Raw genomic sequence first — 50,697 nt, forward strand, 5'->3', positions numbered from 1 at the left:
CGGGGTCGATGGAACGGCGGACGAAGACCCTCGCTCTCCCACGGGCTTCAAGGCCCAAAGATGCTCCGGTCTCTCGTCCGCCACCGCACCTGCTGCAATAGCAGAGTCGGCAAGGGACAAGTTACAAAGGTGCCGGCAGGCGGATGAGGGGCAGCGCTTACGCTGAAGGGCTAGCTCCAATGCTCCTCGTAAGGCGGCCACTTGCCGCGCATGCCGGCTTCTTGTTCTGATGACCCAATGAAAATCGCCACCTTCAACATCAACAACATCAACAGACGGCTGGAAAACCTGCTGGCCTGGCTCGCCGAAGCAAAGCCCGATGTGGTCTGCCTGCAGGAACTCAAGGCGCGCGACATGCAGTTTCCGCAGACCAGGCTCGCCAAGGCCGGCTACGGCGCGGTGTGGAAGGGCGAGCCGACCTGGAACGGAGTCGCCATTCTGGCAAAGGGCGCAGAACCCGTGCTGACGCGCGACGCGCTGCCCGGCGACGAGGCCGATCGCCAGGCGCGCTACATCGAGGCGGCGGTCGACGGCGTCGTTGTTGGCTGCCTCTACGCGCCGAACGGCAACCCGCAACCGGGGCCGAAATTCGACTACAAGCTCGCCTGGCACGAGCGTTTCGCCGCGCATGCCGGTCAGTTGCTCGATACCGGCCTGCCGGTCGCGCTCGCCGGCGACTACAACATCGTGCCAGAGCCGCGCGACATCTACCCGACCCGCTCCTATGACGACAACGCGCTGGTGCAGCCTCAAAGCCGCGCCGCTTTCGCCGCGCTGATCGAGCAGGGCTGGACCGACGCGCTGCGCAAGGCCTTCCCGAAGCAGACGCTCTACACATTCTGGGATTACCGCCGCAACCGCTGGCCCCGCGACGCCGGCTTGCGGCTCGACCACATCCTGTTGTCGAAGAAGCTCGCCCGCAACCTGAAGGCGGCCGGCATAGACCGGGATGTGCGCGGGCAGGACGACGCCAGCGATCATGCGCCGGTGTGGGTGGAGGTGGAGAACTGACCTCGCGGCGGCCGCGATCCTTCGCGCCCCCCTGTGCAGCCACCACATCGCAAGCTAGGGTGCCGCAATCATCCCCGCCGAGGCTTCTACTTGCCCAGCCTGACCGTCGTCATCTCCTGTATCCTTCTCGCTGCCGCAGCGTTGCTTGCCTTTCTCGTCTGGCAGGCGCGCGAGCGCCGGCGGATGCGGCGCCGGGCCGATCCCAGTCGTGACTACGCGGTGCGCTCGACCTGGCAAGCCACCGGCGGCAAGCTCAACTTCTCCTCTTATGTCTACATGGATGTCGATGGCGACGGGGTCTATGGCCTCGCCGACCGGCCGATGGCCGGCATCATGGTGCGGCTTTACGACGAGCGCGGCGGCTTCATCGCCGCGGCGCGAACAAACCCCGCCGGCTTCGCCAATTTCCCGATGTCGTCCAGGCGCCGCAGGGCCAGGATCCGCGCGGCCGGCACCTACCGCTTCTCGGTCTCGGTGCCGCCCGGCTGGCGCGCCAGCAGCGCCAACGAGAACCAGTCGATACGCCTGCGGGAGGTGCCCGGCTCCGTGGCTGGCCTCGTCGGAGAGGACTTGCCGAAACCGGTCGGCCTTGCGCCCGGGCGGTTCCTGAACGGCAGGGTCCCGGCCGCCATAGAGGCGACGCTATCGGTGATGGCCAAAGGCCAGGTCCTTGAAAGCCGAACGCTTGTTCCCGGCGCAGGCTTCCGCTTCGCGCTTGCCGGCGAGGCTGATGCGATTGTGGTGACCGGCGGCGGTCTCGACCGGCAGCTAGCGCTGTCAGCCTATCCGACCGATCTTGGCCTGCTCACGCCCACCGCCCTCGCGCCTGGTGCGGCACTCAGCACCATCGGCTTCGACGACATCACCACGCGCGGCCTGCGCAAGGTTCCCACGGGCCATGCCGGGCTCTCCTGGCGCAATATCAACGCCATGGCGAGCGACAACACCAAGAACAGCGAGGGCTACGTCAACGGCAATGTCTCGGGCGATTACATCGCCTATACGAGCAGCGGCCATCAGGCGGAATTCGGCCGGCAACAGCCCTTCGGCCTGCATTCGATGATGCTGACCGCAGCTTGGCTGGCGTCGGAGGGGGAGACGGCGCTGGTCGAAAGCTGGCTGGGCGACGCGTTGATCGCGAGTGACGAGATCACGCTGTCGGCGCTGACGCCGTGTCACTACGCGCCGATGCTGAAGGCCGTGACCCGTGTTCGTCTGTCGACGAAACACCATTGGCAGCTTGTGGTGGATGACCTGGTGCTGGTCCTCTAGGGAGCAATTCCAGGAAAAATGCGTAGCGGTTTTCCGTCCGGAATTGCGTCAAAACAATATTTAGAGGCCGGCGAGGGATCAGATCAGGTTGTTCGAACCCGCGCCATTGGCGGTGATCGCCGAAAGCCTGTCCTTCTTGACGAGCACGGGCTTCACATAGGTTTTCTTCATGGTCTAGTCCTCGAAATGTGCCCGGATGGATAGTGTCGGCGTTTGCTTTGGCGCACTCGCGCCGGATCAGCCTGCCGGCCCTATCGGGCCGGAGCCGCCATTGCCCGCCGTCACCGCCGACAGCCTGTCTTTCTTGACCAGCATCGGCTTCTCATAAATCTTCTTCATGCCCACACTCTCCAATATCCGGAGCCACCTCTCGAAAGGCCGACAGTGCTCGCTTACCGACGAACACTGTCACTAGCCAGCGCTCTTGCTGGGTGGATCAGCCTGGGATCGGCGTGGAACCGCCGTTGCCCGCCGTCACTGCCGAAAGCCGGTCCTTCTTGACCAGCATCGGCTTCTCATAGGTCTTCTTCATTTCATGGCCTCCGACATTCCAACTGCATAATGTCAAATTGGGCCACGCCACGATGCTCGAGGCGCTAGCCGGCTGAAATCATTGGGGGATGGGGGTGGAACCGCCGTTGCCCGCCGTCACCGCCGAAAGCCTGTCCTTCTTGAGCAGGACCGGCTTTTCATAGGTCTTCTTCATATCCAACTCTCCATTAATCGCGGTCGGATGATGTCAGACTCTCGTCCCCTGTCAACCTGAAGGCCCGATGTTGCCGTCTATTCTTGGGGAATCCGGCGTTTCTTCTGTCGTTATCCCAGTTGCGTTGCATCAAAGACACTCCGTGAACCCGGATAGTCACGTCGGCTGGCGCGAAGGTCTGCCGGCTGGGGCACTGTTCTGCCGAGCGGATGCACGGATCACAATTTTAATCCTGCACGTGTGATTTCCGACACTTAGCCTGCGCGGAAAGCTGGGCTAGGATGTCGAGATGGTCTTCTCCATGCGCGGAGAGGGTGGCCGGGGGGCATCATATGAACAGATCGACGGACAGGTTGCTCTCGCTTCCCTTGCTGGCGGCGGCCATCGCCTGCGTCATGCATGCCTGGCCGTTTCTGGCCACCGGAGCCGGGAGCCTCGCGCATCCGCTGGCCGATTCCGCCTCGATGCGGCTGACCGGCTTCCTGGTGGCGGCGCTCGCTCTGGTGGTCGGCGCGTTGCTGTTCCTCGCCGGCCTTCTGCCGGGACGGCCGGCGCATCAGGCCGGAGCGCCACTGTTCGGCCGTGCGGCGGAGGTGCAGGAGCTCGGCCGGCCGCATCTCAGGCGCTTCTTCCAGGTCCTGCCGGCGGTCACTGTGCTGGCGCTGCTCGCCGACCAGCCTTGGCGGGGCGGCGAGGCGGCGAACGAACCGAAGGTCGGACAGGATGTCGTCAGCGCGCCGCCGGCCCTCGCAACGCCGCCGGCGGAGCTGGCTCTAGCGCCCGCGCCACCGGAGCAGGCGGTAAAGACGCCGCCTGCGGCTGAGCCAGCGCCGGCAAGTCCGGCCGTGCCGGCTTCGCCGCCTGCCGCGCCTGCCGAGCCGCCGAAGACCGTGCTGGCGCCTCCCGCCGCGCCACCCGAGGCTCCTTCGCCACCGCAACTGGCACCGCCACCCGCGACGGCCTCACCGCCCGAGACCGTCGCTCCGCTGCCGCCCGCGCCGCCGCCGCTGCCGACCCAGGCTGAGGGCCACCGCGACGCCGTCGTCTGGCTGGCGGTCTCGCAAGACGGGCGCGAGGTGATGAGCGCCAGCACCGACCGCATGATCAAGCTCTGGGACATCGACGGCAAGCGGCTGATCCGCAATCTGGGTGAGCACAAGGACATGGCGCGCACGGCGCTGTTCATGCCCGACGGCAAGACGGCGCTGACCGCTGGCGACGACGGCGAGATCGTGCTGCGCCAGCTTGCCGACGGCGCCGTGCTGCACGTCTTTTCCGCCGGCCAGAACGGCGGCGTCAGGAACATGGCGATCAGCCCCGACGGCAAGCTGGCCGTCAGCGGCCACGACACTGGCGCCGTCATCGTCTGGGATCTCGAGAAGGGCGACGTGCTGCACGTGCTGCCCGGCCATGACTGGTCGGTGAGCTCGGTCGCCGTCTCGCCCGACGGCACGAAAGCCCTGTCGGGCAGCATCGATGGCGAGCTGAAACTCTGGGACATCGTTGCGGGCAAGCAGCTGCGCAGCTGGCACGGGCACGAACAGGGCGCCTATGGCGCCCTCTTCACCGCCGACGGGCACCATGCGATCACTGGCAGCGGCGACTATACGATCAAGCTCTGGGACCTCGACAGCTTCAGGGAAGTGCGCCGCTTCGAAGGCCATTCCGGCACCGTCTATGAGATCGCGCTGTCCGCCGACGGCAAGCGGCTGGCATCGGTCTCGCTCGACGGCACGGCGCGGATCTGGGACATGGACACCGGCAATCAGATCGCCGAGTTCGACCCCGGCACCGGCCCGATCTATGCGGTCGCCTTCGCCGCCGACGGCACACTGCTGACCGGCGGCTACGACCGCACCATCCGCGACTGGCCGGCAGCCGGCGGGGAGGGGGTGGTGCTGTTTGCGGGGGCGCCGCAGGAGTGAGGCTTTGCTGCTCGGCGCCTAGGCACCCCCCTCTGGCCTGCCGGCCATCTCCCCCGCAAGGGGGGAGATCGGCAGTGCTGGCGGCGGCGCCTTTCTTGCACCGTAGGTGATTGGCGAAAGCATAGCGACATCCGATCTCCCCCCTTGCGGGGGAGATGCCCGGCAGGGCAGAGGGGGGTGTGACGGAACGCGACCTGCAAATGTATGCCTGCTATGCAGCAATGAACATGACGAGCCGCAATTCACCCATGACCGACTTCCACCTCGTCGAAGCCTCGATCGCCGACCTGCGCCGCGCGCTGGAGGAAGGGACCGTCACCAGTGTCGAACTGGTCGGCGCCCACTTGCGGCGCATCGCGCATTACGATCGCCATGGCATCGCGCTCAACGCCGTGCCGGTGCTCAATCCCGACATGTTCGCGGAGGCGGAGGCTTCCGACCGGCGGCGGCGTGAGGGCAAGGCACTCGGGCCGCTCGACGGCATCCCCTACACCGCCAAGGACAGCTACAAGGTGAGGGGCCTGACGGTCGCCGCCGGCTCGCCGGCCTTCGAGCATCTCGTCGCCAATGAGGACGCCTTCACCATAGCGCGCCTGCGCGCCGGCGGCGCCGTGCTGGTCGGACTCACCAACATGCCGCCGATGGCCAATGGCGGCATGCAGCGCGGGGTCTATGGCCGCGCTGAAAGCCCCTACAACAAGGACTATCTCACCGCCGCTTTCGGCTCAGGCTCCTCTAACGGCTCCGGCACCGCCACGGCTGCCAGCTTCGCCGCCTTCGGGCTCGGCGAGGAAACCTGGTCGTCCGGCCGCGCGCCGGCCTCCAACAACGCGCTGGTCGCCTACACGCCGTCGCGCGGCGTCATCTCCGTCAGGGGCAACTGGCCGCTGGTGCCGACCATGGACGTGGTGGTGCCGCACACACGCTCCGTCGCCGACATGCTGGAACTGCTCGACGTGATCGTCGCCGACGATGCCGAGGCGAGGGGAGATTTCTGGCGGGTGCAGCCCTGGGTGCCGATTCCGAAAGCCTCGGCGCTGAGGCCGGCGAGCTACGCCGGGCTTCCCCTGGCGGGAGCGCTCAAGGGCAAGCGGCTCGGCGTGCCCAAAATGTACATCGGGCGCGACGCGCAAGCGGCGAAGCCGATCGAGACGCGCGCCTCGGTGCTCGACCTCTGGCGGCAGGCGGCGGCGGATCTTGAGGCGCTCGGCGCCGAGGTGGTCGAGGTCGACTTCCCTGTCGTCTCCAACTATGAGCGCGACCGCCCCGGCGCGAAGACCATGGTCGAGCGCGGGCTGGTCCCGCAGGATTTCGCCGAGCGCGAGATCTGGGATCTTTGCATCTGGTCCTGGGACGATTTCCTGCGCGCCAACGCCGATCCGGCGATTCCCGATCTCGCTTCGGTCGACGGCGCAAAAATCTTCCCGCAGCCGCCGGGCGCGCTGCCCGACCGCTACGGCGATGACGGCTTCGACCTCGCCGACTATGTCGAGCGGGCGAAGCAGGGCGTGACGCCGTTCGAGCGCATCCCGACAATGCAAGCCGGCCTCGAGGGGCTGGAGGCGACGAGGCGCGTCGATTTCGAGGACTGGCTGGGCGCCAACAGCTTCGACGCCGTGGTGCTGCCCGCCGCCGCCGATGTCGGCCCGGCCGATGCCGACGTCAACGAAGCCTCCGCGCTGCTGGCCTGGCGCAACGGCACCTGGGTCGCCAACGGCAATCTGGTGTGGCGGCATCTCGGCATCCCGACGGTCACCGTGCCGATGGGCACCATGGCCGACATCGGCATGCCGGTCGGGCTGACCTTCGCCGGCAAGGCCTATGAGGATGTGGCGCTGCTCTCGATGGCCGGCGACTACGAGCGCGCCACGAGGCGCCGCACCACCGCGCCACGTACGCCGGCGTTGGCGGACGATGTGTTTGCGGGTGGCGGCGTCATTCCAGCACGGTCCGGCGACACGCCACTCGCCATCACGCTCACCGCCGAGACCATTCCTGCCGGCGACACCGCCGAGATCGTCGTCACGCTGGATGCCGGCGCTGCCGATGGGGCAAACGTCAAGGTTCACGTCAACGGCGAGCCGATGGCGATGCGGCGGGACGGCAACCGCTACACCGGCCGCGTCTCCGTGCCCGCCGCCACGCATCAGGGCTTCCACAGCGTCTGGCGCGGCGCTTATGGGTCGATCGTCACGGTCGTGGTGCGGCTGCCGGATGGGCGCAGCGCTGGCTCCTATGCTGTGGCGGGCGGGATCGGGTGAGGGGTTGAAGCTGCCAATCTCCCCCCTTGTGGGGGAGATGGCCGGCAGGCCAGAGGGGGGCGCTGCCCCGCCGACTTCTCAGCTAATCTTACGGCGCACGATTTAGGGTTCTGAGGAACAAGTGATCGAAGGCCGCGATCTTTCGCGCCCCCCTCTGCCCTGCCGGGCATCTCCCCCACAAGGGGGGAGATCATTTGTCATCGCCGCTTTCGCCAATCTCCGCCTTCGGGTGAAGCATCCATCCTTGACCCACCCTCCACCCACGCTATCTTCCCGCCCATGCCAGAATCCAGCCTTGCTCCGCTCATTGTCATCGATCTCCAGACCGGCATGTTCGACGGCCGCTTCGAGCCGCCGATCCATGACGCGGAGGGTATTGTCGCCCGTGCCCGCGCGGTGATCGACTGGGCGCGAGAATCCGGCCGCAAGGTCGCTTTCATCCGCCATGACGGCCCGCAAGGCGATCCGCTGGCGCCGGGCGCGAGCGGCTGGCCGGTATGGCCGGGGCTCGGCCAGGCCGATGACGAGCCGACCTTCGGCAAGCGTGTCGGCGATGCCTTCTCCAATGCCGCACTTGGCGAGTGGGTGGCCGGCCAGGGCGCCGGCGCTGTCATCCTGCTCGGCGCCCAGAGCGACTTCTGCGTCGCGGCGACCCTGAAGGGCGCGATGGCGCGAGGTCTCGGCGTCACCGTGGTGTCCGACGCGCACTCGACGCTGGATACGCCTGCCGAGAGCGCCGCAGCGATCATCGCCCGCCACAACGCGGCTTTCGAAGAGGCCGGCGCGAAGCTGGCGACGGCGGCGACGCTGAGCGGACGCTGAACCCTCTCCCGGAAGGGAGAAGGCAGGCGCCCTTCAACCAACCCGGGGAGGCCCCACCATGCCAAGCCTCAACCTGCCCGCCGAAGGCGGATGCCGCTGCGGCCGCGTTCGGCTGCGGGTCACCGCCCCGCCGCTGTTGACCATGGCCTGCCATTGCACCGGCTGCCAGCGCATGGCGGCCAGCGCCTATTCGCTGAGTGCGGCGATCCCGAGCGAGGCCTTCGTGGTCACCGAAGGCGAGCCGGTCATTGGCGGACTGCACGGCGCATCGCACCACTATTTCTGCCCGCATTGCATGAGTTGGATGTTCACCCGGCCGGAGGGGCTCGACTGGTTCGTCAACCTGCGCCCGACCATGCTCGACGATCCAGGCTGGTTCACGCCCTTTGTCGAGACCTGGACCAGCGAGAGACTGCCCTTTGCGGCGACGCCCGCCGTGCACAGCTACGCGGCGTTGCCGGCGATGGAGGAATACGGCGCGCTGATGGCTGAGTTTGCCCAGGCTCTCGCGAAGGAGGCTTTTGCAGCTGGTGGCTCCGCCGGCTGAGCGCATTGTTGGCGCCTTAACCGGCGGAGCGGGGGGCTGCCACCACTCAATCTCGTCGATGCTGCCCTTGGCATTTTTCGAACAGCAGCATTTTCGAATTGGATAATATTGCGGAACGTCCAGCGGACATTCCGTGAACCAATCGAAACCAAAACCCTCTACGACCGCGCCATGCCAATGGCGCGGGCCGTTTTGAAGAGAGCCGGCCGTGGTCGACGGGGCCGCGGGGGCGCATGTTGGGGTGCTTTCGGGCCCGCGTCGACCAGGGCGGCTCGTACCGCCGCGAAAACACCATCGCATATCGGCAACGAAGCGGAACTTCCGCGATAGCGGAATATGCCGGCGGGATTGTGCGGATTCGGGCCTGGAAGTTGCCACCCTGGCGCGAAAATGGCGATCGCCGGTTGCGTCATCGGCAAGAAACAGTTTCTCGGCCGGCTCGCATTGACCTTGGCCGGCCGAGCGGCGACGACTGGCGCAGCAACCAGACCGGACGGCGCCCTTGACCGAACAGACGATTTTCCGCAAAGCCAGGCTGGCCGATGGCTCGCTGGTCGACCTCCATGTTATGGACGGGCGCTTCAACGCCATCACGCCCGCCTCAGCGGCCGGCCTGTCGGCGGGCACGGATCTCGGCGGCCAGCTCGTGCTGCCGGGCTTCGTCGAGGGGCATATCCATCTCGACACCTCCTTCTACGGCGATGCCTGGCGACCGCACATTCCCTGCACCAACGGCTTCGACGTGCGCGAGCGCGTTGCCTTCCAGGCGCGCAACCTCAGCGCGGCCGCACCGATGGCAGAGCGCGCGAAAAACCAGCTCGAGCTGTGCATCGGCCACGGCAGCCTCGCCATGCGCAGTCACGTCATGGTCGACGGTTCGGTCGGCTTGAAGCATCTCGAAGTGATCCTCGCCATATGCGAGAAATATCGCGAGCTGATCGACATCCAGCTCGTCGCCTTCCCGCAGAGCGGCATTCTGTCGTCGCCCGGCACGCCGGAGTTCTTGGACGAAGCTCTAAGGCTCGGCTGCGACCTCGTCGGCGGGCTCGACCCGGCGAGCTTCGACCGCGATGTGAAGGCCCATCTCGACGTGGTGTTCGGCCTCGCCGGAAAGCATGGCGTCGGCGTCGACATCCATCTGCACGATGGCGGCACGCTCGGCCTGTTCCAGATCGAGGAGATCGCGGCGCGGACCACGGCATTGGGCATGGGCGGCAACGTCGCCGTCAGCCACGCCTACGCGCTGGGCGACATCCCGGCCGACGCGCTGGCCAGGGCCGGCGACATGCTCGCCGCCTCAGGCGTCGCCATCATGACCGACGCGCCCGGCAACCACGCCTTCCCGCCGGTGGCGGCACTGCGCAAGGCCGGTGTCACCGTCTTCAGCGGCTCCGACAACATCCGCGATTCCTGGTGGCCCTATGGCGATGGCGACATGCTGAACCGCGCCAGCATGATCGGCTACCGCTCCGGCTTCTACGAGGATTGGGAGCTGGAAGCCGCCTATGACGTGGTGAGTTATGCCGGCGCGAAGGCGCTTGGGCTCGAAGGCTACGGCATCGAAGTCGGCGCCAGAGCAGATTTCGTGGTGCTCAAAGCCGAACATGTGCCGGAGGCGGTGGTGGCGGTGCCAGGGGAGCGTACGGTGTACCGGGCGGGCAGGGTGGTGGCGAAAGATGGGGCGGTGTTGTAGGCCGCGCGTACTCCAAATCAATTTGTATGCAAATGTTTCGCGCTGGCCTGTTTTGTGAAGTCTTTCACCGTTCTCGTGCAATCGATCGGATACACACGCGGCGCAAAACCGGTGCGGCGTGAGAGGGCAGCATCGCTCTTTGCGCCGCAGCGATACGGAGGATATCGATGTTCAAAACCCTTCGCAGGCTTGGAGCTGCTCTCAAGCGAGCCTCCAGGCACAAAGAAACAATGCGTGAATTGAACGAATTGCCGCCTGAGACCCAGAAGGATATCGGCTGGACGGAATCGGTTCAGCCCCACGAAATACGGCTGCCGTTCTAGGAGGCCGGCGCGCGGCGATCGACATGCCGCCGCGCGTCCAGCCGAACGGCGACGGCCGAGCGCCCGGCGGCCCGGCCATCGCAGATTGGCGACGCGCCCTAGTTTATTTCCGCGACGACCGTCCCCGACACCGGGTCGGTCACGCCGAGATCGCCGCCGAGGTCTTCAAGCATATCGCGAAACGTGTCGAGGACGCCGATCATCGACGGGCGCGCCGCCGCGAGGCTGTCCATGTCGTCCCATTCGCCGACCATGCAGAACGTGCGCTCGCCGGTCTTGATCAGGGCGCCCTTGCGAAAACCCTTGGCCGTCAGTGAGATCTTCTCATGCGCATCGACGAAGGCCTTCTCTTTGCCTGGCTTGGTGCGAAAGCGGACGACGTTGTAGGCGGTCATGGCTTGCTCCGATCGGTTGCGGTCAGCCGGCTGGCTTGTAGGCGCCGGCAGCCTTGTTGGCGGCCGCGAGCACGGCCTTCATGTCGAGTTCTTCGAGGATGACAAAGTCGCTCAACGAGCCGCTTGCCCGCACGGCAAGGGCGATGCCCATCCCGGCAGCCTGGTCCGGCACCTCACCATTGACGACGACGTCATAGGCGCCGCGCGTGAACATCAAGCCGGTCATCTTGCCGCCGACGCTTTCAAAAAGCGCCTTGACTGCAGCTTGCCGGTCCGAGCCCTGCATCAGTCCTTTGGCGGCGTGGGATGCATAATTTGCCAACACGGTGACCTTCATGGGTATCTCCTCCAAATATCATTGTCCCGGGCTGCCGGATTGTTTGAGCAGCACCCGAGTTGCTTGTCCTTTCACTGACATTTGACGTGGCCTCGACCGCCCGGCAGCCATGCCGACAGCGCCTTGCAACCGGAGCGACGCTTCGGCCTTCAGCAATATGCGCCTATTCTAATATGACGACAATCCCGCCCAAGGCGCGGTTGCATCGACGGTCATGAAGCGCAACAACTTTCCATGCATCGTCGCTGATATGCTTTTTTCTCCCTGGGCCACGCGGAACGCCCTTCTGCCTATTCCAACCGGCGATGGAGCCTGATAATAGGTCAGCTACATTGACCTAAATGCGCATGATCGCGGAAACCGGGAACCCGGATTTGCACAAGATCATGCCCGAGCAAGAATGACCATCCACTGGGAGGTGGGCCTTGACCCTGATGAACCTGTTGGCGTCGCGCGCTTCGCGCATGAAGGCGTCAGAAATCCGCGAGCTGCTGAAACTGCTCGACCAGCCAGACATCATCTCCTTTGCCGGCGGCATTCCGGATCCGGCGCTGTTTCCGGCCGACGCCATCAGCGATGCCTATGCCTCGGTGCTCGGCGGCCCGGAGGCGGGCGCGGCGCTGCAGTACCAGGTGAGCGAGGGCTACCTGCCGCTCAGGAAATGGCTGGCGGGCCAGATGGGCAAGCTCGGCGTCGCCTGCGATGAGCACAACATCTTCATCACCTCCGGCTCGCAGCAGGCGCTGGATTATCTCGGCAAGCTGTTTCTTTCGCCGGGCGACACCGCGCTCGTCACCTGGCCGACCTATCTCGGCGCGCTGCAGGCCTTCAACGCCTATGAGCCGCGCTACGACCGGTTGACCCCAGATGGCGGCAACATGACGCCCGCTGCCTACCACGCAGCGGCAGCCGCCGCCGGCGGCAAAGTGAAGTTTGCCTATCTGGTGCCGGACTTCGCCAACCCGACCGGCGAGACGCTCAGCCTGAAACAGCGCGAAGCGGTGCTCGACCTCGCCGGCGAACTCGACATCGCCGTCATCGAGGACGCCGCCTACCGCGCGCTGCGCTATGACGGCGAAGGCGTGCCGCCGATACTGGCGCTTGACTGCCAGCGCTCGGGCGGCATCGACAATGCCCGCACGCTCTATTGCGGTTCGTTCTCGAAGATCCTCTCGCCGGGCATGCGCGTCGGCTGGGTCTGCGCGCCGCGCCGCGTGGTGGAGCGCCTGGTGCTGATGAAGCAGGCCTCCGACCTCCACAGCCCCTCGATCAACCAGGTGGCCATGCATCGCGCCGCCGAGGCGATCTTCGACCAGCAGGTCGACAAGCTGATCGGCGCCTATCGCGCCCGCCGCGACGGCCTGCTCGGCGCGCTGGAGGCCCATATGCCCGAGGGCGTGACGTGGAGCCGGCCGGATGGCGGCATGTTCGTCTGGGTCACCTTGCCCGAGGGCAGCGACGCCACGGCGCTGCTTGCCCGCGCCGTCAAGGAAGCGCGCGTCGCCTTCGTGCCGGGCAATGCGTTCCATGCCGACGGCACCGGCCGCAACACGCTCAGGCTGAGCTTCACGCTCGCCGACAGCCGCGCCGTGGGCGAGGGCATTCCGCGGCTGGCGAAGCTGCTGGGGTAGCGGGGCAGCGACACCGGAACCTGCAGGGGCGTCCTGGCGTTTCATTCGCACCGGGCTCTGAACCCAAGGAGAGCAGGGATGACGATGATCCTCATCGGTGCGCTGCTGGTCGTTGCCGGCGTCGTCTATATGGCCGGCGCGGCGCTCGGGCGCGGGCGGCTCAGCGAGCCGACACCGCTCGGCACAGCCACCGACCGGACGGCGTCAAGATTGGCCGCGCCGACACTCGAGCCGCGGCGGCGCGGACTCGGTTTCCTCGGTCTGTCGCGGAACTGGCCGGGCCTGCTGATGGCGGGCGTCGGCGCCATGCTGCTGCTGTCGGCGATGCTTTGAGGCGTCTCAGCGTTTCAGGGAAACGCTGAGACTGAACACACTTCCTGGAATTGCTGGGCCAAACTCCAATCCCGGAGATTGGCTCCTCATCCCTCAGCTTGCCTTGGCCAGAAGCTTGTCCTGCGTCTTCGTCTCGAAGTCGCTGGCGTCGTGGCGCTCGTGCAACTGGAAGGCCGGGTCGCCGGAGAGGCGGTTGACCATGCGGCCGCGCTTCACCGCCGGCCTCGCGTCGATGGCGTCGGCCCAGCGCTGCACATGTTCATACTCATGCACCGACAGGAACTGGTGGGCATCGTTGTAGCTGCGGCCCTTGGCCAGGCCGCCATACCACGGCCACACCGCCATGTCGGCGATCGTATAGTCCGGCCCGGCGAGGTATTCGCTCTCTGCCAGCCTGCGGTCGAGCACGTCCATCTGCCTCTTGGTCTCCATGGCGAAGCGGTCGATCGCATATTCGATCTTCTCGGGCGCATAGGCGTAGAAATGGCCGAAGCCGCCGCCGAGATAGGGGGCAGACCCCATCTGCCAGAACAGCCAGGAGAAGGTTTCGGCCCGCGCCGCCGGATCCTTCGGCAGGAATTCGCCGAACTTTTCCGCCAGATAGGTCAGGATCGCGCCGGATTCGAAGACGCGGATCGGCTTCTCGCCGCTACGGTCCATCAGCGCCGGGATCTTGGAATTGGGATTGACCTCGACGAAGCCTGAGCCGAACTGGTCGCCTTCGTTGATGCGGATCAGCCAGGCATCGTATTCGGCACCCTTGTGGCCGCGCGCCAGAAGCTCCTCAAGCATGATCGTCACCTTCTGGCCGTTGGGCGTGGCCAGCGAATAGAGCTGCAGCGGATGCTTGCCGACAGGCAGTTCCTTCTCATGCGTCGGGCCGGCGATCGGCCGGTTGATGCTGGCGAAGGTGCCGCCATTGGGCTTGCTCCAGGTCCAGACTTTCGGCGGTGTGTATTGGTTCATCGGGAGGCCTTATGGGGTTTGGCGGGGTGCGGGTTGATCGGTCGGTTCGAGCTAAACTTAGGTGCGACCGAGCGCGCGTCAAATAGGGAAGTCCAAAATTTGTTGAACTATTGTCGAGGCGCAGCCATTTCCGTTCTCACCCGCAAGGGGAAGGGGAGAGCAACCCTTGCGCCTCCCCCCATCCGCCATACCTATAGAGGAAACGATCTTGCCAGGATGAACCGATGACCATCGACCAGATTTCACGCTCCGTCGTGGCCGTCCGCGCCACGGTTCCCGACGATGCCTTCACCGCCAACACGCTAGGCACGCGCCGCGAGGGCAGTGGCGTCGTCATCCGCGACGACGGGCTGGTGCTGACCATCGGCTATCTCATCACCGAAGCCGAGGAGGTCTGGCTGACCGACCAGGACGGCCGCGTCGTGCCCGCGCATGCGCTGGCCTACGACCAGGAATCGGGTTTCGGCCTGGTCCAGGCGCTGTCGCCGCTCGGCCTGCCGGCGGTGGCGTTGGGCGACGCCCACAAGGCCAAGGTCGGCGACGCCGTGACGCTCGTCGACGGCATCGGCCAGAGCGTGCGCTCTCATATCGTCACCAAGCAGGAATTCGCCGGCTACTGGGAGTATCTGCTCGACGAGGCGATCTTCATCGCGCCCGCCCATCCCTCATGGGGCGGCGCGGCGCTGTTCGGCAAGGACGGCAACCTGCTGGGGGTCGGCTCGCTGCGCCTGCAGATGAGCCGCGCCGGCGAAGTCGCCGACATCAACATGATTGTGCCGATCAACCTTCTGCCGCCGATCCTCGACGACCTGCTAACGCGCGGCCAGGTGGTCAAGCCGCCGCGCCCGTGGCTCGGCGCCTTCTCGGCCGAGTCGAACGGCGTGGTGGTGGTGATGAGCGTCACCGAAGGCGGCCCCGCCGCCAAGGCCGGCCTGCGCCAGGGCGACATCATCTCCGACGTCAGGGACGGGGAGGTCGACGGCCTTGCCGATTTCTACCGCAAGCTCTGGCAAAACCCGGCCGGCTCCGAAATCCCGCTGCGCGTGGTGCGCGACGGTCGCGAGACCTGGCTCCGCGTGAAATCCGCCGACCGCAACAGCTTTCTCAGGAAGCCGCATCTGCAGTGAGGTTGAAGCTGCCGATCTCCCCCCTTGTGGGGGAGATGCCCGGCAGGGCAGAGGGGGCGCGAAGGATCGCATCCTTTGATCTATTCTCTACAGAGAATCATGAACGAAGCCGAGATGTAACTCGCTGATAGGCTGGCGGGACAGCGCCCCCCTCTGGCCTGCCGGCCATCTCCCCACAAGGGGGGAGATCGGCGGTTTCGGCGCTGCGCAACGAGGACCCGTCTGATGCCGCCCGTAAAAGTCGATCCCGGCAAGGTGCATGAATTCGCCGATGCCGAGCGCTTCCGTGCCTGGCTCGCCCGTCACCACGCCAGCGAGACCGAGGTCTGGATCAATATCCACAAGGTCGGTTCCGGCCTGCCCTCGATCACGCCGAAAGAGGCCATCGACGTCGCGCTGTGCTTCGGCTGGATCGACGCGGTGCGCAAGAGCCTGGACGACAAGAGCTACCTGCAGCGCTACACGCCGCGCGGCAACAAGAGCACCTGGAGCAGGATCAACGTCGACAATGTCGCCCGCCTGGTCGAGGCGGGTCGCATGACCGAAGATGGGCTGCGGCAAGTCGAGGCGGCCAAGGCCGACGGCCGCTGGGCGCGCGCCTATTCGGCCAAGGAAATGACCATCCCGCCCGACCTGCAGGCCGCCATCGACGCCGAGCCGAAGGCGAAGGCGATGCTGGCCGGGCTCAACGCCCAGAACCGCTTCGCGCTCACCTTCCGCACCCACAACATGAAGACCGAGGCCGGCCGCAGGAAGAAAATCGCCGACCTCGTCGAGATGCTGAAGCGCGGCGAGACGATCCATCCGCAGGGCAAGAAATAGCTCGGCCGGCGCAGCCCGGCATCAACGGAAAACGCCGCCTCGGGTCGGAGGCGGCGTTTCCGGGGTGGGATGGTCCAGGGGGGTCGGGACCATCCGGCCATGAAAAAGCAATCCCGGTGGGAGGAGATCGGGACTTAGGCCGCCTTCTTGGCGACGTGCTTCTTCACATGGTGCTTCTTCACGTGATGCTTCTTGGCGTGATGCTTGCGGTGCTTCTTCAGGTGATGCTTGCGGGCGTGATGCTTGTGATGCTTCTTGTGATGGGTGGCCTTGGCGGCGGGCTTCGCCGTCTCGGTGGTCGCGGCCGGAGCAGCAGTGGTCGTGGTGGTGGTCGTCGTCGCGGCAGGGGTGGTGGTGCCCGCGTTGGCGGCGCTGGTGCCGAGCGCCGGCACCGCGAAAGCGAGCGCGACGGCCAGGCCGAGAACGGAGAGAAGGGTCTTTTTCATAATCGGCATTTCCTTTTCGAAGATCGATATGTCGCTGGCCGCACCCGGCTGCTCCGGGAATGGTTATGCCACCCGGTTTTTTCGCGAGTTTTTCCCAACTGTTGAATCTTGTTTCTGGATTGTTTCCGCCGGGCGGGGCCACCGCTGGCGCCAGATGTTCGCGGCAGTCCAGCCGGAACTGGCGCAACGAACGAAATCTTTTCTCTAATCAACTGGGCGCGGCAGTTGGAATGTCGCATTCTGGTTGTGAGGACGTTGAGGGAACAACATGACCGGCACGACAGCACACTCCGGCAAGGTCGCCCTCGTCACCGGCGGCAATCGCCATATCGCGTTGGAAACCGGCCGCCGGCTCGCGGCGCTCGGCTTCACTGTGCTCGTCGGCGTGCGCGACCTCGCCAAGAGCGGGGCGGTGGCGAAGAAGCTCGCGGGCAATGTCGAGGCGATCGCGCTGGACCTTGCCGCGCTTGATGGACCGGCCCTTGCCGCGGCCGAAGTGGAGCGCCGTTTCGGTCGGCTCGACGTGCTCGTCAACAACGGCGCCATCCGCTACGACCTGTCCGCTCGGGCCTTGCTGCCCCACCGGACGTTGGGCCGCAAGGCCTTCGAGACCTATGTCGTCGGCGCCTGGCGGGTGGCGTTCGCATTCGGGCCGCTGCTCGGCGCCTCCGGTCATGGCCGGCTGGTCATCGTCTCTCCCGAGGCCGGTTCCTCGGCCTCGACGGACGTCGGCGCGCCGGCCTATTCGACCGGCAGGGCGACGCTCAATGCGCTCACCCGGATCCTGGCGGACGAATTGCGCGGCGCCGGCGTCCTGGTTAACGCGATCAGCTCTGACTGGGTGGCCGACAAGGGCAAGCCCGACGGCCGTCCGGTCGCGCCAGGGGCGGCCGGCATCGTCTGGGCCGCGACATTGCCGGACGATGGCCCGACCGGCGGCCTGTTCCGCGACGGCAAAAGGCTGCCGTGGTGAGCGGATATGCTCAGCCCACCGGCACCTCGAGCCCGACCTTCACCCGGTCCATCGCCACAAACGTGCGAAACCGCTTGACGTTGTTGTTTGCGAAGAACAGCCGCCTGGTCAGCGTCTCGTAGTCGGCCATGGTCGCCACGGTGACGACGAGGATGAAGTCGGCCTCGCCGGTCACGTAATAGCACTGCTGCACCTCAGGCACTTCGGCGAAGCCGCGCTTGGCCGCGTCGATCAGTTCGGCGCGCTCGCTCTCCACCTCGACCTCGACGAAGATCGTGATCGGATGGCCGACCTTGGCCGGATCGACCAGCGCGACATTGGCGCGGATGACGCCGGTTTCTTGCAGGCGCTTTATGCGCCGCTGCACCGCCGGCGCCGACAGGTTGACGGCCTCGCCGATCACCCGCTGCGGCGTCGTGTTGTTCTTCTGCAGGATGGCGAGGATCGCGCGGTCGAAAGCGTCGAGATCGGGTGAGGCGGACATGGCGAGGGTTCCAAACGAAACAAACTTGCATTTCAGGCAGCAAAACAGAGCGCCTTTCTCGCCCTCCTTGCAATAAATTTCAGCCATCAAGACGGAGGAAACCGCCCCATGTTCCTGCTCAACCGCCACCCGGATCATCGCCAGCCGCTGACCGAGGAAGACGCCGCGACGCTCGGCACGGCCGGGGCCGTCGAAGCGGAACGCTTCCTCGCCGCGCGTGACAACCATGCCGAGACGCCGCTGCACGCCCTGCCGGCGCTCGCCGGCGAACTGGGCATCGGCGCCCTGCACGTGAAGGACGAGGGGCAACGCCTCGGCCTCGGCAGTTTCAAGGCGCTGGGCGGCGCCTATGCCGTGATGCAGCTGGTGCTGGAGGAGGCGGGCAGGCGGCTTGGCCGCACCGTCGATGTCGCGGACCTGCAGAGGCCGGACGTGAGAGCGATTGCCGCCGGCATGACTTTCGCCTGCGCGACCGACGGCAATCATGGACGCTCGGTCGCGCAGGGCGCCGGCCTGGTCGGCGCGCGTTCGGTCATCTTCGTCCATTCGGGAGTCAGCAACGAACGCGTGGCGGCCATTGCCCGCTTCGGCGCCGAGATCGTGCGCATCGCCGGTGACTACGACCAGTCGGTCAAGGAAGCCGCCCGCGTCGCCGCCGAGCGCGATTGGACGGTCGTCTCCGACACATCCTGGCCGGGCTACGAGCGCATACCGGGACTGGTGATGCAGGGCTATACCGTGATCGTGCGCGAGGCGCTGAAGCGCTTGGCCCAGCCGCCCACACATATCTTTCTGCAGGCCGGCGTCGGCGGCTTCGCCGCGGCGGTGGCCGGCCATTTCGCCATCGTGCTTGGCGAGGATCGCCCGCGGGCAATCGTGGTCGAGCCCGCGCGGGCGGCCTGCCTCTATGAAACCGCAAAGGCAGGACATCCCATCGCGATAGCGCACAGCAAGCCCACTGTAATGGCGATGCTCGAATGCTATGAGCCGTCGCTCGTCGCCTGGCGGGTGCTGTCGCGGATCGGCGATGCTTTCATGACCGTGGACGAGGACGAGGCGGTTTCGGTGATGAGCCGCCTGGCGCGGCCTTCAGGCGATGATCCGGCGATCGTCTCCGGCGAGAGCGGCGGGGCAGGGCTCGCCGGGCTGATCCGCGCTGCCGGCGATAAGAAGCTGCGGGCCGCCCTCGGGCTCGATGCCGGTTCGCGCGTGCTCATCGTCAATTCCGAAGGCGCGACCGATCCCGGCCGCTATGCCGACCTGGTCGGGATGGCGCCGGAGGAGGTTGGCAGGGCGAGGCAGCCGGCATGAGCAATCTGACGATAAACGCCGACCGTCTTCTGCGCCGTATCGATGAGCTCGGCAGCATCGGCCGCGATGCGCAGGGCCGGCTCGTCCGCGTCGCCGCTTCCGATATGGACAGGCTCGGCCGCGACCGCCTCGTCGGCTGGCTGCATGAGGCAGGGCTCGAAGTCGCCGTCGACCGCATCGGCAACATTTTCGGCATCTGGCAGGGCGATGCCAATGCCGGCCAGCTGCCGGTCATGCTCGGCTCGCACATCGACACCGTGATCGACGCCGGCATCTATGACGGCTGCTATGGCGTGCTCTCGGCGCTCGAGGCGATCGAGAGCCTGAAGGAGGCAGGTTTCGCGCCGGCGCGCCCGCTCGCCGTCGCCGCCTTCACCAACGAGGAGGGCGTGCGCTATTCGCCTGACATGATGGGTTCGCTGGTGTTTGCCGGCGGCATCGGGGTGGACGAAGCGCTCGCGGCAGTCGGCACCGACGGCTCGGTGCTGGGCAAGGAGCTGGAGCGCATCGGCTATGCCGGCCGGCATCAGCCGGGATTCCTCAAGCCGCAGTCCTATGTCGAGCTGCATGTCGAGCAGGGGCCGGTGTTGGAGCGCGAAGGCATCGCCATCGGCGCGGTCGAGAACCTGCAGGGCATTTCCTGGCAGCGCATCACGATCGAAGGCCAGGCCAACCACGCCGGCACCACGCCGATGTCGATGCGCCGCGATGCCGGCGTCGCCGCCGCGCGGGTGATCGGCTTCCTGGCGGACCGCGCCGGCGCCTCGCCGACGCCGACGGTCGCCACTGTCGGCACCATCGCCTTCGAGCCCAACGCCATCAACGTCATTCCGTCGCGGGCGACCTTCACCGTCGATCTCCGCGATCCCGACGAAACGCACCTTCGCGAGGAAGAGGCGGCGCTCGCCGCCCTTCTCGACGACCTTGCAGCAGGCGCCGGCGTCACCGTCCAGGCCGAAAGCCTGGCGCGTTTCGAGCCGGTGACCTTCGATGCCGGCATCGTCTCGCTGATCGAGGAGATTGCCGGAGCCGCCGGCCTTTCCTGCCGGCGCATCACCTCGGGCGCCGGCCACGACGCACAGATGATTGCGCGCATCGCGCCGTCCGCGATGATCTTCGTGCCGAGCCGCGGCGGCATCAGCCACAACCCGGCAGAGTTCACCGCCGCCGGCGAACTGGTTGCCGGCGCCAACATTCTGCTCGGCGTCGCCGCGCGATTGGCGGCCGATTGAGCAGCAGAAAACGCGGATCGCCGGCTTCGGCGGCACAGTGTTGCCAAGCCATGACACCACCAAAAATAGTCAGGCCGAAGGCGTCGAGTCTCGCAGGGGTTCGCATCCGGCGACATCGGGCCGAAACAAACTTCAATCATTCAGCGAGTTTAGACGGCGAATTTTCGCGCGCGCCAATAAGTTCAGTGCCTCGAAGAAAGAATGCCATGCTGCTGCTCAACCAACGACCCGAACACAACCAGCCGTTGGTTGCGGCCGATGCCGAGTCCCTCGGCGTGGCGGGAAGCGAGCGGGCCGAGCACTATCTCAAGGCGCGGCACAACCATGCCGAAACCCCGCTGCACGCCTTGCCGGCACTGGCTGATGAGCTCGGCATCGCGGCACTGCACGTCAAGGACGAGGGCCAGCGTCTCGGCCTCGGCTCCTTCAAGGCGCTGGGTGGCGCCTATGCCGTCATCCGGCTGGTGCTGGAGGAGGCAGGCAAATGGCTCGGTCGCACCGTCGATATCGGCGAGATCAACGACGCCAAGGTGCGGGAGATCGCGTCCAGCATGATCTTTGTCTGCGCCACCGACGGCAATCATGGCCGCTCGGTCGCGCAGGGCGCCGGCCTGGTCGGCGCGCGCTCTGTGATCTTCGTCCATGCTGGCGTAAGCCGTGAGCGTGTCGCTGCCATCGCCCGCTTCGGCGCCGAGATCGTCCAGGTCGAGGGCGGCTACGATCATGCGGTGCGCGAAGTCGCCCGCGTCGGCGCCGAGCGCGGCTGGAAGATCGTCTCCAACACGTCCTGGCCGGGCTATGAACGGGTCCCCGGCCTGGTCATGCAGGGCTATACGGTGATCGTGCGCGAGACGCTGCGGCACATGGCCGAGCCGCCCACGCATGTCTTTCTGCAAGCCGGTGTCGGCGGCTTCGCCGCGGCGATCGCCGGCCATATGGCGATCATGCTTGGCGGGCGGCGGCCGAAGGCCGTGGTGGTCGAGCCGGTGCGCTCGGCTTGCGTCTACGCCTCGGCCGAAGCCGGACGTCCGGCAACGATCGCGCATCAGCAGTCGACGGTGATGGCGATGCTCGAATGCGCTGAGCCGTCCCTGGTCGCCTGGCGCGTGCTGGCGCGCGTCGGCGATGCCTTCATGACGGTGGAGGAAGAGGATGCGGTCGCCGTGATGAGGCGGCTGGCGCGACCTTTGGGCAACGATCCGGCAATCATCTCCGGCGAGAGCGGCGGTGCGGGGCTCGCCGGACTGATCCGCGCGGCAGGGGACAGGCGTATGCGGGCGGCGCTCGGCCTCGACAGCCATTCGCGCGTGCTCGTCGTCAACTCGGAAGGAGCGACCGACGCCGGCCGCTATGCCGAACTGGTCGGCGTGAGGCCGGACGACGTGCTGATGCAGCTTGCCTGAAGCTTCGCCTAGCAGGCTTGGCGACTCGCCGTAGCAGGCTCGGCGACTTCGCGGTAGCAGGCTTGGCGACTTGGCAGTAGCTTTCCGTCCGGATGCGTAGAGAACAGACTTAGGACGAAGATGGCCAAGCTCGACGAACAGGCACTGCACCGCGAGATGACGGCGTGGCGGCATGATCTCCACACCCATCCCGAGTTCGGTTTCGAGGAGAAGCGCACCGCCGCTTTCGTCGCCGAAAAACTGCGCGAATTCGGGCTGGAGGTCGCCGAGGGTATTGGCGGCACCGGCGTCGTCGGCACGCTGACCAGGGGCAGCGGCAACCGCGCGATCGCGCTGCGCGCCGACATGGACGCGCTTCGCATCGCCGAGCAGGGCACGATGGACTACCGCTCGCAGACGCCCGGCACCATGCATGCCTGCGGCCATGACGGCCACACCTCGATGCTGCTCGGCGCGGCCAAGCTGCTCGCCAATGAAGGCGGCTTCGACGGCACGGTGCGCTTCATCTTCCAGCCGGCCGAGGAGTGGGGCAGAGGTGCGCTCGCCATGCTGGACGACGGGCTCCTCGAGCGCTTCCCCTTCGAGGAGATCTTCGGCCTGCACAACATGCCTGGCCTGCCCATTGGCCATTTCGAGACCCGCGTCGGGCCGATCATGTCGGCCGAGGACAATTTCGAGATCGTGCTGAAGGGTGTCGGCGGCCATGCCGCGCGTCCGCATGCCGGCCAGGAGACGCTGGTCGCCGCCTGCGCGCTGGTCGTCAATCTGCAGACCATCGTCTCGCGCCGCTTGAGCCCTGCCGACATCGGCGTCGTCTCGGTCACCGAGCTGATCACCGACGGCACCCGCAACGCGCTGCCCGGCCTTGCCCGCATCCTCGGCGACGCCAGGAGCTTTCGCCCCGAGGTGAGCGCGGCGATCGAAAGCGAGATGCGCTGCATCGCCGAGGGCACGGCGCAGGCCTATAACGTTGCCGCCGACGTCACTTACACGCGCGAGTTCGTGCCGCTGGTTAACGACGCCGGCCTGGTCGACGAGGCTTTTGTCGCGGCCCGAAGCGTGCTGGCCCACGACGCCGTCGGCGTCGCGGCGGAGCCGATGACCGGCTCGGAGGATTTCGCCCGCTTCCTCGCCCACGTGCCCGGCTGCTTCGTCTTCCTCGGCAATGGCGCCAGCGCGCCGCTGCACAATCCGTCCTACGACTTCAACGACGAAGGCCTGCTGCACGGCGCGCGGTTCCATGCGGCAGTGGCGCGGCGGCGGCTGGCGGCGGGGTAATAGGGGCTCCTACGCCCCATCCGCCTTCTCGATCTCCTCGAGATAAAACATCTTGCTCGGCTGCAGATGGTCGACGCAGAGCTGCGCCAGCACCCAATTGTCCCGGCGCTTCATCGCCTCGATCATGAACCAGTGGTGCTGGCGCGAGACTTCGAGCTTGTCCGGGTCGGCGAGCGAGTTCGCCCGCACCGGCAGGCTGAGCCGCATGTAATGGTCGATCGACGACACCAGATAGTCGTTGCCGCAGGCCGAGAACATGGTGAGGTGGAAACGGTCGTTGGCCTCGTGGATGCCGCGCAAATAGTGGGCGTCGACATGGGCGCTGTAGATCCGGTGGATCTCCATCAGCTCGTCGATCAGCGCATCGCTTGCCGGCAGCGGGATCATCAGCGCCGCCTGCCGCTGCAAGAGCTCTCGCACTTCGTAGATCTGGCGCACCTCTTCCTGTGATAGCCGCCTCACCATCGCGCCCTTGTTGCGCTCGCGGGTGACGACGCCGAGCTTCTCCAGCTGATAGAGCGCCTGGCGGATGGTGTGGCGCGACACCGGGAAGCGGCCAAGCAGCACGTCCTCGACCAAACGCGTGCCGGGCGCCAGGCGGCCGAAGATGATGTCCTCCTCCAGCGCCCGCACGACGTCGGCTTCCTTGCCGCCATAGTCTGCCACGTGGAGCATTTCCTTGTCCTTGCCGCGTCCTCTGCGGTCACTCTAGCCGCAGACAGAGCCTTTCCGCAACTGGAGCGAATGGTCACGATAATTGATAATACTACACGCATTGTAAGTCGAAATCGCCGAATCTTGGGTATTGTCGCCGGAATATAGATCGTGATTATTGACAATATGAGCGGTTCGCCTATGGTTCCGGTCAGCGGCGACCCACCCGGGCGTCCGCAGTCAGCGTGAGATTCAGCCCAAAGGTGCCGATTGCCGTATCGCGGCCTCAGGAAGAGAGTGACCAGCTACGGCGACGCGGCCTTCTCGCTGTTCCTGCGCAAGGCCTTCATCAAGGCGGCCGGCTATTCGGACGATGCGCTGGAGCGGCCGATCGTCGGCATCGTCGACACCGCCAGCGACTACAATCCCTGCCACGGCAACGCGCCGCAGCTGATCGAGGCGGTCAAGCGCGGCGTCATGCTTTCGGGCGCGCTGCCGATGGTGTTCCCGACCATCTCCATCCACGAATCCTTCGCCCATCCGACCTCCATGGTGTTGCGCAACCTGATGGCGATGGACACCGAGGAGATGATCCGAGCGCAGCCGATGGACGCGGTTGTCGTCATCGGCGGCTGCGACAAGACATTGCCGGCGCAGATCATGGGCGCCATCAGCGCCGACCTGCCGGCGGTCGTGGTGCCGGTCGGCTCGATGGTCGCCGGCCACCACAAGGGCGAGACGCTGGGCGCCTGCACCGACTGCCGGCGCCTGTGGTCGAGCCACCGCGCCGGCGATATCGACGCCGCCGAGATCGACCTCGTCAATGGCAGGCTGGCGCCCTCGGTCGGCACCTGCATGGTCATGGGCACCGCCAGCACCATGGCGATCGTCGCCGAGGTGATGGGCTTCTCGCTGTCTTTCGCCGCCTCCATTCCGGCGCCCCATGCCGAGCGCGTCCGCTCGGCGGAAGCGAGCGGACGCGCCGCCGCCACGCTTGCCGTCGCCGGCGCACCGCTGCCCGGCGCCATCGTCACGCCGGCATCGATACGCAACGCCATGGTCGTCACGCAGGCGATCGGCGGCTCGACCAACGGCATCATCCATCTCGCCGCGATCGCCGGCCGGGCCGGGCATCCGGTCGATCTCGCCGAGTTCGACCGGATCGGCCGCGAGGTGCCGGTGCTGGTCGACCTGAAGCCGTCTGGCGAACACTACATGGAACATTTCCACCAGGCCGGCGGCGTGCCCAGGCTGTTGGCCGAGCTCGTCGACGTCCTCGACCTGACGACGCCCATGGTCGAGGGCGGCACGCTTGGCGACCGCGTCATGAAGCCCGAGGACATGCATGCGCAGGACGTCATCCGGCCGCTCGGCCGGCCGGTGACCGGGCAGGGCGCCATGGCCGTGCTGTCGGGAAATCTCTGTCCGCGCGGCGCGGTCATCAAGCATTCCGCCGCCTCGCCGGCGCTGATGCAGCACAGCGGGCGCGCCGTCGTCTTCGAATCCGTCGCCGACCTTGCCGAGCGCATCGACGATCCGGCGCTCGACGTCACCGCGGACGACGTGCTTGTGCTGCGCAATGCCGGACCGCGCGGCGCGCCCGGCATGCCCGAGGCCGGCTACATCCCGATCCCGAAGAAGCTGGCCGCGCTCGGGGTGAAGGACATGGTGCGCCTCTCGGATGCCAGGATGAGCGGCACCGCCTTCGGCACGGTGGTGCTGCATGTCTCGCCGGAGGCGGCCGCCGGCGGTCCGCTCGCTTTGCTGCAGAATGGCGACATGATCCGCCTTGACGTGCCGGCGCGGCGCATCGACATGCTGGTCGACGACGCCGAACTGGCGCGCCGGGCGGCGATTGCCCGCCCGGCGGTGGAGCGGCCGGCGCGAGGCTATGCCCGGCTCTACCACGACCACGTGCTGCAGGCCGACCAGGGCTGCGACTTCGATTTCCTGACCGCGTCCGGCGCCGCCGGGGAGGGGCCCGAATGAGCGCCGCGCATCTCCCGGCGGGGACGGAGCCCCGGCAGTGCCTGCCGCCGCTTGCGCCGGCGCGGCGTACCGCCCTGCGCCTGCCGGAAGGCAGTTGCGACGCCCATGCCCATGTCTTCGCCTCGGCCTGTCCGCTCGACCCGGCGCGCGGCTACACGCCGGCGATGGTCACGGTCGCCGACTACCGCCGGGTCATGGAGGCCTATGGCATCGATCGCGCCGTGCTGCAGCCAAGCGTCTACGGTTTTGACAACAGCGCGCTGCTGTCGGCGCTCGCGGACAACCTCGGCACGCTGCGCGTCGTCGATGAGGCCTATCGCTGGCGGCGCCCGGCCTGATCCAGGCGGTAACGGTTTCTTCTCTGGTTTTGTGCACACTGCCCTCCAACAGGGCGGATAAAAACCGGGCATGGCGGACGACAAGACACGCAAGGGGGAGTTCTGGGCGCTGGCGCTGGAACGTGCTCATCTCGGCGTCTGGGACTGGAACGTCGCCAGCGGCGATTGCTACTACTCGCCGACCTGGTTGAAGATGCTCGGCTACGCCGAGGGCGAGCTTGCCGCCACGGCGGATCTCTGGCTGACGCTCACCCATCCCGACGACCGCGAGCGGGCACTGGCCAGCGGCGAGCGCCACATCGCCGGCCTGACGGAGTCCATCGAGACGGAGCTGCGCCTCAGGCACAAGGATGGCCACTGGGTCTGGGTGCTCGACCGCGGCGGCATCGTCGAGCGCGACGCCGAGGGCCGGGCGCTGCGGCTGATGGGCGTGCAGACCGATATCACCCGGCGAAAACAGGCCGAGGCGGCACTCGATGAGGTCAATGTGCGCTTCCGCCTGGCGCTCGCCGCCAGCGGCACCGGCATCTGGCACTATGACATCGCCACCAACAAGAGCTTCTGGGATGCCCGCAGCCGGGAGATCTTCGGCCTGGTCAGCGATACCGACGAGGTCTCGGCCGGCCTCTGGCACACCTATCTGCATCCCGATGACAAGGAGGCCACCGAGCGGGCGCACCTGCCGCCGCCCGGATCGGAAGCGGTAACCGCCTCGCAATACCGCATCATCAGGCGCGACGGCGAGATCCGCCACCTTGAATCGCTGGTCCGCTTCATCGCCTGCGCCGGCGGCGCCGGCCAGATCCTCGGCACCGTGCGCGACATCACCGAGGACAAGAAGCGCTCGCAGGAACTCACCTACGCCGCCAACCACGACGCCCTGACCGGCCTGCTCAACCGCGCCGCCTTCGACCGGCTGCTGGCTGACCACATCGCCACGCAGCGCCGGCTGCCGCTCGCCGTCTTCTATGTCGACCTCGACTACTTCAAGGCGCTGAACGACTTCGCCGGCCATGCCGCCGGCGACCTCGCGCTGAAGAGCATCGCCGCCGGCATCCTCGCCAGCCTGCCGTCATCGGCGCACGCTGCACGCCTTGGCGGCGACGAGTTCGCGCTGCTGGTGCCGAACTGCGGCCAGGCCGAGGCCGAGCGGCTGGCCGGCGCGGTGCTTGCCGCCGTGCGCGACGCCGAGCTCGGCGCCACGACGCGAAGGCTCGCGGCCAGCATCGGCATCGCCTTCGTCGCCCATCGCGACACCACGGTAGCCGATGCACTGGCCTGCGCCGACGACGCCTGCTACGCGGCCAAGGCCGCCGGCCGCAACCGCTTCGCGGTGTTCTCGGCCGAGACGGCTTCCGGCTCCGGCGGCCTCAACGCGGCGCGGCTTGCCGCCGACCTCGTCGATGCCATGGAGGACGGCAGGCTGAAACTGTTCGGCCAGCAGATCCATCGGCTCGGCCAGCCCTGGCGCTACAGCCGCCAGGTCGAGGTGCTGGCCAGGCTTTCCGCCCGCAACGGCAAGATGATCCCGCCCGGCGAGTTCATTTCGGTGGCGGAGCGCTTCGGCATCGCTTCCAGGCTCGACCGCTGGATCGTCAGGGCGGCGCTGGAAATGCACGGTCCGGCGATGCGCTCGGGCGCCATTTCGCTCGGCTTCAACCTTTCGGCGCAGACGCTGAGCGACCCGCAGCTCTGGGAGTTCGTCGATGCCGTCATCGCCGAGACCGGCGCGCCGCCGGCCGGCATCGGCTTCGAGATCACCGAGACCGCCGCCGTCACCAATTTCGACGCCGCCGAGGCCTTCGTGCGCAAGGCGCGCGAGCGGCATTGCCGGGTCAGCCTCGACGATTTCGGCGCCGGCATGAGCTCGTTCGAATATCTCAGGCGCTTTCCGATCGACGCCATCAAGATCGACGGCTCCTTCGTCGAGCACATCGCCGAGAGCCGCTTCGACCGCGAGATCGTCTCGGCGATTTCCGGCATCGCCAGGAGCCTCGGCTGCAGCGTCGTGGCCGAGAAGGTCGAACAGCGGGTGGCGATGGACATCCTTCGCGACATGGGCGTCGCCTACGGCCAGGGCTTTCTGCTGCACCGGCCGGAGGCGCTGGAGGCGATCGTCGCTAGGGCGGTTGGCGAGGCGGCCCTTCCGGCTCGGTTGACCCGGTCGGCCTAAGAAATTCTTAATCGGGGTCAGGCTAATGCTCTGCCGGACCGATTGTTCCGCTCAAGGCATGATGTCTTGGCTCGATGTGCGGTGCCCCGTTGCATGACGAACGGGCGTGCCCGAGAGACCGGCAATGTCCTCACTGTCCGCGCTGAACAACGCCGCCCTGCTGGTCCTGCAGCAGCAACGCCCGCAATCGGCGGTGGCTGAAGACAGTCTCGTCGCCGGCATCAATGGCGTTTCCAGTCCCGACGGTTCCGGCTCGGGCTCGCCTCTGATGCAGGCGCAGGCCAGGATCTCCGGATCCATGTTCAGCGTGAACAGCCTCAACATCACGGCAATGAAGGTCCGGCTGATGGAGCGCGTCGGCAAGGAATTCGGCATCGACCAGGGCGACTACCAGTCCCTGTTTTCCTACGGCACGGCCGTCAAGAACGCGGTCGAGGCGTTGAAACAGAAATCCGCTGCCGAGATTATCGCGATCGAAAAGAAGCTGGGGTTGGACCAGCTCGGCGTTTCGCTCGACACGCTCGTCAATGCGATCATCGATCCGCAAGGCAGCGATGGCGACAGGCTGGACGCGGCGCTGAGCAAGCAGGCGGGCGATCACGCCAAGGGCGAGGGGAAAGCCGCCGGCCCGATCCAGCCGGACGAGATCGGTCTCTACGGCCGCTGAACGGTTGCGCGTAAGGACGGCAGGCCTGGTGCCGGCTTCCTCATCGGGTCACGAAAATAAGCGACTGCTAAAATTGAAGCTACGCATTTAAGGGCGCCGTAATCCGGCCGAATAAATGATCCGCCATCGACAATGGCGGCCGCGTGCCGGGTGGGAGACGATGATGAAGCCTTTTCCTTTGCTGCTGGCCGCCTCGGTCGGCCTGTTCGGCATTCTCGCGGCGCAGCAATCCCTCGCGGGCGAGTTCTCGGACCATGGCGGCCCGGCGACGGCGACGCTGCCCGACGAAGTCGACGAAGGCACCACCGCCAGCCATGAAGGCGACAAGGGCGATCACAAAGGCGATCATAAGGGCGAGGGCGCCGGCGCCGGCTCGCATGAGGGCGACCAGGGCGACGGCGACCACGATGGTGATCACGAGAGCGGCGATCATGAAGGCGATGGCCATGATGGTGGCGGTGACGGCGGCAGCGGCGGTGACGGCGGTGACGGTGGCGGCGGCGACGGCGGCGGCGATGGCGGCAGCCATGAAGGCGGCGGCGACGCCTGAGTCACGGCGCTGAAACTGCCAATCTCCCCCTCGTGGGGAGATGCCCGGCAGGGCAGAGGGTGCTGTCCCGCCAGCCTAGGTGACTACCCCATCAACCACCGCAACACCCCGGACGACGCCACGCCGATCACCACGGTCGGCAGCATCGACAGCCGGGTCGCCGCGAGCAGCGTGATGGCGAGCGCTGCCAGGTCGGCGGGGTTCTTCGAGACGAAATCCGGCGCAATGACCGAGATCAGCACGCAGCCGGGCGCGGCTTCCATCACCGCCGTGGCGCGGCGGCCGAGCGTGCGGTTGCGCAGCACGACATAGCCGCCGATCCTGGTCAGATAGGTGACGCTGGCCATCAGCACGATGGCGATGAGGTTGGCCGGATCGATCATGCCTGGTCTCCCGAAAACATATAGGCCGCGACCAGGCCGGAAAGCGCGCCGGCCGCCACATACCAGGCGCCGGGAACGATGAGATAGGTGAGCGCCGCCACCACCAGGCTGACCAGCCACGGCCGCGCTGCGGCAAAGCCCTTCCACATGCCGCGCATCAGCACCAGGAACACCGCCGGGAAGGCCATGGCGAAACCGTAATCCTCGACATTGCCGAGCACCGGGCCGAGTGCTGCGCCGGCGGTGGTGAAGGCCACCCAGGCGAGGTAGAAGGGCAGGGCGGTGCCGGCATAGTAGGGCAGGCTGAAGGCCGGGTTCAGGCCCGCGGCCGCCCGCTGCCTTGCATCCGCCAGGCCCAGCGCCCAGCTCTCGTCGCACATCAGGAACAGCGCCGGAAACACCTTGCGCAGGGGCAGCTCGCGCAGGAACGGCGCGAGTGCCGCCCCCATCAGGAAATGGCGGCTGTTGACCAGCAAGGTGATGGCAGCGATCAGAAGGATATGCGGCGGCGAGGTCCAGAGCTGGATCGCCGCGAACTCAGAGCCGCCGGCGAAGTTCATGCCGGTCATCAGCGGAACCTCGGCGACGCTCAGGCCCTTCTGCGCGGCCTGCGCGCCGAGCACCAGCGCATAGGGAACGATGCCGAGCAGCACCGGCGTCGAGGCGGCCACGCCGCGCCGGAATTCGGACCGCTGGCGGTAAGGCGCCTCGTCCAGGGTCAGGCTTGCTTGCGAGATGCTCATGGGACTCCTTGCGCGAACGAAGCCGGGCGCGCCTCGCGTCCGCCTGCGTCCGAACCATCCGATGTCGATGACTATATGCCGGTAAGCATAGGCCAAACGTCGAGCAATTTGGTTGCGAAGATTCGCCTTTTCTGCCAGGAATTGGCATTGGATATCGCAATCAGGCAGAAAGATGGAATTCTGAGCCATGAAGCTGGATGAGATCGACAAACGCATCCTGCGCGCCCTGCAGCGCGACGGGCGCATGGCCAACAACGATCTGGCGCGGGAAGTCGGCCTGTCGCCCTCGCCGTGCCTGAGACGGGTCAAGCTGCTGGAGGAGGCCGGCGTCATCGACCGCTATGTCGCCGTGCTCAATCCGGCCAAGGTCGGCCGCGGCCACACCTTCTTCACCCGCATCTGGCTGAAGCAGCAGGACGAGGACACGATCGAGCATTTCGCCGCCGAAGCCGCCAAGCTGCCCGAGGTGATGGAGTGCTACCTGATGCTCGGCGACTGCGACGCCATGGTGCGTGTTGTGGCCGCCGGCATCGACGAATACCGCCGCTTCCAGTCGGAGCATCTCAGCCGCATCAAGGGCGTGCAGAACGTCAAGACCGAGGTGCCCAGCCAGACGATCAAGCAGACCTCCGAGATGCCGCTTTAGGGCGATCTCCGCCCTTGTGGGGGAGATGCCCGGCAGGGCAGAGGGGGGCGCTGTCCCGCCGGCCTTAGCTTCGGCGTCGGCCCCTAATGATGCGTGTGGCTGTCGTTGCGCTTGCGGGTCGCCGCCGCCTTCTTGGCCGAGGCCGACCGGCTGGCCGCCGGCCTCTCGCCGGAGGCCTTGCCGCCCATCCTGCCGCCCTTGTGCGCGGCCGGGTTGCCGGTGTGCTTGCCGCGTCCCGAGCCGCCTTCCTTCTTGCCGCCGCCATCGTCCTTGTTGACGGTCGCCCAGGCGCGCCGCTCGGCCTCCTTCTCGGACACGCCGCGGTGCTCGTACCCCTCGGCGATATGGTCGGCCTTGCGTTCCTGCTTGTCGGTGTATTTCGATTTGTCTCCGCGTGGCATTTTTCTGCTCCATTAGATGCCGATCAAGGGGAACGGCCGGCGTCGAGCCTCGTTCCGATTCTGCTCGTCCCGGCACGTCTCTTTGGTGGAATGGTCTTGGCGCCGCGAAGCCGGTTGAGGACGCGCAGGCCGGTTTCGTATTTCGCGGTCGAAACACCGGCCTGGCGCGCCTGCCAGAGATTGTCGTTCAGGTCGGCCCGCTTGACCGGCAGCGCAAGCCGGTTCGACGCGGCCCTGCACAGGAACCCTTGCTCGGTCTCGTCCAGCCTTCTCGTCAGCGCATCGACGGCGGCGACGACGGGCGAGCCGAAGCCGGCCGTCCTTAACCGGCCGAGGGTCCAGCCTTCGCCTTTCTCGACGACGTCATGCAGATAAGCGACGATCTTCTGGTCGAGCGTCTCGACCTGTTCGGCGACGCGCCGGCTGTGCTCGATATAGGGTTCGCCGGTCTTGTCGGTCTGCGACCGATGCGCCTCCTCCGCGATCCTGGCCGCGCGGTACAGCATGCTCATTCTCTTGTTTCCTTGCCTGGTCCTCGGTCAGCCCTCAGCCTTCATCGTGCGCGCTATCTCCAGCAGCCGCTGCCGGTCGTGGCCGTGCTCGCGGATGAGTTCCCGGGCCTGTTTCGGCGAAAGGTCGGTGTTCTCCGCCAGGAACCGCACCAGCGGATCGTCGCCGCCCTTGGTGGGCAGCCCCGTCGACTCGGGAGCATGGCCCGCACCCGGCCGCCGCGGAACGGCGCCGGTGGCGCCAATATTGTCGCGAGCATCCTTGTCGTCCTTGTTCATCGCGTGCTCCTTCCTGTTGGGAGGAGAACCCTTCGCGAAGCATCAGGTTCCCCCGCAGGAACTTTGCCCGCGCCGTCGCATTGCAACGAAGCCCGGCAGGTCGCACGAGCCGGACTGCGGCACCCGTCGAAAGCCGCGCAGGTCGCGGGAGAGGCGATGCAAGAGAATACGAAGAACGAGATCCTCCGTCCGATCCCGGCAAATGCGATCCACATCTGCGTGGATATGCAGCAAATGTTCATGCCGCCGGGCCCGTGGGCGGTCGACTGGCTCCCCGAAACATTGCCGAAGGTGATCCAGCTTGTGGAAAGGCAGCCTGCGAGAACGGTCTTCACGCGGTTCATTCCGGCCCGCAGGCCGGGCGACGGCACCGGCCAGTGGCGCGACTACTATTTGCGCTGGGCCGATATGACGCTCGAACGCGCAGGCGCCGACATCATCGAACTTGCACCGGAGCTGCGGCGGTTCGTTCCGCCCGCGCGCCAGTTCGACAAATTCGTCTATTCTCCCTGGTTTGGCGGCCGGCTGCAGCGGGCGCTGGCGCAGGACGCCGTCGACACGGTGATCGTGAGTGGCGGCGAGGCCGACATGTGCGTGCTGGCAACGCTGCTAGGCGCGATCGACTTCGGCTACAGGACGGTCCTGGCTCAGGATGCGATCTGCAGCACCTCGAACGAGGCCTACGACGCCATCGTCAGCCTTTTCAGCAAGAGATATTCACATCATGTCGAGGTCGCTCCGGTCGAGGTCATCCTGGAGCTTTGGCGCTAGGCTGAACCGCCATATCGCTTCGCCTTGACCCACTTGCGGAACGGCTATTCGTTCTTCTGCGCCTCCCGGGCGGCAGCCTCCTTCTTCTGCCGCAGCACCTCATCGGTGCCGACAATCTCCTTGGCCCCGCCGGAAATGGCAGTGGAGACCACGGCCGGCGGATCGCTGGCCGGAAAACTGTCCTCCAGGCCCGCCTCCAACTGCTCCTCGAGCGTGTCCGGACTTTCCGAACGGCCCTGGGTGCGGCGGCCGGCGATCTCCTCGAGATCGCTCTTGGAGTCTGGGTGGTCGCGGACGTTCTTCATCGTCGACACCACCAGTTCGATCGCGAACTCCTTCATCGCCTCGACCTGCGGTGCGGCGACGTCGGAGTCTTCGACAAGGCGGATGAGCGACTTCTCCACCTCCGCCAGTTCCTTCGTTCCCTGGCAGCGGGCCAGCCGCAGCGCCAGCGAATTGAGAAGGGCAGGCGCGAAGGTCGAATAGGCATTCATGCGGGTTTCATCGACATGTTCGGGATGAAGGGTGTGCAGCGACATCGGTTCCTCCGGCAAAAAACTGTCCTCGGGCCTTGTGCAGCCGAGCCATTTTTGGCCGGCAACCCGCGAGAGACGTCCTAATGGAACTGAGGGAGGCGGAACTGGTTCCATTGAGGCATTGCGCTCGGCCATCGCGGCTGCCCAGACCCGGCCGCCGGAAGAGAAGTTGGACTGAAGTCCGATCGAACTGCGCAGAGGGCCGGTGTCCGGTCCGCTCCATCATTTGTTATAGTGCCGTGGCCCCCAACCGGCCTATCCTCCACCATCGGCGGTAATTGACACGGGCATCGCCGACAGCAAGCGAACAGAGCGCTTCCGCCCAGCACGAGGCAGGAAGCCATGTTCGATCCCACCAAAACCAGCGGCGTGGCTTACCCGGAGGATATGGCCCTCCTGCAGAGGGTCTATGATCGCATCTGCCAGGAACTCGGTATTCTGCCCGGCACCCGCGAAGCGAATACCCTTGCCGCGCAGATAATGGACATTTTCACCAGCGGCGTATCGGACGAGGAGTCCCTTCTCCAACTTCTCAAGCGCGAATTCTGACTATCGTTCGTGTTCCCTGAAATCCCCGGGCGAGGCTGCGACCGACCTGCGTGACCGGAGGTTGCGCATCCCCTGCGTAACCGTTCCGTTGTGTCCGCCCTCTTTACAGTTTGGAACTCATATAGGATTATTATCCTATATGAGGCGATGCTCGGGGGATCGCAATGGTCAGGCGCAACAAGCCCAGGCAGCTATCCGGTCCGGATTTGGAGCGGTTCCTACAGGCAGCGGAGGCGCTGCATAAGAGCATCGTCGGTCCGCTGATATCGCCGCAATGCGATCACTACCGCTCGCTCCAGCTTCTGCATGAGGCGCTGTTGAAGACGGTGCGGGAGGTCACCGGCAAGGAGGTGGCGTTCATCCGGTGGAACGGCACAGGACCAGCCCGGCGCCTTTAGCGACAACTAACGTAGCTAGGAACGCCTGCCGGACGTTCCGTGAACGAAGGGCTGTCAGTCTAGCTCCAATGGGCTATGTTCGCGGCATGAGCATCAAGGACGACATCGCCAGGGTCGAGCAGCACATCCGCGAGATTGAACAGCGGTTGGAGCATCAGCTCGAGGTCATCGCCCAGGCCGAGCAGAGCGGCTTGCCGACAGAGAGGGCGCGCGCCTTCCTGGTGGTTCTGAAGCAAACGCTGGGCTTGAGCCGTGACCATCTGGCCAGGCTTCTGTCGGATGAGATGGAAGAGGGCAACTCCGGAACGGGAGGCGTCCGGTGAAGTCGCCTCAGAGAGCTCTCACTCGGCCATGGCCGCGCGGCGTTTTAAAAACAGCCGGCGCAACGCGACTTCGTCGCAGATGCCGTTCTCGAACGCCTGGATGACTTCGTAGGCAAGCTGCTCCCGCTGCTCCTGGTCTTTAAGGGCCAGACGGCGCTCCGCGCATAATTGGTCAAAAACCCTCTGGAGAATCTCCAGATCGACGGGCGTGAATATGCTGCTGTATTTTTTGAAAGCCATGACGCTTTCTCCCTCACCCGGGCGAAGGCGTGATCTGCTCTTTCAAGCATCCGCTCGCCTCGGTTGGGTGCGGACGACGAGGTCATTATATTCCTGCAAAGTGACGTTAGCGAGGGGATTCGGCGCGAAACCGAATAGCCCGGCTTTGCTCCTCCACGGAGTGACAGGAGTTAGGGAAACCGGGCTATCCAGCAACCCCGCTGCCATCTGAAGGATGGGTGGCGACGGGATTTTTGGGACGTGACTAAACGCATGCCCCGCCGCACGGTTCCCCGACATTGGGTCTGTCAACATTGCGCTGGAAAATGGATCGATTCATGGGCCGTTTACACCAGCAGGAAGCCGGCAATGAGCACTGTGAGAACCAGTGAAGCGGGCACGGCGAGCAGCCATCGGGCCTCAAGAACGCTGTTATCTCTGTCGTCCATCGTTCCTCTCCCAAATAGACATCCCTCCGTTGCGCAACGGTGCCTGCCTGCATTCGTTCCCGGGCTCGGGCCACGGTCTATGGCTTGGTCCGACTGAGGTCTCAGCTCCGGCGGCAAAGGGCCCAGGCGCGGCAACCAACATCCCGGCAACACATTGGTAGGCACCGTCGACAGCTAGCCCCTAATCGGCGGTCATTACGGGTGCCCGCCATGTTTCCCTTTCAGCATGGTGGGCGCTTGCGGCAGCAGCCCGAAGCAAACCCTGCATCCGGTAATGGCGACTGAGGTCCGATGGCCGCACGCAGAGGTCCGAACACGGGAAACAACGGCCCGCCAGTCCATTGGTAGAAGTCGCAGGAGATCATCCCCTCCATCTGCGGCAACCCTGAACTGCCCGCCGCTAACTCCTTGGCGGCGGGCTTTTTGGATCTGACTCTGAAATCCTGAGGAGAGGCCAGCCACCCGAACCCGGAATGGCGGGTTCAGTTTGGCCGCCATGTTCCCATTGCCCGGCCGTTGCTTATTCCATCGCGCTCCAGGCTCGAACAGAACCTCCTGGTCGGTCCGATCGCAAGGTCTAAGCCTTGAGCCATTTCGCCTGGAACCGGGGAACGCTGCTGCTTTGCAAAACCCAATCCAACAGGCGCTGGTCGACATCCTTTTTGCCGGTAAGCTCGCGGATCAAAAGCGCGGCGTGGGCCGCCCATCTGTCTTCAGGAATTCCGTCTTCGATGACCGATCTTACGAAGGCACACCGAAGGACCTCGCAGTCGAAAGACGACACTGCTCGCCGGTTCATGATGCAAATCCCTCCGACTTCAATGCTCCGCAAAACGGGGCCTGATGTCATTCGTTCCGATGGGGGACTGCAGTCGCAAGCCCGCTGCGACTGAAGTCGCAGCGACCAAGGCAAAGGGCTGGAGGCTGCAACCGGCAAACCGCTACTCCATTGATTGCGGGGGCCGCCGACAAATCCGACCCACTCCGTCGTCGGTCATCTTGGGGTGCCTGCCATGCTTACCTTTCGAACATGGTGGGCGCCTTGGCTTTGCCAGCAACATGCGGTGTCTGACAGCGAGACGAATATGACCCTTGTCCAGAGCAGGCCGGACCTACCTGACGTCGCAGGTCGGCTCGCAAACGACACACCCACCCCGGCGGGCCAACGGTAAGCGATCCATATTAGCATCCGCTTGCTAACCAAGTCGCCACGCCCGTTGGCGATGAGCCTGGTTCGCGAGGTCCTATTCGGGCGAGGTCCATGCAGCAAGCTCATAGAGGTTGCAGAGCACTCTTGACGACAAAAGTCCTCAAACCCATATCGCCGCTGGGCCAGGGACACTGCCGGTAGGTCCCGGCCCTCCTGACACTCAATTGTTCGTTCGATTTGGAGGATCTTATGAACGACCGGATGTTCGACAGCCCTGTTTTCGTCAAGAGCGGAAACAGCCTGATCCAGGAAATCGCATGCATCGAGGACGCCCTGGAATTTCTCTACGAATGGCCGAAAAATAGGCGCGGCCCGATTTACGACACTGCGCTGCGAGCCTGCCAAAAGGCATTCGACAGCGATTACCCGCGAAACGCCGCAAGGGAGGCCTTCTGCGGTTTCGCAAAATCAGCCAAGGTTCTTGAAGAACTGAGCGCACCGCCGCCATGGATGGCCAGCGTCGGCGGCCGCGGTGGGCTAGCCGCTTGAAGTCGCGCGATGGAGGTCGCGATGCTCTCAAAGCCATTCGAAAAGCCGATCCGAGTTTGGGTTGGAATGGGTTTTCCCCGTCAGCTCAACACCGTGGTTGACGCATACCAGTTTGCCACCGATTGGTGCGGCAACAGTCCCGAGCAGAAAGCTGCCATCCGCGCGTGCAAGGCGGCACTGGTCGGAGACATCGACGCGGAGACGGCCAGGGGAATCTTTGCCGCCTTTGCCCGGAAGAAGGACATCCTTATCGAGGACGGAAATATGCCGCCGCCTTATTGGAAGGTGCGGCCTTCGCACGTCTAAGCTGGTGAGGCGGCGGTCAACGTCGCCTCACCATACTTCAGAGCCTGTTCCCCTATGACCGCCTCTAGGGTGTCCCTACCTCGCGGAAGTCCTGCAAAGACGCGTGGCGCAGATCGTCCTCGCCCCGCAGATGCTTCACACGGCCAATCAGCCCTGGCCTTACCCACTGCGTCGCCGGCCGCTTCATGCCGTTCGGCGCCGTGCCTGCGTGCTCCAGGGCGCGCTGCCACAAGCGTTCCCGCATTTCCCTATTCAGGGTGATAAAGGCGCTGCCGACATAGCGCCCGGTGCCGCGCTCCGCCAGGAGGGCGAAGGCAGGCTTGCCCGCCTCGCGCTCGACGCCGAGCAGCTCGTATTCGTCGATCGCGTAGCACTTAGCCTTGAGCCAGGCCGTAGAATTGCCGGATCGATATTTGCTTTCCTTGCGCTTCGAAACCATGCCCTCAAGGCCGGCTTGATCGATGAGATGGAAGATGGATTTGGCATCGCCCGGCAACGATTGACTGAACTGGATGCGCCCGCCAGGCGGGATCATCTCGGCTAGGATCTCGCGCCGGTCCTCCAGCGGGATGTCGCGGAGGTCGCGGCCATTGAGGTGGAGAAGATCGAAGGCGACGAAATAGAGGTCCTGTTGCCGACTTGTGATGGCCTTGCGCAGCGCCTTGAAGTCGGACAGCCCTGCCTCATTCGTGACGATCACTTCGCCGTCGATGATCGCGTCCTCAGCGTCGAGCTCGCTCGCGGCCTTGGCAAGGTCGCGATATTTTGCAGTCCAGTCGAGACCGCGGCGGCTGAAAATGCGCACGCCGTCTACGTCCCGAACAATTTGGGAGCGATAGCCGTCGAATTTCACTTCATGAATCCACCCGTCGCCTTCCGGTGGCTTGTCGACGAGCGTCGGCATCAGCGGCTCGATGAATGACAACCGGTCCCTGCCGGCGGGCTTAGGCATCGGGACTCCCCGCGCGATGCTCGAATTTGATTCAATATCGCACGGCCGGTTGTGTTCCGTTAGCGATTGCTTAAATAAATTGTCGGCCGACGTCACAGACGCTCCGGCCTTGCCATGCCGAGCCCCATGGTCAGGGCTTCTTCCAGGCTGGTGGTATAAAGGGCCGTCTCTTCAGTAGGCGTCCTCAGAACGCAGTTGAGCCTGCTTGGCCTCGGCGCACCGATTTCTGAATTCCTGCACCTCGGCTTCCGTGAGGTGCTCGATGCCGATGAAGTCGTTCTTTCCCTGTCCGGACCGTATGAGTTCGTCGAGCTTCGCCTGTATGGCTGCACCATCGCGGTTCTGGGTGTTCTGGATCAGGAACACCATCAGAAAGGTGACGATGGTGGTCCCGGTGTTGATGACGAGTTGCCAGGTCTCCGAAAAGTCGAACACCGGTCCGGACAAGGCCCAGGCGACCACGCAGGCCAGGCATGAGGCGAAAGCCCAGGGGCGACCCGCGGCATGGGCGACCGCCTCCGCGACACGGTTGAATATTCGTTCCAACCCTAAATCCTCCGCCTGCTGCGCCATGCTCGATGGCGTCGTGCCAAAGCTTGAGCCCGTCGGCAGCAGGTTTGCGGCCGATACGCCCGGTTGTTCATGGAATCCTGGTGATCGCACGCGGCCCCGGCGCCGACCGGGACCGCAATTGCGGACGATCGCGTGCGCGGCGGTTCAGGCGGCCGCCTGCAACGCCCGCTGGTTCGCGCCACTTTCGCCCAAAGCGCTGAGCGCCTCGTCGGTGGCGGACTCCTGCGCCAGCGTTTCGCGCAGCAACGGCACTGCGTCCTTGAGGCCCAGTTGCTCCGCCCAGGCGACCAGCGTGCCGTAGCGGGCTATTTCATAATGCTCGACGGCCTGGGCGGCCGCCACCAGGCCCGCGTCGAGCGCCGGCTCGTCCTGGTACTCCTCGAGGATTTCCGAGCCTTCTTCGAGGATGCCGTCGATCGCCGGACAGGTCTTGCCCCTTGCAGCCTTGCCCATCAGCTCGAACACTTGTTCCAGGCGATCGACCTGTCCCTCTGTTTCCATGCGATGCTTCTCGAAGGCTGCGCTCAGTTCCTTCGACTGGGCGGCCTTCGCCAGCTTGGGCAACGTCTTCAGGATCTTCTTTTCCGCGTAGTAGATGTCCTTCAGGCCGTCCACGAACAGGCTCTCCAGGCCGTTCGCCGCGCCAGACGAATTCTTCCTTGCCATCACTTTGCTCCATCGTTTGATGCGACTTGAGGGGGCAAAGAAACGGCGCTCGTGAAATCGCAAGCGCCGTTTCCTTGCATCACGATAAGCGCGGCCGGGAACGGATGTTCCATCCGAAATATTTCGTGAACCCAAGTCGTGGACGGCGCCCGGCGCGCAGGTCTGGACGGCTCTCCTGTCTGCAAGTCTCCCGGCGCGCCTGCCGATCGTCAGCCGCGCTGGCTGCAACCAGGCGCCCGCTGCGGCGTTTGCTCTTGGCGGTGCACGCAGGATCGGAACCGAATGCTCGAATCCCTCTATCTGAACCTTGGCCAGCACGACCTCCTCTCGGAGGCGGAAAAGGAATTGCTGGCGGGTGCCATCTCGACCGAACGACATGTCGCCACGGGGCAGGACATCGTTTCCGAAGGGTCGAGGCCGATCCACAGCACCCTTATCCTCGACGGCATCGCCGCGCGCTACAAGGTGCTGGAGGATGGCGGACGGCAGTTCACCTCACTGCAGGTCCCCGGCGATTTCGTCGACCTTCACGCCTTCCTGCTGAAGACAATGGACCATGGCATCATCGCGCTCTCGCCCTGCCATGTCGCCGCCGCCGACCACGCCAAGCTGCGCGCCATCACCGAGCAGGCGCCCCATCTCACCCGGCTCCTGTGGCTGGACACGCTCGTCGACGGCGCCATTCACCGAGAGTGGATCGTCGCCATGGGCCGGCGTTCGAAGACCTCGCATCTCGCCCATCTCATCTGCGAGCTGTTCGTCCGCCTCCAGGTCGTCAAGCGCACGTCCGGGATGAGCTTCCAGCTTCCCTTGTCGCAAGCCGAACTGGCCGACGTGCTTGGGCTTTCGGTCGTCCATATGAACCGGGTCATCGGCATGCTGCGCAATATCGGCCTGGTCAGCTGGTCGAACTATACCGTGACCATCCTCGACTGGGATCTGCTGGTGGCGATGGCCGAGTTCGACCCGACCTATCTCAGCATGAACCGCGAGCCGCGATAGGCGTCAGGGCGGATCGCGAAGCACCGACTTCCAGGCAGCGACCGACGCTATGTCGACGGTGACCAGGCCGCCCGCCTTGAACGTCACCCTGCCTTTGTCGTGGTCGACCTCAGTGACGTGACCCGCGATGGTGATCCGATCGCCGGCCTTGGCGCCGGCCGGCGGGTCGATCGCACAGGGATAATTGTGAGTCGGGATGCGGACCCGCGCGCGACCGCTGCCGAGCAGCGTAAGCACGGTGGCGTTCACGATCACTTCGTCGCCGATCCGTACATCCCAGGCCATGGCGTGGTTCAATCGGGCTCTCGGTCGGGCTTGCTGCCCGGCGACCACAACTGGTCCAGCATGGTAAGCGCGGCACTCGGTGCGGCCGGCCTCAGTAGTCCTTGCTCGGCGGCGGCCTTCTTGAACGCTGCGAAGGCGACGGCGGGCCGGCAGATCCCTTCGAGCGCGTCATCCACCAGACGCGCCGCTGCGACATAGGCCGGCGCGTCCTTGTCCTTCCATGCCCTGGCGAGTGCCTTCTTCGCCTCGGCGATGGATGAAACGACCATCGAGCCGCCGTCGGCGAACCTGATCGTCAGGGGCAGGAACCGGCTCATCGCCGTTCACCAGCCGAACCACTCCCTCGTTCGCCACAGCAGCCCCGCGAAGGGCGCGATCGTGAAGGCGGCGATGCCAAGCACCAGAAGCGGATGAGTCATCTCAAGCGATCTCATGTTTGCCGATTTCATCTCTGCCGATTTCATGCCTGCCCATTTCATGGTCTGCTTGTCTCCGCCTTGGCTGCGTCGGTGGCTACATGTTGCTTGCCGGCCGGATCGGCGGCTGCGGCCGAAATGGTGGCCGCGGTCGCGGCTTCAGCGGGACGTCGGCGAGCGCGTCGCGGCTCGGCCTGAAGGCAGCCGGCGACGCGGCCGCGCGCTGGCGCAGCAAGGTGGAGGACAATCTGCCGATCAGATTTCGAACGTCCATGGGCTCCTCCCAGTGCCCCCCGCCGCCAGTGACCTACCACCTCACGCCTGTCGGCCGCATTTAACTTTGATGTATCCGTCGGACGGGTGGACCCGGTTCATTTGCGACCAGGTTTTCGCCCGCCAACCTTTTCGGCCGGCATGCGTTGTCCCTTCGAACCGAAGGAGAAACCGATGCTGACAAGGTCCGACACGTCGAAAGCCGCCCAGAAGCAGCGCCGGGTGCAGCGCAAGGTCGACGCCCGCGACCGCCGCAGCCCGAAGGCTAAGGAGCCGGCCGCCATGCAGGCCGGCGCACGCCGCTATCCCGAACCGCCTTTTCCGAAGCAGCATCATCCGAAGCCCGGCCAGGAGTGGGCGATCGAGCCGGCGCCGCTCTACGACGCGCCGTTCTGGCAGGGCTCGAAGAAACTCGACGGCAAGGTGGCGCTGATCACCGGCGGCGATTCCGGCATCGGTCGCGCCGTGGCGGTGCTGTTCGCGCGCGAAGGCGCCGACGTCGCCATCGCCTATCTCAGCGAGGATCGCGACGCGGAGACGACGAAGCGCGCCGTCGAGGCCGAGGGCAGGCGCTGCCTGGCGCTGCGCGGCGACGTCGCCAAGCGCGCCTTCTGCCGCAAGGCGGTCGAGCAGACGGTGAAGGCATTGGGTGGCCTCGACGTGCTGGTCAACAACGCTGCCTTCCAGATTCATTCGACCGATTTCGCCGACCTCACCGAGGAGCATTTCGACACCACGCTGAAGACCAATCTCTACGGCTATTTCCATATGGCGCAGGAGGCCGTGCCGCGCATGAAGCCGGGCTCGGCCATCATCAACACCGGTTCGGTCACCGGCATCGAGGGGTCGAAGCATCTGGTCGACTATTCGATGACCAAGGGCGGCATCCACGCCTTCACCCGCGCTCTGTCGGGCAACCTGATCGGCAAGGGCATCCGCGTCAACGCGGTGGCGCCGGGCCCGGTCTGGACGCCGCTCAACCCTTCGGAGAAGGAGGCCGAGGATGTCGCCCAGTTCGGCGCCAAGACGCCGATGAAGCGGCCGGCCCAGCCGGAGGAGATCGCGCCGGCCTATGTGTTCCTCGCCTCGCCGCAATGCTCAAGCTACATCACCGGCGAGATCCTGCCGATCGTCGGCGGCTATTGATGGGGTCAGCCGCTGGCAAGCGCGGGTGCCTGCGCATCGAAAAAGTTTCGGGAGGGGATTGCCGTCTGGCCTAACCCTTGCCCTTGCCTTCGGAGGGTGCCTTCACGACGACCTGCGCCTCGCGCATTATCCGGAGCGCCTCGTCGCGGGTCAGGCCGCATTTGCGGGCGAAGTAGGATGCCTCATAGGCCTCGGCCGCGGAGGCGGCCGGGATCGCGGAAAGCATCGGTCTTGGTTTCTTCTTGGCCATCGGTTCACGATACCACGAATCGTTTAGTCAGCTAATATGGCAACTTTGTTTGCCAATGCAAATTTTTGCTATTTGCAATGCGGTCATGGGCGAACGTGCTGATGGCCCGAGGGCTCCTCCAAAAAAGCGACGCATCTCCAGCCGGCGGCACGGAGGCCGCGGGTCAGGCAAAAGTAGCCTAAACCTTGAAGGATTTTGAAACGTAATTATATCAATGACTAAGCGTGCTCTTGCACGCGAAACGTAGTGCTTTGGTCAAGCTTCATCTTCATGGAGGTTGTCTATGGCAATGATGATGGAAGGAAAGAGGGGCCAGGATTGGATCAATCTTGTCCTCGCGATCTGCCTGTTCATCTCCCCCTGGATCATCGGGTTCGCCGCTGAGACGATGCCCGCGTGGAACGCCTGGATCGTAGGCGTTGCGCTCGGCGCGCTGGCCTTGGCGACGCTTTCGGTGTTCGCGGAGTGGGAAGAATGGGTCAATCTCGTCCTCGGCCTTTGGCTGATCGTCTCACCCTGGCTGCTGGGCTTCATGGCAAACGCCAACGCGATGGCGACCCATGTTGTCCTCGGCATTCTGGTGGTTGCCGCATCGGCCTGGGCGGTCTGGGATGTCCATCATCCGCACGCGCATGCGTGACGGGTGATTAACTGGGAGCCCGCCGCGCGAGCGGCGAGCTCCTTTGAAGCAATTCCAAGAGTATCGGAGCATGGGCGGGCAGCTTCGTGCGCATCACGAATTGCTGCAACCGGAAAGCTTTTCGTGCATTCTTGGGAATGGCCACGATGCTCTACCCCGAAACGCCTGCGAAATGCTGCTCCTACTGCGGCGGCCGCGACCACGATTTCGAGGATTGCCCGAAGCGCAAGGCCGATGCCGAGAAGCAGAAGGAGGAGGCTGCCAGGCGCGAGGCCCAGAATTCGAAGGTCCCGTCCGGCTAGCATCGGCCCGGTCAATCCGTGCCTGCATCCAGCAGCGCAGTTCGCCCGGCCTCGCTCGCGAAAGCCGCCAACAGTTTCATTCCCTCGGCCCAATCACCCAGTCCGCTGTCGCCATTGATGTGGCCGAGCGCTCCCGCAACATGGAGGCCGCTTCCCCATTGCGCGGCCTTTGTCTCGGCATGATCGAGCGAGCCGTAGGGGTCGTCGCTGCTGGCGACGATGAGCGAGGGAAAGCGGAGCCGTCCCGCCGGCGCGCCGGCAAAACCGCGCACCGAGGCCGGAAAGGCCTGGCTCGCCGGATCGGGAACCGCGACCAGGAAGGCGCCGGCGCAGGCATCCTTCGAGACAAGCTGCCAATGCGCGACCAGCAGGCAGCCGAGGCTGTGGGAAATCAGCACAGGCGGGGCATTCGCCGCCGCCACCGCAGCGTCGAGGGCGCCGATCCAGTCGTCGAGATCCGGCTGCTCCCAACTTGCCGGGCTGAAGCGGCGCATGGCCGGGTTCGCCCGCTGCCAGCGCGTCTGCCAGTGTGCTTCGCCCGATCCGCCGATGCCGGGCACGATGATGAATTCGTTCATGGACTGCCTATTCCTGTCGATGCGATGCCGGCAATTCTAGGCCTTCCGCCAGCCGGCGGAATGAGAGATCATCGGAAAGCAGGCAGGTTTCCCGATGGATTGAAGGCAGGCATGGCAAACGGCGAGACAAGAGCGAGGCTCGACCCCACCGACATGGCGATCGTGGAGATCCTGCAGGAGGACGGCCGCATCGGCATTTCCGCGCTTGGCCGGCGTGTCGGCCTGTCCCAGCCCGCTACTTCCGAGCGGGTGAAGCGGCTGGAAGAGCGCGGCATCGTCTCCGGCTATCGCGCGGTGGTCGACCCGACCGCCCTCGGGCTCGGCACCATGGCCGTCATCCGCCTGCGCACCACGCATGAGCACATCCAGGCCTGCCTGAAGAAATTCGCGCAGATGCCGGAGGTGATCGAGGTCCTGCGCGTGACCGGGGAGGACTGTTTCCTGGTCAAGGTGCTCGTCCCGTCGCCGCCCGATCTCGAGGCAATCGTCGATGGCATCGGCCGCTACGGCGCGGTGACCACGAATGTGGTGCTGCGGGCCGAGCCGCCGAAGCGGCTGGGGCGGGAGCTGGTCATGAGATGAGCGCCGAGGTGCAGTCTACCGCCGCCAGTGGCGCACCGCGCATCGGCCACAAACGCGGCCTCGAGCCCTGACTTTTTCTGGGGGGAGTTGAAAAACGGGCGTCGAACCGGTCTATATCGGGGCGGGGGTGCGCGGGTGACGGATATCGTCTCGATCAGGGTGAGTGCGGAGCCTGCCGGGCGGCTGTCGGCAGGGCGCTTGCGGTTGTTCGCATTCATCGCCATCGCCGCGTTCATGATCGCCGGACCGGTAGCGGAGCAGGTCTTCGGGGTCCGATCGGCATGGCTGCGGTCCTGGACCATGTTCAGCGCGATCGGGATGGGCGTGATCGACGCTTCCTTCGAAATCCGCCTGCCCGACGGCGCGCTTGTCCCGCTCGACCGCTTCGAGATGCTCGGCGCCTCTCGCAACGGCAGGCTTAAGCGGATCGAAAGCCGTGACGAACTCGCTTCCGTCATCAAGCGGCTCTGCACGGCCGCCGGGCAGGGCGCCGACATCCGTGTCCGCGCGCGCCAGGCCACCCGCGGCGGCTGGCAGATCATCCATACCGATGCCGAAAATGCCTGCGCCGACTGACGCCATCGCCGGCTGGCGTCCGATCGATGCCGTGGCGGCACGCTTCGTCGGCTGGGCGGTCGACACCGAGGGCTCGTCGCGTTCGTCCGCGTTGATCCGTATCGGTCTGGCAATGCTGTTCTGGTCGCGCTGGGCGGGCGAACTGCTGCTCTACATCGACCAATCGCCGGCCGGCCTCTTTCTGGCCGTCAACTTCTTCATGGCGACAGCGCTGCTCTTCGTTGGCTATCACAGCCGCATCGCCGCCGTCTGGGCCGGCTCGGTCGGGCTGGCGATGTACTATTATTTCGGCTTCCAGCTTGGCCACGAGCCCTGGACCCACCATCATGTCTATCTGCTAGCCATCGCAGCCCTTCTGATCGCGCTCACCCCCTGCGGCCGCTCCTACTCGCTGGACCGCTACCTGGCGGTGATGCGCGCCGAACGCGCCGGCCTGCCACCGCCGGCGGAACGCGGCAATCTGTGGGGGCTGCGGCTGATCGTGGTGCAGCTCTCGGTGCTCTATTTCTTCGCCGCCTTCGACAAGTCGAGCTACGCCTTTTTGAGCGGCGCGCGGATCGAGCAGATATTCCTCTGGTACTACGCCGGCTCGGACTATCCGGCCGGCCTTGCCTGGATCGCAATCATCGTGTCCGTCGCCGTGGTCGCGCTCGAATACTGCCTTGCCTTCGGCCTGCCGTTTCGCCGCAGCAGGCGCTATCTGATCCTGCCGGGCCTGGCCTTTCACGCCATCATCTATCTGACGCTGCCGGTCTATACGTTCAGCGCCACCATGGCGTTGCTCTATCTCGCCTATTTCGATGCCGATGCCGTCGACAAGGTCATTGCGCGTCTCGAGGGGATCGGAATGGCAAGGACTGCCGGAGAGGAAATTTCGTGAAGCGTGGTTTGTTGTTTTCGGGCGCTCTCGTGGCCGCGGGGGCCATCGGTCTGGCCATGATCTGCGGCGCGGCCCGTGCCGGCAGTGCTGAGGCCTATTATCCCAAGCGCGCGTGGGGGTCCTTCAACGGCGGCCAGATGAACACGTCGCTGCTCGTGTTCCGCGACCTCAACAGGAACGGCGTCTACGATCTCGGCGACCGGCCTATGTCGCGCGCGGCCGTCGAGCTCGACAGGCCGAACGGCAGCACCATCATGCGGTTGACCAATGTCGACGGCTTCGCCAATTTCCGGATGTCGGTCATCCAGCGCGATCTCGAAGTCGTCGACCCCGGACATTACGCGTTCCGGGTCGTGCCTCCGCCGGGCTTCTCCGTCACCACCGGCAACGCCTCGCAGGAAAGCGACTATGTCGTTTCGCCCGGATCGCCGGGCGACATGATCGCGCTGCGCACGACACACCCGGTCGGGCTCGCGGCGGATCTGACGATCAGCGGCGCGGTCGCCGCCGGATCGCGCGTTTCCTTGACAGGGCCGGACGGCGTCACGGCCGCCGCCAAGGTCGGTCCAGACGGGCGCTTCAGCGCACCCGCGACATCGGGCGAATGGCTGGTCGACGTGTCGGTCGGCGGGGCGACGCAGCGCCGGCGCATTGTCGTCGGCGCGGCGCCGGTGGTGATCTCAGCGGTCTCGGGCAAAGGCGGACCTGAGGAGGAGCCGCTGCCCAACCAGCATATTGTCGGCTTCGACGACCTGATGACGTCGCCCGGCGTGTTCGAAATTCCGTCCGGTTATGGCGGGCTCAACTGGTACAACCTGGTTGCCATGCACCAGAGCTTCACCGCTGGCCCGGGCTACATCAACACCACCATGTCGGGCGAATTCATCGCCTACAACAGCTCGGGGCACCCGGCGCAGGTGTTCAGCGATAAGCCGTTCGATTTCACAGGCGCCTATTTCGGCGTGGGCTGGGACGACGCGGAGGGCGAGACGCTTATCGTCAAGGCCTGGCGGGGCGATGAGCCCGCATATGAGGATCAGTTCGTGCTGTCGGCGAACGGTCAGGTCTACTTCGCGGCCGACTACAGACGCATCACGCGGCTCGAGATCCGGACACTGCATTACTGGCAGGCGGCGATCGACGATTTCGCCTACCGCACGGGTCGCTAGCGGTCCAGGGAGCGACCCGCCGCGTTCCGACGTTCGCCCGGGTTCCGGGAGCCTGATGTTTGTCGCGCGGCTGCACGGGCGCCATGCATCAAAACAGGAACCTGAAGCGCGTCATCCGCACCCGCTTACGCGCGACGCCCGTCAAGGACAGGCCGGATCAGCAAGACGATCCCTGGGAGGTTGCGCAGGAACGCGGGCCGCCATCCGAATGGCCGGTATCGTGACGGCTGCCGCCATGGCCGCCGGAGTTGCCGTTGCCACCCGAGCTGCCGTTTCCTCCTGAGCTGCCATTACCGCCGGAACCACCGTTCCCGCTGGAGCCGCCGTTTCCTCCGGAACTGCCGTTTCCTCCGGAACCGCCGTTGCCGCCGGACCCACCGTTTCCGCCGGAACCACCGTTTCCACCGGAGCCGCCGTTCCCGCCGTTGCCACCGTTTCCGCCATTGCCACCTGCGGAGCCACCGTTGCCGCCGTTCCCGCCATTTCCACCCGCGTCGCCACCATTGCCGCCTGCGCCACCGCCATTTCCACCGGCGTCGCCGCCGTTTCCGCCGGCGTCGCCACCATTGCCACCTGCGCCACCGCCGTTGCCGCCTGCGTCACCGCCATTGCCGCCTGCGGAGCCGCCATTCCCACCGTTGCCACCAGCGGAACCGCCATTGCCGCCGTTGCCGCCATTACCGCCTGCGGCTTGCGCCAGAAGTGCGCGCTTGGCCTCCTGCAACCGGGCAGCCTGATCCATCGACCGTTGGAATCCGTCGCGCGGCCCCGGCAGGACCGACGCCGCCCGAGGTGCCGTCGGCAGCAGCATGGTCGACGCGAGCAGCGCCGCCGCCAGTGCACGGCGCGCGTTGATGGCATTCGCCTTGAATGCGAAAAGCCGCGGCAGTCCTGTCATCGCCCGACCGGCAGGCTCCGCACTCATTCTGATCGAGATCACATCCACCACCCGCGAATCCCCGTCCCTACATAGACCGGTTCAACGCCCGTTCCGAAACCCTCCCAGAAAAAGTCAGGGCTCGACGCGGGCCCGTGCGGCCGGCATCCGCGGCTGGTCCGGGGTGAGATCGGGCCTCAGGCCGGCCTTGGGCCATTTTCCTGGCGGACAGGGGGATGCTGCTCTCAAGTCATCTGGTTTGTGCGCTCATCTCCTCAGCGCATGCGTCGCCGCATCGGCAAACGAGATATCGCCCTTGATCTCGCGCATCGCCATCGAGGTGATGGTACGGCGCACGCCGGGCAGCCGGCTGAGCTCCTCGCGCAGCATGCGGTCGAGCGCCATCATGTCGACGGTCACGATCTGCAACAGATAGTCGGCCTCGCCGGTCGTGGCGTAGCAGCGGCGGATCAGGGGGTGCCGCTTCACCGCCGCCTCGAAGGCATCCGACACCTCGAAGTCGATCGACACCTGGATGAAGGCCTCGATGCCGAAGCCGATTGCCGCCGGATCGACGCGGGTGGAATAGCCGCGGATGACGCCGGCCTCCTCCAGCGCCTTGACCCGCTTCCAGCACGGCGTCTTGCTCAGCCCCACCGACTCGGCCAGCTCGCCGAAGGACAGGCGTGCGTCGCGCTCGAGCGCCGCGACGATCTTGCGGTCGAGGGTATCCAGCATGGATCGTTCTCCAGATATCGCCAGATTGAAGGCATTCGTCCTTCAATTTTTGCTATTTGGATAACAGAAAGGAACAATGTTCAAGCCCAAAGGGTCTATCTTCGATCTAAGGATCCAACACATGCCCCGGGCCGGGCAGGGAGAAGAACCATGCTGAAGTCGGAATATCACGCCCGCATCGAGACGCCGGAGATGCGCGACTACGGTGTCTATCTGCAGTGCGACAAGCTTCTGCAATGCCAGAAGCCGCTGGCCGAAATGGTCAATGCCGACGAGCTGCAGTTCCAGATCGTGCACCAGGTCGAGGAGCTGTGGATGAAGCTCATCGCCTACACGCTGGCCGACGTCCTCGACTATCTGGAGAAGGCGGACACGCACCGCATCGTCACCCTGATGGGCCGCGTGCACCGGCTGATGCGGCTGATGACGGCGCAGCTCGACGTGCTCGAAACCATGTCGCCCAAGGAGTACCAGCAGATCCGCCTGCAGCTTGGCAATGGAAGCGGCCAGGAATCGCCCGGCTTCAAGCTGCTCTTGCGCATGCCGCCGGACCTCTGGCGGGCCTTCAAGGCTGCTTATCTCGACGGCCGCGGGCTTTCCGTGGAGGATGTCTATGACGCGCGTTACGATCATGGCGACGCCTATGTCGTCGCCGAGGCGTTGATCGAGTTCGACGAACTGTTCCAGAAATTCCGCGCCAACCACCTCTACCTTATCCACCGTTCGATCGGGCTCGGCTCCAGGTCGCTGAAGGGCCGCCCGGTGGAGATGCTGGAAGGCGGCGCCCGGCACCGCTTCTTCCCCGAGCTGTGGGATATACGCTGCGACATGACCGACCGCTGGGGCGCCGAGTACGGCACGGTCAGGGAGTCGATCAGCCATTGTCCGCACGCGAAGGCGGGGTAGGGCGGC

General features: G+C 65.5%; 65 protein-coding genes and 1 pseudogene. 38 read left to right on the forward strand and 28 right to left on the reverse strand.

Features of this window, described 5'->3' with window-relative positions:
• Positions 1-237 precede the first annotated feature (237 nt).
• Together EN857_RS31080 and EN857_RS31085 are read left to right on the forward strand one after the other, a co-directional pair.
• Positions 238-1,011, forward strand: coding sequence for an exodeoxyribonuclease III (locus EN857_RS31080; protein WP_127394221.1), 774 nt, complete (start codon positions 238-240; stop codon positions 1,009-1,011).
• A 90-nt stretch (positions 1,012-1,101) separates the two neighbouring features.
• Positions 1,102-2,283, forward strand: a complete 1,182-nt coding sequence (locus EN857_RS31085; RefSeq protein WP_128273448.1) for a hypothetical protein — start codon at positions 1,102-1,104, stop codon at positions 2,281-2,283.
• 78 nt (positions 2,284-2,361) lie between these two features.
• Here the strand turns inward: EN857_RS31085 and EN857_RS31090 are convergent, their stop codons facing one another.
• From EN857_RS31090 to EN857_RS31105, 4 genes are all read right to left on the reverse strand, one after another.
• Positions 2,362-2,454, reverse strand: a complete 93-nt coding sequence (locus EN857_RS31090) for a putative RiPP precursor (protein WP_127286950.1) — start codon at positions 2,452-2,454, stop codon at positions 2,362-2,364.
• A 66-nt stretch (positions 2,455-2,520) separates the two neighbouring features.
• Positions 2,521-2,622 (reverse strand): putative RiPP precursor, encoded by a 102-nt coding sequence (locus EN857_RS31095; protein ID WP_127286951.1) that lies wholly within the window; start codon positions 2,620-2,622, stop codon positions 2,521-2,523.
• A 97-nt stretch (positions 2,623-2,719) separates the two neighbouring features.
• Entirely contained in the window at positions 2,720-2,815 is a 96-nt protein-coding gene (locus tag EN857_RS31100) for a putative RiPP precursor (protein ID WP_127286952.1), read from the reverse strand.
• A gap of 78 nt (positions 2,816-2,893) precedes the next feature.
• Positions 2,894-2,989, reverse strand: coding sequence for a putative RiPP precursor (locus EN857_RS31105; RefSeq protein WP_187331514.1), 96 nt, complete (start codon positions 2,987-2,989; stop codon positions 2,894-2,896).
• A 332-nt stretch (positions 2,990-3,321) separates the two neighbouring features.
• On the opposite strand from EN857_RS31105, the gene EN857_RS31110 reads away from it, so the two are divergent.
• The 5 genes from EN857_RS31110 to EN857_RS31135 all read left to right on the forward strand — a co-directional run bounded on the left by EN857_RS31110 (position 3,322) and on the right by EN857_RS31135 (position 10,237).
• Complete coding sequence (locus tag EN857_RS31110; protein ID WP_135859567.1) at positions 3,322-4,914, forward strand: WD40 repeat domain-containing protein; 1,593 nt, start codon at positions 3,322-3,324, stop codon at positions 4,912-4,914.
• Positions 4,915-5,162: 248 nt separating this feature from the next.
• Positions 5,163-7,175, forward strand: coding sequence for an amidase (locus EN857_RS31120; protein WP_135859568.1), 2,013 nt, complete (start codon positions 5,163-5,165; stop codon positions 7,173-7,175).
• Between the two features lie 279 nt (positions 7,176-7,454).
• The gene (locus EN857_RS31125) at positions 7,455-7,997 is read left to right on the forward strand and encodes an isochorismatase family protein (protein ID WP_127287336.1); all 543 of its coding nucleotides are present in this window, start codon (positions 7,455-7,457) and stop codon (positions 7,995-7,997) included.
• A gap of 58 nt (positions 7,998-8,055) precedes the next feature.
• A complete protein-coding gene (locus tag EN857_RS31130; protein WP_127287335.1) occupies positions 8,056-8,544 on the forward strand; it encodes a GFA family protein in 489 nt (162 codons plus the stop codon).
• Positions 8,545-9,046: 502 nt separating this feature from the next.
• The gene (locus EN857_RS31135) at positions 9,047-10,237 is read left to right on the forward strand and encodes an amidohydrolase family protein (RefSeq protein WP_127393082.1); all 1,191 of its coding nucleotides are present in this window, start codon (positions 9,047-9,049) and stop codon (positions 10,235-10,237) included.
• A 421-nt stretch (positions 10,238-10,658) separates the two neighbouring features.
• On the opposite strand, the gene EN857_RS31140 is transcribed toward EN857_RS31135, so the two are convergent.
• Positions 10,659-10,955, reverse strand: a complete 297-nt coding sequence (locus tag EN857_RS31140; RefSeq protein WP_127286275.1) for an antibiotic biosynthesis monooxygenase — start codon at positions 10,953-10,955, stop codon at positions 10,659-10,661.
• Between the two features lie 22 nt (positions 10,956-10,977).
• Positions 10,978-11,292, reverse strand: a complete 315-nt coding sequence (locus EN857_RS31145; RefSeq protein ID WP_127286276.1) for a GYD domain-containing protein — start codon at positions 11,290-11,292, stop codon at positions 10,978-10,980.
• Positions 11,293-11,726: 434 nt separating this feature from the next.
• Here EN857_RS31145 and EN857_RS31150 point away from each other — a divergent pair, with 434 nt between their 5' ends.
• Positions 11,727-12,923 carry a PLP-dependent aminotransferase family protein gene (locus tag EN857_RS31150; RefSeq protein WP_189379645.1) on the forward strand — a complete coding sequence of 399 codons (1,197 nt, stop codon included), beginning with the start codon at positions 11,727-11,729 and terminating at the stop codon, positions 12,921-12,923.
• A 78-nt stretch (positions 12,924-13,001) separates the two neighbouring features.
• Positions 13,002-13,256 (forward strand): hypothetical protein, encoded by a 255-nt coding sequence (locus tag EN857_RS31155; protein WP_127286278.1) that lies wholly within the window; start codon positions 13,002-13,004, stop codon positions 13,254-13,256.
• A 93-nt stretch (positions 13,257-13,349) separates the two neighbouring features.
• Here the strand turns inward: EN857_RS31155 and yghU are convergent, their stop codons facing one another.
• Entirely contained in the window at positions 13,350-14,222 is an 873-nt protein-coding gene (yghU, locus tag EN857_RS31160; protein WP_127286279.1) for a glutathione-dependent disulfide-bond oxidoreductase, read from the reverse strand.
• Between the two features lie 224 nt (positions 14,223-14,446).
• Here yghU and EN857_RS31165 point away from each other — a divergent pair, with 224 nt between their 5' ends.
• Positions 14,447-15,349 (forward strand): S1C family serine protease, encoded by a 903-nt coding sequence (locus tag EN857_RS31165; protein WP_127286280.1) that lies wholly within the window; start codon positions 14,447-14,449, stop codon positions 15,347-15,349.
• 225 nt (positions 15,350-15,574) lie between these two features.
• On the forward strand, positions 15,575-16,171 hold the full coding sequence (locus EN857_RS31170; RefSeq protein ID WP_135859569.1) for a YdeI/OmpD-associated family protein: 597 nt from the start codon (positions 15,575-15,577) through the stop codon (positions 16,169-16,171).
• Positions 16,172-16,305: 134 nt separating this feature from the next.
• Here EN857_RS31170 and EN857_RS31175 read toward each other — a convergent pair whose 3' ends face one another.
• A complete protein-coding gene (locus tag EN857_RS31175) occupies positions 16,306-16,617 on the reverse strand; it encodes a hypothetical protein (protein ID WP_127286282.1) in 312 nt (103 codons plus the stop codon).
• A gap of 28 nt (positions 16,618-16,645) precedes the next feature.
• Here EN857_RS31175 and EN857_RS31180 point away from each other — a divergent pair, with 28 nt between their 5' ends.
• Positions 16,646-16,825, forward strand: coding sequence for a hypothetical protein (locus EN857_RS31180; protein WP_127286283.1), 180 nt, complete (start codon positions 16,646-16,648; stop codon positions 16,823-16,825).
• A gap of 60 nt (positions 16,826-16,885) precedes the next feature.
• Positions 16,886-17,590 (forward strand): SDR family NAD(P)-dependent oxidoreductase, encoded by a 705-nt coding sequence (locus tag EN857_RS31185; RefSeq protein WP_127392590.1) that lies wholly within the window; start codon positions 16,886-16,888, stop codon positions 17,588-17,590.
• A gap of 10 nt (positions 17,591-17,600) precedes the next feature.
• Here the strand turns inward: EN857_RS31185 and EN857_RS31190 are convergent, their stop codons facing one another.
• Positions 17,601-18,074: an Lrp/AsnC family transcriptional regulator gene (locus EN857_RS31190; protein ID WP_127392591.1), complete on the reverse strand. Its 474-nt coding sequence runs from the start codon at positions 18,072-18,074 to the stop codon at positions 17,601-17,603.
• Between the two features lie 108 nt (positions 18,075-18,182).
• Between EN857_RS31190 and EN857_RS31195 the strand changes: the two genes are divergently transcribed.
• The 4 genes from EN857_RS31195 (at position 18,183) to EN857_RS31210 (ending at position 23,298) form a co-directional block, all read left to right on the forward strand.
• Positions 18,183-19,385: a diaminopropionate ammonia-lyase gene (locus EN857_RS31195; RefSeq protein ID WP_127392592.1), complete on the forward strand. Its 1,203-nt coding sequence runs from the start codon at positions 18,183-18,185 to the stop codon at positions 19,383-19,385.
• Positions 19,382-20,617: a Zn-dependent hydrolase gene (locus EN857_RS31200; protein WP_127392593.1), complete on the forward strand. Its 1,236-nt coding sequence runs from the start codon at positions 19,382-19,384 to the stop codon at positions 20,615-20,617. The genes EN857_RS31195 and EN857_RS31200 overlap by 4 nt, the downstream gene beginning before the upstream one ends.
• Positions 20,618-20,823: 206 nt before the next feature.
• Positions 20,824-22,020 (forward strand): diaminopropionate ammonia-lyase, encoded by a 1,197-nt coding sequence (locus tag EN857_RS31205; RefSeq protein ID WP_127392594.1) that lies wholly within the window; start codon positions 20,824-20,826, stop codon positions 22,018-22,020.
• A gap of 120 nt (positions 22,021-22,140) precedes the next feature.
• A complete protein-coding gene (locus tag EN857_RS31210; protein WP_127392595.1) occupies positions 22,141-23,298 on the forward strand; it encodes a M20 aminoacylase family protein in 1,158 nt (385 codons plus the stop codon).
• A gap of 9 nt (positions 23,299-23,307) precedes the next feature.
• On the opposite strand, the gene EN857_RS31215 is transcribed toward EN857_RS31210, so the two are convergent.
• Positions 23,308-23,973, reverse strand: coding sequence for a GntR family transcriptional regulator (locus tag EN857_RS31215; RefSeq protein ID WP_127392596.1), 666 nt, complete (start codon positions 23,971-23,973; stop codon positions 23,308-23,310).
• A gap of 276 nt (positions 23,974-24,249) precedes the next feature.
• On the opposite strand from EN857_RS31215, the gene EN857_RS31220 reads away from it, so the two are divergent.
• The 5 genes from EN857_RS31220 (at position 24,250) to EN857_RS34975 (ending at position 29,669) form a co-directional block, all read left to right on the forward strand.
• Positions 24,250-25,941: an IlvD/Edd family dehydratase gene (locus EN857_RS31220; RefSeq protein ID WP_127392597.1), complete on the forward strand. Its 1,692-nt coding sequence runs from the start codon at positions 24,250-24,252 to the stop codon at positions 25,939-25,941.
• Complete coding sequence (locus EN857_RS31225; RefSeq protein WP_135859570.1) at positions 25,938-26,279, forward strand: hypothetical protein; 342 nt, start codon at positions 25,938-25,940, stop codon at positions 26,277-26,279. The genes EN857_RS31220 and EN857_RS31225 overlap by 4 nt, the downstream gene beginning before the upstream one ends.
• A gap of 70 nt (positions 26,280-26,349) precedes the next feature.
• Positions 26,350-28,452, forward strand: coding sequence for an EAL domain-containing protein (locus EN857_RS31230; RefSeq protein WP_135859571.1), 2,103 nt, complete (start codon positions 26,350-26,352; stop codon positions 28,450-28,452).
• Positions 28,453-28,576: 124 nt separating this feature from the next.
• On the forward strand, positions 28,577-29,119 hold the full coding sequence (locus tag EN857_RS31235; protein ID WP_128347141.1) for a hypothetical protein: 543 nt from the start codon (positions 28,577-28,579) through the stop codon (positions 29,117-29,119).
• Between the two features lie 163 nt (positions 29,120-29,282).
• Positions 29,283-29,669, forward strand: a complete 387-nt coding sequence (locus EN857_RS34975) for a hypothetical protein (RefSeq protein WP_187331515.1) — start codon at positions 29,283-29,285, stop codon at positions 29,667-29,669.
• Positions 29,670-29,752: 83 nt separating this feature from the next.
• Here the strand turns inward: EN857_RS34975 and EN857_RS31250 are convergent, their stop codons facing one another.
• Both EN857_RS31250 and EN857_RS31255 read right to left on the reverse strand, forming a co-directional pair.
• Positions 29,753-30,052, reverse strand: a complete 300-nt coding sequence (locus EN857_RS31250) for an AzlD family protein (RefSeq protein WP_127311682.1) — start codon at positions 30,050-30,052, stop codon at positions 29,753-29,755.
• Complete coding sequence (locus EN857_RS31255; RefSeq protein WP_127393303.1) at positions 30,049-30,795, reverse strand: AzlC family ABC transporter permease; 747 nt, start codon at positions 30,793-30,795, stop codon at positions 30,049-30,051. The genes EN857_RS31250 and EN857_RS31255 overlap by 4 nt, the downstream gene beginning before the upstream one ends.
• A 187-nt stretch (positions 30,796-30,982) precedes the next feature.
• Here EN857_RS31255 and EN857_RS31260 point away from each other — a divergent pair, with 187 nt between their 5' ends.
• Positions 30,983-31,441 carry an Lrp/AsnC family transcriptional regulator gene (locus tag EN857_RS31260; RefSeq protein ID WP_127284584.1) on the forward strand — a complete coding sequence of 153 codons (459 nt, stop codon included), beginning with the start codon at positions 30,983-30,985 and terminating at the stop codon, positions 31,439-31,441.
• Positions 31,442-31,524: 83 nt separating this feature from the next.
• On the opposite strand, the gene EN857_RS31265 is transcribed toward EN857_RS31260, so the two are convergent.
• From EN857_RS31265 to EN857_RS31275, 3 genes and pseudogenes are all read right to left on the reverse strand, one after another.
• Positions 31,525-31,842 carry a plasmid stabilization protein gene (locus tag EN857_RS31265; protein ID WP_127284585.1) on the reverse strand — a complete coding sequence of 106 codons (318 nt, stop codon included), beginning with the start codon at positions 31,840-31,842 and terminating at the stop codon, positions 31,525-31,527.
• A 95-nt stretch (positions 31,843-31,937) separates the two neighbouring features.
• Positions 31,938-32,354 (reverse strand): annotated as a pseudogene (locus EN857_RS31270) (HD domain-containing protein); the annotation flags it as partial.
• A gap of 27 nt (positions 32,355-32,381) precedes the next feature.
• Complete coding sequence (locus tag EN857_RS31275) at positions 32,382-32,630, reverse strand: hypothetical protein (protein WP_127393305.1); 249 nt, start codon at positions 32,628-32,630, stop codon at positions 32,382-32,384.
• A 63-nt stretch (positions 32,631-32,693) separates the two neighbouring features.
• On the opposite strand from EN857_RS31275, the gene EN857_RS31280 reads away from it, so the two are divergent.
• The gene (locus tag EN857_RS31280) at positions 32,694-33,401 is read left to right on the forward strand and encodes an isochorismatase family cysteine hydrolase (protein WP_245493454.1); all 708 of its coding nucleotides are present in this window, start codon (positions 32,694-32,696) and stop codon (positions 33,399-33,401) included.
• A 44-nt stretch (positions 33,402-33,445) separates the two neighbouring features.
• Here EN857_RS31280 and EN857_RS31285 read toward each other — a convergent pair whose 3' ends face one another.
• Entirely contained in the window at positions 33,446-34,072 is a 627-nt protein-coding gene (locus EN857_RS31285; protein WP_245493455.1) for a hypothetical protein, read from the reverse strand.
• A gap of 207 nt (positions 34,073-34,279) precedes the next feature.
• Here EN857_RS31285 and EN857_RS31290 point away from each other — a divergent pair, with 207 nt between their 5' ends.
• The 3 genes from EN857_RS31290 to EN857_RS31300 all read left to right on the forward strand — a co-directional run bounded on the left by EN857_RS31290 (position 34,280) and on the right by EN857_RS31300 (position 35,207).
• Positions 34,280-34,486: a hypothetical protein gene (locus EN857_RS31290; RefSeq protein WP_127393306.1), complete on the forward strand. Its 207-nt coding sequence runs from the start codon at positions 34,280-34,282 to the stop codon at positions 34,484-34,486.
• A gap of 164 nt (positions 34,487-34,650) precedes the next feature.
• Positions 34,651-34,884, forward strand: coding sequence for a hypothetical protein (locus EN857_RS31295; protein WP_127393307.1), 234 nt, complete (start codon positions 34,651-34,653; stop codon positions 34,882-34,884).
• Between the two features lie 86 nt (positions 34,885-34,970).
• Positions 34,971-35,207 carry a hypothetical protein gene (locus EN857_RS31300; RefSeq protein ID WP_127393308.1) on the forward strand — a complete coding sequence of 79 codons (237 nt, stop codon included), beginning with the start codon at positions 34,971-34,973 and terminating at the stop codon, positions 35,205-35,207.
• 18 nt (positions 35,208-35,225) lie between these two features.
• Here the strand turns inward: EN857_RS31300 and EN857_RS31305 are convergent, their stop codons facing one another.
• Both EN857_RS31305 and EN857_RS31310 read right to left on the reverse strand, forming a co-directional pair.
• Positions 35,226-35,447, reverse strand: a complete 222-nt coding sequence (locus tag EN857_RS31305) for a hypothetical protein (RefSeq protein WP_187331516.1) — start codon at positions 35,445-35,447, stop codon at positions 35,226-35,228.
• A 1,005-nt stretch (positions 35,448-36,452) separates the two neighbouring features.
• Positions 36,453-36,674: a hypothetical protein gene (locus EN857_RS31310; RefSeq protein WP_135859573.1), complete on the reverse strand. Its 222-nt coding sequence runs from the start codon at positions 36,672-36,674 to the stop codon at positions 36,453-36,455.
• Between the two features lie 600 nt (positions 36,675-37,274).
• On the opposite strand from EN857_RS31310, the gene EN857_RS31315 reads away from it, so the two are divergent.
• Both EN857_RS31315 and EN857_RS31320 read left to right on the forward strand, forming a co-directional pair.
• Complete coding sequence (locus tag EN857_RS31315; protein ID WP_127284591.1) at positions 37,275-37,574, forward strand: DUF982 domain-containing protein; 300 nt, start codon at positions 37,275-37,277, stop codon at positions 37,572-37,574.
• A gap of 9 nt (positions 37,575-37,583) precedes the next feature.
• The gene (locus EN857_RS31320) at positions 37,584-37,880 is read left to right on the forward strand and encodes a DUF982 domain-containing protein (RefSeq protein ID WP_245493456.1); all 297 of its coding nucleotides are present in this window, start codon (positions 37,584-37,586) and stop codon (positions 37,878-37,880) included.
• Between the two features lie 64 nt (positions 37,881-37,944).
• Here EN857_RS31320 and EN857_RS31325 read toward each other — a convergent pair whose 3' ends face one another.
• The 3 genes from EN857_RS31325 to EN857_RS31335 all read right to left on the reverse strand — a co-directional run bounded on the left by EN857_RS31325 (position 37,945) and on the right by EN857_RS31335 (position 40,071).
• The gene (locus EN857_RS31325; protein ID WP_127392009.1) at positions 37,945-38,832 is read right to left on the reverse strand and encodes an ATP-dependent DNA ligase; all 888 of its coding nucleotides are present in this window, start codon (positions 38,830-38,832) and stop codon (positions 37,945-37,947) included.
• 171 nt (positions 38,833-39,003) lie between these two features.
• Positions 39,004-39,405 carry a low affinity iron permease family protein gene (locus tag EN857_RS31330; RefSeq protein WP_127285779.1) on the reverse strand — a complete coding sequence of 134 codons (402 nt, stop codon included), beginning with the start codon at positions 39,403-39,405 and terminating at the stop codon, positions 39,004-39,006.
• 144 nt (positions 39,406-39,549) lie between these two features.
• Positions 39,550-40,071, reverse strand: coding sequence for a ferritin-like domain-containing protein (locus EN857_RS31335; protein ID WP_127285780.1), 522 nt, complete (start codon positions 40,069-40,071; stop codon positions 39,550-39,552).
• Between the two features lie 282 nt (positions 40,072-40,353).
• Between EN857_RS31335 and EN857_RS31340 the strand changes: the two genes are divergently transcribed.
• Positions 40,354-41,073: a Crp/Fnr family transcriptional regulator gene (locus tag EN857_RS31340; RefSeq protein ID WP_127285778.1), complete on the forward strand. Its 720-nt coding sequence runs from the start codon at positions 40,354-40,356 to the stop codon at positions 41,071-41,073.
• Between the two features lie 3 nt (positions 41,074-41,076).
• Here EN857_RS31340 and EN857_RS31345 read toward each other — a convergent pair whose 3' ends face one another.
• From EN857_RS31345 to EN857_RS34980, 3 genes are all read right to left on the reverse strand, one after another.
• On the reverse strand, positions 41,077-41,370 hold the full coding sequence (locus tag EN857_RS31345; RefSeq protein WP_127285777.1) for a hypothetical protein: 294 nt from the start codon (positions 41,368-41,370) through the stop codon (positions 41,077-41,079).
• A complete protein-coding gene (locus tag EN857_RS31350; protein WP_127285776.1) occupies positions 41,367-41,675 on the reverse strand; it encodes a DUF982 domain-containing protein in 309 nt (102 codons plus the stop codon). Before EN857_RS31350 ends, EN857_RS31345 begins: the two co-directional genes overlap by 4 nt.
• Before the next feature lie 196 nt (positions 41,676-41,871).
• Positions 41,872-42,048, reverse strand: coding sequence for a hypothetical protein (locus EN857_RS34980; protein ID WP_189340408.1), 177 nt, complete (start codon positions 42,046-42,048; stop codon positions 41,872-41,874).
• A 173-nt stretch (positions 42,049-42,221) separates the two neighbouring features.
• Between EN857_RS34980 and EN857_RS31355 the strand changes: the two genes are divergently transcribed.
• A complete protein-coding gene (locus tag EN857_RS31355) occupies positions 42,222-43,193 on the forward strand; it encodes an SDR family oxidoreductase (RefSeq protein WP_127285775.1) in 972 nt (323 codons plus the stop codon).
• Positions 43,194-43,263: 70 nt separating this feature from the next.
• Here the strand turns inward: EN857_RS31355 and EN857_RS34985 are convergent, their stop codons facing one another.
• Entirely contained in the window at positions 43,264-43,419 is a 156-nt protein-coding gene (locus EN857_RS34985) for a hypothetical protein (protein ID WP_245478217.1), read from the reverse strand.
• A 307-nt stretch (positions 43,420-43,726) separates the two neighbouring features.
• Between EN857_RS34985 and EN857_RS31360 the strand changes: the two genes are divergently transcribed.
• The gene (locus tag EN857_RS31360; RefSeq protein WP_127285774.1) at positions 43,727-44,083 is read left to right on the forward strand and encodes an SPW repeat protein; all 357 of its coding nucleotides are present in this window, start codon (positions 43,727-43,729) and stop codon (positions 44,081-44,083) included.
• 146 nt (positions 44,084-44,229) lie between these two features.
• On the forward strand, positions 44,230-44,385 hold the full coding sequence (locus tag EN857_RS34990) for a hypothetical protein (RefSeq protein ID WP_187331518.1): 156 nt from the start codon (positions 44,230-44,232) through the stop codon (positions 44,383-44,385).
• An 11-nt stretch (positions 44,386-44,396) separates the two neighbouring features.
• On the opposite strand, the gene EN857_RS31365 is transcribed toward EN857_RS34990, so the two are convergent.
• Positions 44,397-44,963 carry an alpha/beta hydrolase gene (locus EN857_RS31365; protein ID WP_127285773.1) on the reverse strand — a complete coding sequence of 189 codons (567 nt, stop codon included), beginning with the start codon at positions 44,961-44,963 and terminating at the stop codon, positions 44,397-44,399.
• A 111-nt stretch (positions 44,964-45,074) separates the two neighbouring features.
• Here EN857_RS31365 and EN857_RS31370 point away from each other — a divergent pair, with 111 nt between their 5' ends.
• From EN857_RS31370 to EN857_RS31385, 4 genes are all read left to right on the forward strand, one after another.
• Positions 45,075-45,545: an Lrp/AsnC family transcriptional regulator gene (locus EN857_RS31370; RefSeq protein WP_127285772.1), complete on the forward strand. Its 471-nt coding sequence runs from the start codon at positions 45,075-45,077 to the stop codon at positions 45,543-45,545.
• 135 nt (positions 45,546-45,680) lie between these two features.
• Entirely contained in the window at positions 45,681-46,121 is a 441-nt protein-coding gene (locus EN857_RS31375; protein ID WP_135859574.1) for a hypothetical protein, read from the forward strand.
• The gene (locus EN857_RS31380) at positions 46,105-47,001 is read left to right on the forward strand and encodes an HTTM domain-containing protein (protein WP_187331519.1); all 897 of its coding nucleotides are present in this window, start codon (positions 46,105-46,107) and stop codon (positions 46,999-47,001) included. The genes EN857_RS31375 and EN857_RS31380 overlap by 17 nt, the downstream gene beginning before the upstream one ends.
• Positions 46,998-48,170: a hypothetical protein gene (locus tag EN857_RS31385; protein WP_127285769.1), complete on the forward strand. Its 1,173-nt coding sequence runs from the start codon at positions 46,998-47,000 to the stop codon at positions 48,168-48,170. The genes EN857_RS31380 and EN857_RS31385 overlap by 4 nt, the downstream gene beginning before the upstream one ends.
• A gap of 141 nt (positions 48,171-48,311) precedes the next feature.
• On the opposite strand, the gene EN857_RS31390 is transcribed toward EN857_RS31385, so the two are convergent.
• Positions 48,312-48,848 (reverse strand): hypothetical protein, encoded by a 537-nt coding sequence (locus EN857_RS31390; protein WP_187331520.1) that lies wholly within the window; start codon positions 48,846-48,848, stop codon positions 48,312-48,314.
• A 466-nt stretch (positions 48,849-49,314) separates the two neighbouring features.
• Entirely contained in the window at positions 49,315-49,785 is a 471-nt protein-coding gene (locus tag EN857_RS31395; protein WP_127392006.1) for an Lrp/AsnC family transcriptional regulator, read from the reverse strand.
• Between the two features lie 150 nt (positions 49,786-49,935).
• Between EN857_RS31395 and EN857_RS31400 the strand changes: the two genes are divergently transcribed.
• Complete coding sequence (locus tag EN857_RS31400) at positions 49,936-50,691, forward strand: tryptophan 2,3-dioxygenase family protein (RefSeq protein ID WP_127286846.1); 756 nt, start codon at positions 49,936-49,938, stop codon at positions 50,689-50,691.
• Positions 50,692-50,697 lie beyond the last annotated feature (6 nt).

The sequence above is a fragment of the Mesorhizobium sp. M4B.F.Ca.ET.214.01.1.1 genome (genome assembly GCF_004791545.1).
GTDB classification, from domain to species: domain Bacteria; phylum Pseudomonadota; class Alphaproteobacteria; order Rhizobiales; family Rhizobiaceae; genus Mesorhizobium; species Mesorhizobium abyssinicae.

What these genes read in the sequence shown, in the direction of transcription:
- yghU (WP_127286279.1), bottom strand. Translation starts at nt 14,222, where the DNA reads ATGAACCAATACACACCGCCGAAAGTCTGGACCTGGAGCAAGCCCAAT.
- EN857_RS31165 (WP_127286280.1), top strand. Translation starts at nt 14,447, where the DNA reads ATGACCATCGACCAGATTTCACGCTCCGTCGTGGCCGTCCGCGCCACG.
- EN857_RS31185 (WP_127392590.1), top strand. Translation starts at nt 16,886, where the DNA reads ATGACCGGCACGACAGCACACTCCGGCAAGGTCGCCCTCGTCACCGGC.
- EN857_RS31300 (WP_127393308.1), top strand. Translation starts at nt 34,971, where the DNA reads ATGAGCATCAAGGACGACATCGCCAGGGTCGAGCAGCACATCCGCGAG.
- EN857_RS31260 (WP_127284584.1), top strand. Translation starts at nt 30,983, where the DNA reads ATGAAGCTGGATGAGATCGACAAACGCATCCTGCGCGCCCTGCAGCGC.
- EN857_RS31155 (WP_127286278.1), top strand. Translation starts at nt 13,002, where the DNA reads ATGACGATGATCCTCATCGGTGCGCTGCTGGTCGTTGCCGGCGTCGTC.
- EN857_RS31285 (WP_245493455.1), bottom strand. Translation starts at nt 34,072, where the DNA reads ATGGCCGAGCGCAATGCCTCAATGGAACCAGTTCCGCCTCCCTCAGTT.
- EN857_RS31250 (WP_127311682.1), bottom strand. Translation starts at nt 30,052, where the DNA reads ATGATCGATCCGGCCAACCTCATCGCCATCGTGCTGATGGCCAGCGTC.
- EN857_RS31330 (WP_127285779.1), bottom strand. Translation starts at nt 39,405, where the DNA reads ATGGCGCAGCAGGCGGAGGATTTAGGGTTGGAACGAATATTCAACCGT.
- EN857_RS31105 (WP_187331514.1), bottom strand. Translation starts at nt 2,989, where the DNA reads ATGAAGAAGACCTATGAAAAGCCGGTCCTGCTCAAGAAGGACAGGCTT.
- EN857_RS31170 (WP_135859569.1), top strand. Translation starts at nt 15,575, where the DNA reads ATGCCGCCCGTAAAAGTCGATCCCGGCAAGGTGCATGAATTCGCCGAT.
- EN857_RS31305 (WP_187331516.1), bottom strand. Translation starts at nt 35,447, where the DNA reads ATGGCTTTCAAAAAATACAGCAGCATATTCACGCCCGTCGATCTGGAG.
- EN857_RS31120 (WP_135859568.1), top strand. Translation starts at nt 5,163, where the DNA reads ATGACCGACTTCCACCTCGTCGAAGCCTCGATCGCCGACCTGCGCCGC.
- EN857_RS31125 (WP_127287336.1), top strand. Translation starts at nt 7,455, where the DNA reads ATGCCAGAATCCAGCCTTGCTCCGCTCATTGTCATCGATCTCCAGACC.
- EN857_RS31325 (WP_127392009.1), bottom strand. Translation starts at nt 38,832, where the DNA reads ATGCCTAAGCCCGCCGGCAGGGACCGGTTGTCATTCATCGAGCCGCTG.
- EN857_RS34990 (WP_187331518.1), top strand. Translation starts at nt 44,230, where the DNA reads ATGCTCTACCCCGAAACGCCTGCGAAATGCTGCTCCTACTGCGGCGGC.
- EN857_RS31380 (WP_187331519.1), top strand. Translation starts at nt 46,105, where the DNA reads ATGCCTGCGCCGACTGACGCCATCGCCGGCTGGCGTCCGATCGATGCC.
- EN857_RS31400 (WP_127286846.1), top strand. Translation starts at nt 49,936, where the DNA reads ATGCTGAAGTCGGAATATCACGCCCGCATCGAGACGCCGGAGATGCGC.
- EN857_RS31265 (WP_127284585.1), bottom strand. Translation starts at nt 31,842, where the DNA reads ATGCCACGCGGAGACAAATCGAAATACACCGACAAGCAGGAACGCAAG.
- EN857_RS31140 (WP_127286275.1), bottom strand. Translation starts at nt 10,955, where the DNA reads ATGACCGCCTACAACGTCGTCCGCTTTCGCACCAAGCCAGGCAAAGAG.
- EN857_RS31210 (WP_127392595.1), top strand. Translation starts at nt 22,141, where the DNA reads ATGGCCAAGCTCGACGAACAGGCACTGCACCGCGAGATGACGGCGTGG.
- EN857_RS31320 (WP_245493456.1), top strand. Translation starts at nt 37,584, where the DNA reads ATGGAGGTCGCGATGCTCTCAAAGCCATTCGAAAAGCCGATCCGAGTT.
- EN857_RS31205 (WP_127392594.1), top strand. Translation starts at nt 20,824, where the DNA reads ATGCTGCTGCTCAACCAACGACCCGAACACAACCAGCCGTTGGTTGCG.
- EN857_RS31095 (WP_127286951.1), bottom strand. Translation starts at nt 2,622, where the DNA reads ATGAAGAAGATTTATGAGAAGCCGATGCTGGTCAAGAAAGACAGGCTG.
- EN857_RS31080 (WP_127394221.1), top strand. Translation starts at nt 238, where the DNA reads ATGAAAATCGCCACCTTCAACATCAACAACATCAACAGACGGCTGGAA.
- EN857_RS31350 (WP_127285776.1), bottom strand. Translation starts at nt 41,675, where the DNA reads ATGAGCCGGTTCCTGCCCCTGACGATCAGGTTCGCCGACGGCGGCTCG.
- EN857_RS34980 (WP_189340408.1), bottom strand. Translation starts at nt 42,048, where the DNA reads ATGGACGTTCGAAATCTGATCGGCAGATTGTCCTCCACCTTGCTGCGC.
- EN857_RS31090 (WP_127286950.1), bottom strand. Translation starts at nt 2,454, where the DNA reads ATGAAGAAAACCTATGTGAAGCCCGTGCTCGTCAAGAAGGACAGGCTT.
- EN857_RS31175 (WP_127286282.1), bottom strand. Translation starts at nt 16,617, where the DNA reads ATGAAAAAGACCCTTCTCTCCGTTCTCGGCCTGGCCGTCGCGCTCGCT.
- EN857_RS31110 (WP_135859567.1), top strand. Translation starts at nt 3,322, where the DNA reads ATGAACAGATCGACGGACAGGTTGCTCTCGCTTCCCTTGCTGGCGGCG.
- EN857_RS31145 (WP_127286276.1), bottom strand. Translation starts at nt 11,292, where the DNA reads ATGAAGGTCACCGTGTTGGCAAATTATGCATCCCACGCCGCCAAAGGA.
- EN857_RS31195 (WP_127392592.1), top strand. Translation starts at nt 18,183, where the DNA reads ATGTTCCTGCTCAACCGCCACCCGGATCATCGCCAGCCGCTGACCGAG.
- EN857_RS31335 (WP_127285780.1), bottom strand. Translation starts at nt 40,071, where the DNA reads ATGGCAAGGAAGAATTCGTCTGGCGCGGCGAACGGCCTGGAGAGCCTG.
- EN857_RS31395 (WP_127392006.1), bottom strand. Translation starts at nt 49,785, where the DNA reads ATGCTGGATACCCTCGACCGCAAGATCGTCGCGGCGCTCGAGCGCGAC.
- EN857_RS31365 (WP_127285773.1), bottom strand. Translation starts at nt 44,963, where the DNA reads ATGAACGAATTCATCATCGTGCCCGGCATCGGCGGATCGGGCGAAGCA.
- EN857_RS31360 (WP_127285774.1), top strand. Translation starts at nt 43,727, where the DNA reads ATGGCAATGATGATGGAAGGAAAGAGGGGCCAGGATTGGATCAATCTT.
- EN857_RS31310 (WP_135859573.1), bottom strand. Translation starts at nt 36,674, where the DNA reads ATGAACCGGCGAGCAGTGTCGTCTTTCGACTGCGAGGTCCTTCGGTGT.
- EN857_RS31295 (WP_127393307.1), top strand. Translation starts at nt 34,651, where the DNA reads ATGGTCAGGCGCAACAAGCCCAGGCAGCTATCCGGTCCGGATTTGGAG.
- EN857_RS31340 (WP_127285778.1), top strand. Translation starts at nt 40,354, where the DNA reads ATGCTCGAATCCCTCTATCTGAACCTTGGCCAGCACGACCTCCTCTCG.
- EN857_RS31225 (WP_135859570.1), top strand. Translation starts at nt 25,938, where the DNA reads ATGAGCGCCGCGCATCTCCCGGCGGGGACGGAGCCCCGGCAGTGCCTG.
- EN857_RS34985 (WP_245478217.1), bottom strand. Translation starts at nt 43,419, where the DNA reads ATGCTTTCCGCGATCCCGGCCGCCTCCGCGGCCGAGGCCTATGAGGCA.
- EN857_RS31215 (WP_127392596.1), bottom strand. Translation starts at nt 23,973, where the DNA reads ATGCTCCACGTGGCAGACTATGGCGGCAAGGAAGCCGACGTCGTGCGG.
- EN857_RS31390 (WP_187331520.1), bottom strand. Translation starts at nt 48,848, where the DNA reads ATGGCGGCAACGGCGGCAATGGCGGTTCCGCTGGTGGCAACGGTGGGA.
- EN857_RS31275 (WP_127393305.1), bottom strand. Translation starts at nt 32,630, where the DNA reads ATGAACAAGGACGACAAGGATGCTCGCGACAATATTGGCGCCACCGGC.
- EN857_RS31370 (WP_127285772.1), top strand. Translation starts at nt 45,075, where the DNA reads ATGGCAAACGGCGAGACAAGAGCGAGGCTCGACCCCACCGACATGGCG.
- EN857_RS31255 (WP_127393303.1), bottom strand. Translation starts at nt 30,795, where the DNA reads ATGAGCATCTCGCAAGCAAGCCTGACCCTGGACGAGGCGCCTTACCGC.
- EN857_RS31315 (WP_127284591.1), top strand. Translation starts at nt 37,275, where the DNA reads ATGAACGACCGGATGTTCGACAGCCCTGTTTTCGTCAAGAGCGGAAAC.
- EN857_RS31230 (WP_135859571.1), top strand. Translation starts at nt 26,350, where the DNA reads ATGGCGGACGACAAGACACGCAAGGGGGAGTTCTGGGCGCTGGCGCTG.
- EN857_RS31235 (WP_128347141.1), top strand. Translation starts at nt 28,577, where the DNA reads ATGTCCTCACTGTCCGCGCTGAACAACGCCGCCCTGCTGGTCCTGCAG.
- EN857_RS31130 (WP_127287335.1), top strand. Translation starts at nt 8,056, where the DNA reads ATGCCAAGCCTCAACCTGCCCGCCGAAGGCGGATGCCGCTGCGGCCGC.
- EN857_RS31180 (WP_127286283.1), top strand. Translation starts at nt 16,646, where the DNA reads ATGTCGCTGGCCGCACCCGGCTGCTCCGGGAATGGTTATGCCACCCGG.
- EN857_RS34975 (WP_187331515.1), top strand. Translation starts at nt 29,283, where the DNA reads ATGAAGCCTTTTCCTTTGCTGCTGGCCGCCTCGGTCGGCCTGTTCGGC.
- EN857_RS31290 (WP_127393306.1), top strand. Translation starts at nt 34,280, where the DNA reads ATGTTCGATCCCACCAAAACCAGCGGCGTGGCTTACCCGGAGGATATG.
- EN857_RS31150 (WP_189379645.1), top strand. Translation starts at nt 11,727, where the DNA reads ATGAACCTGTTGGCGTCGCGCGCTTCGCGCATGAAGGCGTCAGAAATC.
- EN857_RS31100 (WP_127286952.1), bottom strand. Translation starts at nt 2,815, where the DNA reads ATGAAGAAGACCTATGAGAAGCCGATGCTGGTCAAGAAGGACCGGCTT.
- EN857_RS31200 (WP_127392593.1), top strand. Translation starts at nt 19,382, where the DNA reads ATGAGCAATCTGACGATAAACGCCGACCGTCTTCTGCGCCGTATCGAT.
- EN857_RS31355 (WP_127285775.1), top strand. Translation starts at nt 42,222, where the DNA reads ATGCTGACAAGGTCCGACACGTCGAAAGCCGCCCAGAAGCAGCGCCGG.
- EN857_RS31190 (WP_127392591.1), bottom strand. Translation starts at nt 18,074, where the DNA reads ATGTCCGCCTCACCCGATCTCGACGCTTTCGACCGCGCGATCCTCGCC.